Here is a 57,671-nt window from a genome sequence, read left to right on the forward strand (position 1 = left end):
CTATGTGGCGCTCGACGGCGACATCGGCTGCATGGTGAACGGCGCGGGCCTCGCCATGGCGACGATGGACATCATCAAGCTCTACGGAAAAGAGCCGGCGAACTTCCTCGACGTCGGTGGCGGCGCCAACAAGGAGAAGGTGACGGCGGCCTTCAAGATCATCACCGCGGACCCGAACGTGAAGGGTATCCTGGTCAACATCTTCGGCGGCATCATGAAGTGCGACGTCATCGCCGAGGGCGTCGTCGCCGCGGTGAAGGAGGTCGGCCTCAAGGTGCCGCTGGTGGTGCGCCTCGAAGGCACCAATGTCGATCTCGGCAAGAAGATCCTCAACGAGAGCGGCCTCGCCATCACCGCGGCCGACGACCTCGACGACGCGGCCAAGAAGATCGTCGCCGCGATCGGGTGATGGGCCGGGCGCCGGGCTCGCGGCCCTCGCCCGCACGACCGGGCAGACCCCGGCAGGCAGCCGCGGAGGTCTTCGCTCCGGGGGCCCGGCATCCCGCGCCGGGCGCGGCGCCGCACCGTCACATGACGGGAATTTCATCTGAAACCACAAGACTTTCGCGATTTCGCAGCGACCGCGACCGTCAGGCGTTGTCATTTCCGCTCGCTCGGACGCATATATCGTCCAAGCGCGCGGCCCGGCTCGCGCAAGCCGGGTCCATCGGACAGGGCCGGACCCGGCGGGCCGGGGCCATCGGACAGGAATTCGCCCGGCAGGCCGGGGCGATCAGGCAAGACCTGGCCCGGCGGGCCGGGCCGATCAGACAGGAAGTAAGTGGCACGATGGCAAAATCGCGAGCCGTTTGGCCGGTCGCCGACGAGATGACGCCCGATCTGGTGTTGGAGAAATTCGCTCCGGAGCGGACGTTCAAGGTGCGCGTCTATGCGGCGCTGAAGCATGCCATCGCCAACATGGACATCTATGCCAATCCCGAGGAGACCTGGCTCGACGAACGCCAGCTGGCGGAGCGCCTGGGGGTGAGCCGGACGCCGATCCGCGAGGCGATCGCGATGCTCGAGCAGCAGGATTTCGTCAAATCCGTGCCGCGCCGGGGGATCGTGGTCCTCAAGAAGACCAAGCGCGAGGTGATCGAGATGATCGAGGCCTGGGCGGCGCTGGAAAGCATGGCCGTCCGGCTGATCGCGCTGAAGGCCAGCGACGCGGAGATCGCGACGCTCCGCCCGCTGTTCGACGAGTTCAACGAGGCCCACCGCCCCTCAGATCACCTCAGCGAATATTCCAAGGCCAACATCCGCTTCCACCAGTCGATCATCGCCCTGTCGGGCAGCAAGGTGCTGCAGGAGATGACCGAGGACATCCTCCTCCATGTGCGCGGCATCCGCCAGATGACGATCGGGCTGGACGACCGGGCGATGCGCTCGATCGAGGACCACAAGGCGATCATCGACGCCCTGGAGCGCCGCGACGTCGATCTCGCCGAGAAGCTGTCCCGCGACCACACGCTCGGCCTTGCGGCCTATGTCGACGAGCACGGGGAAGAGATCTTCCCCTGACGCATCGAAGCCGGGTCCGGCTGCCGGGTTTCGGCGGGCGCTAGGGCGCCGTCTTCTCCTCGTAGCTGCCGCCGAGGGTGTCCTTCACATAGAGCTCGCGCACGAAGACCATGATCACCGCGATCAGCGGCACCGCCAGCGCGATGCCGAGCGTGCCGAGCAGGACGCCGAACACCGCCTGCGAGCCGAGCGTCAGCGCCGGCGGCAGCGCCGAGGTGTAGCGCTGGGCGATCGGCTGGGAGACGTTGCTCTCCACCGCCTGGACGAGGACGTAGACGCCGAGCCCCCAGAGCGCCATCGACACCGATTCCGACAGGCCGACGAGAACGATCGGGATGCCGGCGATGAAGGGCCCGAGCGTCGGGATGAAGGCGAGCAGCCCGGCCTGCAGCGCCAGCAGGAAGGCGTTCGGCATGCTGACGATCACCAGGCCGATCCAGGTGACGACGAAAACGATCACCATCGAGATGCCGGTGCCGCAGACCCAGAGGATCAACTCCTCCGCCGCGGCACTGAGCGTCTCGTCGAGGCGTTTGCGCTTCGACGGCGGAAACAGGCTGACGATCCCGCGCCGATAGAGCTCCGGCTGGGCGACGAGGAAGATCGCGATGAAGACGATGATGAAGACGTTGCCGAGGGCGCCGAGTACCGAGAACATCGCCTGCGAGGCCGAGGAGAAGATCCCCGACGGGTTCGGCAGCAGGGTATCGAGGCCGACCTCCTCGCCCGAGTCGCTTCCCCCGCCATTGCCGCCATCGGGACCGATGCCCATCTCGGCCACCGCCTTGGCGAGCCCCTGGAGCTGCTCGCGCAGCTGGTGCCACAGTTCGTTGAACTGGCCGACGAGTGTCACCCCGCCATAGAAGAGCCCGCCCCCGAGCGCCAGGAACAGGACGGCGATGACGATGCCGAAGGCCCAGCCGCGCCGCAATCCCGCGCATTGCAGCGGCCGGGCGAGCGCGGCGAAGATCGCCGCGAGGAGCAGGCCGCCGAAGATCAGCAGCAGCGCCCCGGCCGCCGCCCAGGCGAGGGCGAGCGTCGCCGTCATCGCCAGAACCACGGACGTGATGATTGTGGCCCGTTTGGTGAGCTCGACCTCGACTCTGTCTTTCACCATGCCCCCGGCTCGCTCGCGTTGTGAGCGGCCATATGGCGCGGGCATCCTGCCGCGACAGGTCGAAAGAGCATGGTCACGACGTGAAGCCGTCGTCCGGCCGATCCCATTCGCGGCCCCGGTTCGACCCCAGGCGCTTGCCGCTGCCGTCCCTGCCCCCGCCCCCGCCCCGCCGGTGTGGCGTGCACCCGACCGGCCGCCCGCAAGCCCCTCTACCGCCCGCCGCCGGCGGCCCGCTGCGTCTGGCGCCAGGCTGCGGGGGTTTGCGCGGCGACCTGCCGGAACGCCTTGGTGAAATGCGCCTGGTCGGTGAAGCCGAGCTGCGAGGCGACGCCGGCGATGGTCAGATCGGCGCGCAGGAGCAGTTGCTTGGCGAGGGCGATCCGGTGCGCCAGCTGCCACTGCAGCGGCGTCTGCCCGGTGGTCGCCTTGAACAGCGAGGTGAACCAGCTTTCGGAGAGCCCCACCGTCGCCGCCATCTCGGCGACGGTGAGGCGGCGGCCGCCTTCGGCCTCGATCCGGGCGACCAGCCGGTCCATCTGTGCCGCGGCGAGGCCGCGGCTTTCGGTTTCGCCGCTTTCGATTGCGCCGCTCTCCGCCGGGATGTCGAGGAGGGCCGCGGCGATGCTGCCGACGAGGCTTTCGCTATAGACGCCGTGTCGTCGCGCCGGATGGGACAGTTCCTCGACGAGCAGCCTCGCCAGCGTCTCGATCGCACCGACATCGGAGCTCTCCGCCGGCCGGCAAAGGGCGGCCCTTGCGGCCGAGCCGCCCAGCGAGGGCGCCAGGAACCGCAGCAGCCGGTCGCGATGCACGTGCAGGTCCAGATGCGAGAAGCGATGCATGGCGGTGAAACCCGTCCACAGCGGCATGCCGGCCGGAACGTAGATCGCCCGGCTCATCGGCCGATAGTGCGACGGCGGCCGGCCTTCGTGGTTGCACATGCGGATATGCGCGGAGACGTCGTTGAAGAAGACGACGATCCGCGGATCGGGGGAGAGGTAGTAGCCCGTCGCCCCCGGGCGCCCCTCGGCGACCCAGTAGACGCCCGCAATGCCCTCGAGGCTTCGCCACTTCACCGGCTCGGTGACCCTTATGCCGTCGGTGCGGCAGTGCATGGCGTGCAGGAAGCTCACCGCGGCGAGCCGCCCGTGCTGCCGGGCCGATGCGGTGCCGGAGGGATCGCGGGCGCTGGCAAGTCTTCCATGGTCCTCTGAATGCGCGGGCTGCCCGCTGCGATAGTGGCGGGGAAGTCACAGGGCGCCGGCACAGACGCCGGATCGCCGGGGATTTCTACAAAGACGGCTGAAACTACAATACCGGACAATTACGATCAAGTTATCGACCGACGGCTGCGATCGCGCAGCGTCCACCGTCCGCAGCCAGCTCGAGAGCGCCGTGGCTGACCGGTCCTTCCGGCTGCTGCCGGGAGTTTGATGCGGGGACGGATCGAACGAACCGGCGCGGCGGCCGTCGAGGCTCCGTCGCATGATGGCCGGGGAATGACACGTGAGGGGCTGGGATCTGATCATGGAACATGAAGAGCGGCGGGCCAATGCTGGCGAGAGGCCATTTCGCGGTCGCAGGGCCGGACATGCCATCGGCCAGGGAAGCGCGCACCGCCTGCGCGGCCCCGCCGCCCTCCTGCTCTGCGGCACCGCCCTCGGCCTGATCCAGCCCGCCAGTTCCTTCGCCCAGGATGCGGAACAGACTTCGGCCCAGGATCCGGCCGAAACTCCGGCCACGATCACCCTCGACACCGTCGTCATCGACGGCGGGACGGGAAGCGCCGTCGGCCCCGATGCGAGCATCGTCGCGAGGGATACCGCCGTCGGCTCGAAGACCGACACGCCGGTTCTCGACGTCCCGGCTTCCGTCTCGATCGTCACCGAGGAAGAGATCGAGCAGCGCGACGCCAACGATCTCGACGAGGTCCTCGCCTATACCGCGGGCGTCTCCACCGACATCTATGGCGGCGACGACCGCTACGACTTCTACCTCATCCGCGGCTTCTACCAGTCCAACTACGGGACCTACCGGGACGGCCTCGCCAACCGAACCTGGAACTTCACCGGCAGCCGGATCGAGCCCTATGGCGCCCAGCGCTTCGAGGTCCTGAAGGGTTCGACCTCGACGCTGTTCGGCCTCAACGGCCCGGGCGGCCTCGTCAACGCGATCACCAAGCGGCCGCAGGACAAGGCTTTCGGCGAGGTCTACACCACCTTCGGCGACGGCCACATCGAGACCGGGACGGATTTCGGCGCACCGCTGACGGCCACCGGCGACTGGTCCTACCGCGTCACCGCCAAATGGCAGGACGGCAACAACGGCGCCGACTTCACCAAGGACGACCGCCTCTATCTCGCCCCCGCCGTCACCTGGAGCCCGGACGCCGCCACCAGCCTCACCATCCTCGGCGACTACAACAAGCGCGACGGCAACACCTCCCACGGCATCCCCTACGGCTCCGGCATCGATCCGGACACGTTCCTGGGCGAGAGCGACTACGACAACATGGACACCGAGGAGTGGAACATCGGCTGGCAGTTCAGCCATGATTTCGGCAACGGCCTCGAGGTCCGCTCCAACGCCCGCTACACCGATCTCGACCTCACCTACGAGTCGGTCTATCCGTCTTCCGGCCTCATCGCCGGCACCGACACGATCAACCGCGCGTCCCTCGGCGTCTACGGCCGCAGCAAGAGCTTCCTGATCGACAACCAGCTCCAGTACGATGCCTCGGCCGGCATGTTCGACAGCCGCACCCTCGTCGGCGTCGACTATTCCCACTACGACATCGACGAGACCCGCGACGACGGCACGGCGAGCCCGATCGACGTCACCAACCCCGACTATTGCGGCCGCGGCTGCGTCGTCCCCTACCGCCAGCTCGTCGACGCCAACGAGATCGAGATCGTCGGCCTCTACGCCCAGGAAGAGCTGACCATCGACGAGCGCTGGATCCTCACCTTCGGCGGCCGCTACGACCACGTCGAGCAGACCAACGACTATGATTACGACTATGGCGGCGGCTTCCTCTCGCAGGGGACCGATCAGGTCACCGACGAGGCCTTCACCTCGCGTCTCGGCCTGACCTACAAGGCCACCGACGAGGTCTCGCTCTATGCGAACTACTCGGAGTCCTTCCAGCCGATCGGCACCAGCCGCGCCTTCCTCGCCGAATCGGCGAAGCCCCAGGAAGGCACCCAGTACGAGGTCGGCGCGAAATATCGGCCGGATGCCGTCGACGCCCTGTTCACCCTGGCGCTGTTCGACCTGACCCAGTCCAACGTCACCCAGTGGGACCCGAACTACACGGCGCAGTACCAGCTCGGCGAGGTCAATGTCCGCGGCGTCGAGCTGGAGGGCAAAATGGCCCTCGACGATCGTCTCAAGCTCACCCTCGCCTATTCCTATTGGGACGCCGAGATCAAGGAAGACGTCCTCGGCAATGCCGGCCATCGCCCGCAGCTGGTCCCCGAGCACCTCGCCTCGATCTGGGCCGACTACACGATCCCCGGCGAGGGCAGGGTCGGCGACCTGACGCTCGGCGCCGGCATCCGCTACATCGGCTCGACCTTCGCCGACGACGCCAACACGATCGACCTCGACGCCCGCACCACGGTCGACGCGGCGCTGACCTACAAGATCACCGAGAACGCCGCCCTGCAGGTCAACGCCACCAACATCTTCGACAAGCGGACCGTGTCCCACGTCGATACGTTCAGCGACACCGCCTATTACAACGACGGCCGCACGGTGCGCGGGACGTTGCGCTATACGTGGTGAAAGGCAGAAGGGCCGACCCGGTGCGGCCGCGAGGCTGGAGCGGGATGAGATCAGATTCGGTCGACATCCCGCTCGATCCTCTTGTTGCCGCATGATCGTTTCCGAGAACCGGTTCCCCCTTTTCGGGATCACGCTCTATTGCGCCGGCTCGGCTCCATAGTCGCGCGCGCCAAAAATCGCCGAGCCGAGGCGCACCGAGGTGGCGCCCATCTCGACCGCCGTCTCGAAGTCGCCCGACATGCCCATGGACAGCTTCTCGACTCCTGCTTCGCCGGCTAACTTCCTGAGCAGCGCGAAGTGCGGGCCGGGATTTTCCTCCGCCGGCGGGATGCACATCAGGCCCTCGATGGAAAGCCCGTGCGCGGCCCGGCAGCGCTCGACGAAGGCGACGGCTTCCGTCGGCAGGATGCCGGCCTTCTGCGGCTCCTCGCCGGTATTGACCTGGACATAGAGCCGGGGCGCCCTGCCCTGCTTCGCCATTTCCTTGGCGATCTCGCGGGCGATCTTCTCCCGGTCGACCGTCTCGATCGCGTCGAACAGCGCCACCGCATCCGCCGTCTTGTTCGACTGCAGCGGCCCGATCAGCCGCAGCTCGATGTCGGGGAAGCGCTGCTTCAGGCTCGGCCACTTGCCTTGCGATTCCTGCACCTTGTTCTCGCCGAACACCCGCTGTCCCGCCTCGATGACCGGCAGGATCGCCTCTTCGCCATGGGTCTTGGAGACGGCGACGAGGGTGACGGCGTCGGCGGGGCGGCCGACGCTTGCGGCGGCCTTGGCGATCCGTTCCTGAACGTCGTGGTAGCCGGTGAGGGGGTCTGTCATGGTCATGCTGATGCCGCGCTTTCTTGATGCGGAAAGATTTCCGTTCTATCTTGTCGGAGTGGACGCCGGAGCAATTGCTCCGACGCCCGTCGCTCAGGTGATGATCCAGCGAACCCGGAGAACGACCTGCCAGCCGCTCCGGGTTCGTTTCACCTCAAGCGTGACACTGAGCGGTTTGATCCACATCGTTGTCACTCCGAATGAAGACAAAGCCGTTGCCACGGCCGCGGGGGCTCATCCTCCGCGGCAGCGCCGGCTGGCCTCGGCGCTTCTGCTTCTGCCTTCACTGACGTCATTTATGCGAGCTGACAGGCGGCTTGGGAAGGCCGGCGTTGCGCTTTGGCGCGCGCCCGGATAACCCGGAGCAGAGCTTTCAGACGGAGCGTTCCCTGCTCCCGCGCCGACTTTTCCGACGAGATGCCCGACATGACCACCGAACGCTACAATCCCCGCACCGCCGAGCCGAAGTGGCAGAACGCCTGGGCCGAGGCGCAGCTCTTTGCGACGAAGACCGACGCGCCCGGCGAGAAATACTACGTCCTCGAGATGTTCCCCTATCCGTCGGGGCGCATCCACATGGGCCATGTGCGCAACTATGCGCTGGGCGACGTGGTGGCGCGCTACAAGCGGGCGAAGGGCTTCAACGTCCTGCATCCCATGGGCTGGGACGCCTTCGGCATGCCGGCCGAGAACGCCGCGATGCAGAACAAGGTCCATCCGGCGAAATGGACCTACCAGAACATCGACACCATGCGCAAACAGCTGAAATCCATGGGCCTGTCGCTCGACTGGTCGCGTGAGTTCGCCACCTGCGACGTCGAATACTACCATCGCCAGCAGATGCTTTTCCTCGACATGCTGGAAAAGGGCCTCGCCTATCGCAAGAAGTCGAAGGTCAACTGGGACCCGGTCGACATGACGGTGCTCGCCAACGAGCAGGTGATCGACGGCAAGGGCTGGCGTTCGGGCGCCGACGTCGAGCAGCGCGAGCTGACCCAGTGGTTCTTCAAGATCACAGACTTCGCCGAGGATCTGGCGGCAGCGCTGGACAGCCTGCCGGGCTGGCCGGAGAAGGTCCGGCTGATGCAGAAGAACTGGATCGGCAAGTCGGAAGGCCTGATGCTGCGCTGGGCGCTGGCGAAGGACAAGGCACCGGAGGGCATCGACGACGTCACGGTCTTCACCACCCGTCCCGACACGCTCTATGGCGCCTCCTTCATCGCGGTCGCGCCCGACCATCCGCTGGCGAAGAAGGCCGCGGAGGGCAACCCGGCGCTTGCCGCCTTCATCGAGGAAACCCGCAAGACCGGCACGACGGCCGCCGCCATCGAAACCGCCGAGAAGAAGGGCGTCGCGACTGGCATCGAGGCGGTGCATCCCCTCGACGAGACCTGGCGCGTGCCGGTCTACGTCGCCAATTTCGTCCTCATGGAATACGGCACCGGCGCGGTCTTCGGCTGCCCGGCCCACGATCAGCGCGACCTCGACTTCGCCCGCAAATACGGCCTGCCCGTCCGGCCCGTCGTCCTGCCGCCCCATGAGGATCCGGTGGCGTTCTCCGTGGCGGACAAGGCCTATGTCGATGACGGCACGATCTATAATTCCGACTTCCTCGACGGCAAGACGCCGGACGAGGCCTTCGACGCCGTCGCGGAGAAGCTCGAGGCAGCCGACCTCTTCGGCACCCCACAGGCCAGCCGCAAGGTGAACTATCGCCTGCGCGACTGGGGCATCTCGCGCCAGCGCTACTGGGGCTGCCCGATCCCGGTGCTGCATTGCTCCGCCTGCGGCGTCGTGCCGGAGGCGCGGGAGAACCTGCCCGTCGTCCTGCCCGACGACATCGACTTCGACAAGCCCGGCAATCCCCTCGACCGGCACCCGACCTGGCGGAAGGCCACCTGCCCGCAATGCGGCGGCGATGCTTCACGTGAAACAGACACGATGGACACCTTCGTGGACTCCTCGTGGTATTTCGCCCGCTTCACCGCCCCCCGCGCCGACGAGCCGACGGACCCGCAGGCGGCCAATGCCTGGCTGCCGGTGGACCAGTATATCGGCGGCATCGAGCATGCGATCCTGCATCTCCTCTATTCCCGCTTCTTCGTGCGGGCGATGCGGGACTGCGGCCATCTCGATCTCGACGAGCCGTTCAAGGGCCTGTTCACCCAAGGGATGGTCGTCCACGAGACCTATCGCGACGGCCGCGAATGGGTGGCACCGGTGGATGTGCGGATCGAGGAGGAAGGCGGCCGGCGCAGCGCGACCCGGCTCTCGACGGGCGCCCCGATCGAGATCGGCGGCATCGAGAAGATGTCGAAGTCGAAGAAGAACGTCGTCGACCCGGACGACATCATCGCCTCCTACGGCGCCGACACCGCCCGCTGGTTCGTCCTGTCGGATTCGCCGCCGGACCGGGACGTGATCTGGTCGGAGGCCGGCGTCGAGGGCGCCCATCGCTTCGTCCAGCGGCTGTGGCGGCTGTTCACCGAGACGGCGCCGAAGCTCGCCCCCGCGGGCGCCAATGCCACGCCCGGCAGCGACGACCTCTCTCTCGACATCCGCAAGGCCGCCCACCGCGCGGTGGCCGGCGTCTCCGACGACATCGAGCGCCTCGCCTTCAACAAGGCGATCGCCCGCGTCCACGAACTGGTCAACCAGCTGTCGGCGTCCTTCGGCAAGCTGGAGGCCGGCAATGGCGGCGCGGCGGCTGCCGCCCGCGAGGCGCTGTCGATGCTGTCGCGCATCGTCGCGCCGATGATGCCGCATCTCGCCGAAGCGCTCTGGGAGCTGATCGGCGAGGCCGGTCTCGTGGCCTCCGCCCCCTGGCCGGAGGTCGACGCGAGCCTTCTCGCGGACGATACGGTCACACTCCCCATCCAGATCAACGGCAAGAAGCGCGGCGACTTGACCGTATCCGTCGAGGCCGGCAAAGCTGAGATCGAGAAGGCCGTGCTGGCGCTCGATTTCGTGAGCGCAGCACTGGCCGGCCAGGCGCCCAAACGCCTGGTGGTGGTGCCGGGGAGAATCGTCAATGTCGTCGTCTGATCGCGCCCTGCGCCGCCGAAGCCGTTTCGGGGACGCGCAGCGGCGCCTCTCCCCTGCCCTTCGCGCCGGCCTCGCCGGGCTCGCCGCCCTGCTGATGGCCGGCTGCACCGCCGGCCCGCTCTACGGCACAAACGGCGTCGGCGGCACCGACATCGGTGGCGCCGCGGCACGGCTGCCCTATGCCGGCCGCATCGCCATCACCGAGGCCGATACCCGCACCGACCAGCTGGTCCGCAACGAGCTCCTGTTCCGCCTCAATCGCGGCCAGCCGGTCACCGATCCGCTCTACGAGCTCCGGCTGTCCGTCGAGGGCAAGGCCCGCGGCGTCATCATCCAGAGCGAGGGCGTCTCCCGCTCGGTCATCTACATCGAGAAGGCGACCTACCAGCTCGTCCGCCTGTCGGACAAGGTGGTGATCACCGCCGGCGAGCGCTCGGCGACGGTCCCCTACGACCAGACGATCCAGCTCTACCAGAGCCAGCGCGCGCTCAAAAACGCCCGTCAGGAGGCCAGCAAGCAGCTCGCCGGCCAGGTCGAGCTGGCGGTCGCCAGCGCCCTGTCGCGAACCGGCGGCTGACGACTGACGGCCGGCGCCGTGGCCATCACGGCTCCGACCGATGAAGGACACGCGCCGCCACAACGGTGATCGAACAAGATCGAAGGTCGCAGCCCCCTCCACCCTCATGGTGAGCCTGTCGAACCACGAGGGTCACGCACGACGCGACGCTTCGCGCCAAGCGCCCCTCGCCCTTCGACAGGCTCAGGATGAGGGGCTGTTGGGACGGCGAGCCCTGGGATAAGAGACTGATGCGACGCTGAGCCTTGCGGATAGCACCGAAGTGCCCTCGCCCCCCGGCAAGTCAGAATGCCGGGGTAATCGGACAAGACCCAAGGACGCAGCCCCCTCCACCCTCATGGTGAGCCTGTCGAACCACGAGGGTCACGCACCACGGTTCGCGCCAAGCGCCCCTCGCCCTTCGACAGGCTCAGGATGAGGGGCTGTTACGACGGTGAGCCTTGCGGATAGCACCGAAGTGTCATCGACCCCCGGCAAGTCAGCAGGCCGGTAATCCGATAAGACCGAAGCGCGGCCCCCTCCACCCTCATGGTGAGCCTGTCGAACCACGAGGGTCACCCACCACGGTTCGCGCCAAGCGCCCCTCGCCCTTCGACAGGCTCAGGATGAGGGGCTCTTGCGACGGTGAGCCTTGCGGATAGCACCGTAGTGCCCTCGACCCACGGCCAGTCAACAGGCCGGTAACCCGATAAGACCGAAGGGCGCAGCCCCCTCCACCCTCATGGTGAGCCTGTCGAACCACGAGGGCCACCCCTTTGCCTTTCGACAAGTGCACCATGAGGGGCTATTCAGGCGCAGCCCCTATCGATCACCCGGAAGACCAGTCCCGATGGCCCAGAAGAAAGCCGGCGAAGTCGAAGCCTTTCTCAACCGGCCGGACTTCGCCTACTCCCTCGTCCTCTTCTACGGCCCCGACACCGGCCTCGTCGCCGAGCGCTCGGCCAAGCTCGCCAAGGCCTTCGGCGTCGATCCGGGCGATCCCTTCTCCGCCGTCGTCCTGTCGGGCGACGAGATCGAGAAGGACATCGGCCGGCTCTATGACGAGGCGAAGACGCTGTCCCTCCTCGGCGGCAGGCGCCTGGTGCGGGTGCGCGGCGCCGGGGCGGGCAAGGCCCTCGCCGATGCAGCCGGCGAGCTCGGCGGCGAGCGCCTGACCGACACGCTGATCATCGTCGAGGCCGGCGACCTGAAGAAGAACGCCGCGCTCCGGGCCAATGCCGAGCGCGGCCGCCATGCCATGGCCCTGCCCTGCTACCAGGACGAGGGACGCGCCCTCGACCAGATGATCGACGAGGAGCTGACCGCCGCCGGCCTCGGCATGGACCGCGACGCCCGCGACGCGCTGAAGGCACGGCTCGGCGCCGACCGCATCGCTTCGCGCGGCGAGGTGCAGAAGCTCTGCCTCTACGCCCTCGGCACGCCGACGGTGACGGAAGCCGACGTCGCCGCGATCGTCGGCGACGTCTCGGCCGACGCCCTCGACGAGGCGATCGACGCGGCGGTCTCCGGCGAGGTGAAGCGGCTGCCGCATCTGATCGACCGGCTGACGACGGCGGGCGCCCCGACCTTCCAGCTGCACCAGGCGCTGTTGCGCTATTTCCAGCAGCTTCTGGCGCTGCGGGAAGGCGTCGAGAGGCGCGGCGAGCCGGTGGCGCGGGCGGTGGAACGTCGCCGGCCGCACTTCCGACGCCGGCCGGCCATGGAGGCGGCCCTGTCTGCCTGGACCCTCGCCGCCCTCGACGCGCGGCTGCAGGCGATCGAGGCGGACATCCTGATGAGCCGCAAGGATTCCGGCCTCGCCCTCACCATCACCCACCGCACGCTGATGGACACCGCCGTCGAGGCGGCCCGGCTGCGGGCCCGCGGGGGAGCCTGATACTCCGGTTGAGGTCTTCGACAGGCGCCAAGGGATGTGCCACCCAGCCGCCACGCGGGCTTGATATCGGCGGCCAAGGGATCGATCATCTCCTCGGGATCTCGGACTTCGAGTCCGCTCCCTTGCGGTGCCGGCTCCAAACAGGGCCCGGCCTGATCGATGGGACAGCGTGTGACGCGGGCCGCCGGTGATCGACCCGTTTCGGCTGCCTCGGGGCAAGCCGCTCTTGCTTGCCCGCACCGGTCCTCCGCCGCGTCCAACGGAGCGTGCGAACCCGAGATCCATCGGAACAGGCGCAGCACAGCCGGTCGCGCGTTGTGAGTGTCCGGCGATTGACGCAAAGCGGAAAGCATTTCATACGTCGGCTTATCAACCTTAATTTCCGTGTGAAATCCTCATCCTGCGACCGACCTCGGAGACAAGCCCCGCCCTCTCCTGCCAGGCGCATTCAGCGCCTTACATCCATCCAGGAAGACCCGCGCGGCGAGCCCATCGCTCGTGGGAACGCATCGAAAGGACGAGATCCATGGACATCAAGCGCAGCGGCGAGACGCCGTCGACCGAGGCACCGGCGGAGTATTTCACCGGGCGGGTGCGGATCGATCCGCTCGCCTCGCCACCCGAGCCGGCTCGCGTCGCAGTGGCGAAGGTCACCTTCGAGCCCGGCGCCCGGACCGCCTGGCACACCCACCCGCTCGGCCAGACGCTGATCGTCACCGACGGATGCGGCTGGGTCCGCCGGGAGGGCGAGGCCCGACAGACCATCCGCCCCGGCGACGTCGTCTGGTTCGCCCCCGGCGAGCGGCACTGGCACGGCGCGACCGCCACCACCGGCATGACCCACATCGCCATCCAGGAACGCCATGACGGCAGCGCCGCCGACTGGCTGGAGCAGGTCTCGGACGAGGATTACGGGTCCGCGTAGCCGCGGCACGGCATCATTCGGCGAAGCTCAGCGAGCATCTCCTGACGGCATCCGCCCCGCCCGGCGGGCCTGGTCGCGGCCCTCCGCGTCTTCATTGGCGGGCCCGTCCCCACAAGATTCAGACGTCTCGAAAAGCTCTTCCAAGACAGCGCCTGACGATGAAACTGGAGATGCCGGGGCGCAGGAACAGAAGGCGCCAGCCCCTTCTCCTTCTGCGCCCCGGCATCATCGTTTTCTATCGTAAGACACTGGTTTGGAAGAACTTTTTGTGGGTCGCGAACCCCGCAAGGACCGGCCTCGACAATGCCGCCGCGGTGTTGATTGGGCCCGGATTAATACCACCTGGTGGGGGCGCCATATGCGGGACATCACAGTTTGTGGCGTGCCCGCTTCGTCATCCGCCTGCCTGAGCACGACGATCCATGTCGCAGCGGTCGGGTGTGCCTCGGCACGAGGAAACTGCGCACCAAGCGACAAGGCAAAGCCGGCAGAGCCTCCCCGCCCGCGCGCAGCCCTTACAGCGAGCGCAGGCGCGGCCCCGTAGCGGCGGCCGCATAGCCGCCGCGGCCTTCCAGCCGCTCGGCGAAGGCGTCGAGATCGTCCTCCCGGTCGAGGCTGATGGTAACGGTCGGGCGGCCGCCGGACACGGTGATCGTGACGTCGAAGCCGGCCGCCTCGCGCAGACGCCGCTCGTGGAAGAGAATGACGTCGCTCTTCACCGCTTGCGATGCCTCAGGGACCTTGCGTCCTCGTCCGCGGGCAGGCGCCCTCGCCGCGACCGGCGCCTCGTCGACAGCGTCCGGATCGCGGGCCAGGGCCTCGGCCTCGCGCACCGAGAGATTCTCCGCGACGATGCGGCGGGCGAGCCCCACCGGATCCTCCGCGGTGACGACCGTGCGGGCTGCGCCGGCGGAGATCGTGCCGGCCTCGACCATGGCACGCACTTCCGCCGGCAGCTTCAGGAGACGCAGGGTATTGGCCACATGGCTGCGGCTCTTGGCCAGGATCTCGGCGAGGTCGGCCTGGGTATAGCCGTGCTCGTCGATCAGCGCCTGATAGCCCAGCGCCTCCTCGATGGCGTTGAGATCGGCGCGCTGGACGTTCTCGATGATGGCGATCTCGAGCGACTGGCGATCGTTGATCTCGCGCAGCACCACCGGGACGTCGGCAAGGCCGGCGAGCGCTGCCGCGCGCAATCGCCGCTCGCCCGCGACCAGCTCGAAGCGGGCGGGATCGCCGGCGAGCGGGCGCACCAGCAGCGGCTGGACGACGCCGTGCTGGCGGATCGAGGCCGCAAGTTCGGCAAGCTCCGCCTCGGGAAACGACCGCCGCGGATTGTGCGGATTCGGCGTGATGCTGGCGACCGGCACGGTGCGCTCCGGCGCGATCGTCGGCGCGGCCGGCTGGGGATCGAAACCGGGCACGGGCCGGGACGGGGAGGGAACGCCGGAGCCGATCAGCGAGGCGAGGCCCCGACCCAGTCTCTGGCGCGATCTGTCTTCGTTCATTGGCCTCGTCCCGTTCTCTCTCGCCCCGTCGTCGTCATCGTCGCCGTCGTCGCGGCCATCATCGCGGCTTGCGTCGCAGCCGCCAAACGCGCGCCGGTCATGCCGCCACCAGCCGTCCCTCGCGGCGGATCACCTCCGAGGCGAGCTGGATATAGGCCTGGCTGCCCGAGCACTTCATGTCGTAGAGGATCGCCGGCTTGCCGAAGGAGGGGGCTTCCGACACCCGCACATTGCGCGGGATCACCGTCTCGTAGACATGCTCGCCCATATAGGAGCGCACGTCCCGCACCACCTGGGCGGCGAGGTTGTTGCGGCTGTCATACATGGTCAGGACGATGCCGTGGAGGCCGAGCATCGGGTTGAGGCTGTCGCGCACCTGCTCGACGGTCTCGAGCAGCTGAGACAGGCCCTCCAGCGCGAAGAACTCGCATTGCAGCGGCACGAGGATCGCGTCCGCCGCCGCCATGGCGTTGATCGTCAGAAGGTTCAGCGACGGCGGGCAGTCGACCAGCACGAAGTCGAAATCCGCCTGGTCCTGCTGGTGGAAATGCAGGGAATCCCGCAGCCGGTACGCCCGGCCATGGACGCCGGAAATCTCCATCTCGAAGCCGAGGAGATCCATGGTCGAGGGGATGATCGACAGATTGGGCACCGCCGTCGGCATCGCCGCCTCGCGGATCGAGGCGGTTTCCTTGAGGACGTCGTAGGAGGAGATCTCCCGCGCCTCCTTGTCGATGCCGAGACCGGTGGAGGCATTGCCCTGCGGGTCGAGATCGATCAGCAGCGCCCGCTTGTCGATGGCGGCGAGCGCCGTGGCGAGGTTGATCGCCGTCGTGGTCTTGCCGACGCCGCCCTTCTGGTTGGCGATGGTGATGATCCGCATGGGCTTCCTGGCTGCCACATCCATCGGCTGAATTCCATTTGTTACAAGGTCTTGCCCGCGGCCTGACAGGGGACCGCGAGGGCAGGGCCGGCTCGGCGGCGGCTGATCGACGCGTCAGCTGCGACGCGGTTCGATGCCGGCAACCTCGAGAACGACCGAATCAGCTTCGACCTTCGAGTCATGAATTACCATGGTGAATTGCCAATTTGCAGCCGCCGCGGCGATTTCCTGTTCATGACTGCGGCCCTTGGGGAAAAAGCACCGGGTTTCACGTGAAACATGTGGCGCGACCATTGCCAGCAGGTCGTCCAGCGGCGCCAGCGCCCGGGCCGTGATCACGTCGGCGCGGGCCAGCACGTCCCCCGCCGCCTCGATCCGCACCGGATGGGCGCGGCCTTTCAGCCCCAGCTCCCGCAGGACCGTCGCCAGGAACGCCGCCTTCTTGTGGCTGGATTCCACCATGTCCATGGCCCCGGAGGGGCGGCAGGCCGCCACGACCAGCGCCGGGAACCCCGCCCCGGAACCGAGGTCGACGGCCTGGCCGAAGTCCGGCAGCAGCGCGTCGAGGCCCATCGCGTCTGCCACGTGCCGCCGCCAGACGTCCCCCAGCGTCGATGGCGCGACGAGGTTGATGCGTGCCTGCCACTCGGTCAGGAGGCGGACATAGCCGTCGAGCCGCGCCATGGTTTCACGTGAAACAGGGAAGGCCTCGACGAACCAGGCGCGCCCCGCCGCCTGCTGCGCTGCAATATCGGCGGCCGATGGCGGCGCGGCCTTGGCCGGCTTCTTCGGCCCGTTCGGGCGCTTGGGGCGCAGCACCGTCGACTCGTGCTCGCCCCAGTTCCCGTCCTCGCCCTTCGAGCGGACATGCTGGCGGTCGGACGGATGGATGCGCTTGGGCTTGTCACGCCGCATCGGCGAACCCCATCCGGCGCATGGCGAGGAGGACGAGGGCGAGGGCCGCCGGCGTCATCCCGTCGATCCGCTCGGCCTCGGCAACGCTCTTCGGACGCCGCGCGGCGAGCTTCTGGCGCAGCTCGTTGGAGAGCCCGACGATCCCGCCATAGTCGATATCGTCGGGGATCTCGCGGGCCTCGTCCCGGCGCAGCCGCTCCTGGTCCTTGCGCTGGCGATCGAGATAGACGTCGTAGGCCGCCTCGATGGTCACCCTTGCCAGGGTCTTCTCGTCGATATGGGCCAGGTCCGGCCAGAGCGCGGCGAGCTGTCCGGGCCGCACGGCATCCTGGGCGAGGAGCTGCCAGGCGCTCCGCCGGCGGCCGTCCTGATTGACGGCGATGCCGTGGCGCATCGCCTCGGCCGGCGTGACGGTCGCCGCCTCCAGCGCCGCGCGGGCGGCAAGGAAGGCCGTCTCGCCAGCCTCGAACCGCGTCTCCCGCTCGGGCGAGACGATCCCCAGCCGGATGGCCAGCGGCGTCAGCCGGCGATCGGCATTGTCGGCCCGGAGCGACAGGCGGAACTCGGCCCGCGAAGTGAACATGCGGTAGGGCTCGGTGACGCCGGTGCGGGTCAGGTCGTCGATCATCACGCCGATATAGGCCTCGGTCCGGCCGATGACGACCGGCTCGGCGCCCCCGGCAAGGCGCGCGGCGTTGAGACCCGCCACGAGCCCCTGGGCCCCCGCCTCCTCGTATCCGGTCGTGCCGTTGATCTGGCCGGCGAGGAAGAGGCCCGGCGCCCGCTTCACGGCCAGCGAGCGGTCGAGCTCGCGCGGGTCGACGTGGTCGTATTCGATGGCATAGCCGGGCTTCAGGACGCGGACCTTCGAAAGCCCCGGGATCGAGCGCAGGAACGCCTCCTGGACGTCCTCCGGCAGCGAGGTGGAGAGGCCGTTCGGATAGACCGTGTCGTCGTCGAGGCCTTCGGGCTCGAGGAAGATCTGGTGGCCGTCGCGATCGCCGAACTTGACGATCTTGTCCTCGATGGACGGGCAGTAGCGCGGGCCGACACCCTCGATCTGTCCGGAATAGAGCGCCGAGCGGGAGAGGTTGTCGCGGATGATCGCGTGGGTCTCCGGCGTCGTGCGGGTGATGCCGCAGTCGATCTGCGGCGTCTCGATCCGGTCGGTGAGGAAGGAGAAGGGGACCGGCTCGTCGTCCGGCCGCTGGCGGTCGAGCGAGGCCCAGTCGATGGTGGTGCCGTCGAGGCGGGCGGGGGTGCCGGTCTTCAGGCGGCCGAGGCTGAGGCCGAGACGGGCGAGCGTGCCCGACAGGCCGAGGGAGGGATCCTCGCCCATGCGCCCGGCCGGGATCTTGCGGTCGCCGAGATGGATGAGGCCGCCCAGAAAGGTGCCGGTGGTCAAGACGACGGCCCGGCAGGCGATCCGGCGCCCGTCGGCAAAGACGACGGCGCTGACGGCACCGGCGTCGTTGAGCGCCAGATCGAAGACGTCGCCCTCGACGACGGCGAGGCCTTCCGTCGAGGCGATCAGCGCCTGCATCGCCGCCCGGTAGAGCTTGCGGTCGGCCTGGGTGCGCGGCCCCCAGACGGCCGGGCCCTTGCGCCGGTTGAGCACGCGGAACTGGATGCCGCCGCGGTCGGCGGCGAGCCCCATCAACCCGCCGAGGGCGTCGATCTCGCGCACCAGATGGCCCTTGCCGATGCCCCCGATCGCGGGATTGCAGCTCATCGTGCCGATGGTGTCGAAGCGGTGGGTGACGAGGACGGTATCGGCGCCGGCCCGCGCCGCGGCACTCGCCGCCTCGCATCCGGCATGGCCGCCGCCGACCACGACAACGTCGCAGATGGAGGGGAAGGGGGTCTGGGCTGGCTCGGTCATGGCAGCGGGATCGATCCGGAATGTTCGGGTTGCATCGGGATCACGGCCGGGGGAACGACGTCGTCGGCAATGGCCGGCGTCGTTCCAAGTGCAGCGCAAGTGGTCCACTCTCCTGCCTGCTATAGGATAAAGCCCGGGCTGGAACAACGTTTGCGGCACACCGGACCGGTGTCGCGCCGATCGGCGGGGAGAAACGATGAAGCGGCTCGTCCTGGTCTCGACGGCCATCGCCGCTCTCGCGGGGGCAGGGCTGGCCACCGTCATCGGCCGGATCGCGCTCGCCCACAATCCGGGAGGCGAGTTCCATGCCTGCATCAAGAAGGTGGTCGGGGCGCCGGTCGAATGCCATTACACCGGCCAATGGTTCAGCCTTCTCGCGATCGTCTTCCTCGTCGGCTTCGTTCCGACGCTGATGATTGCCGCGGTCGTCGGGGCGACATTCGGGCGGTGCTTCGGCTCCGGGCGCCGACGCTCTCCTCAGCCCGGCGACGATGGGATAGGATGAGGGACATTGCCGGCGCACGCCGTCCAAGCCTGTGGCGCCGATCCAAGGGTCCTGACCGATGAGCCTTCTGGAGATCCAGCCCTTCACGCTCGAGGAGTTCTTCGCCTGGCAGGCGGGGCAGGACGAGCGCTATGAACTCGTCAACGGCTTTCCTGCCAAGATGATGACCGGCGCGTCGAACCGGCACGACGTCATCACGTCGAACATCCAAGGCGAGTTGCGGAACCGCCTGAAGGGCAAACCCTGCCGTCCCTTCACCGGTGACGGCGCCGTCGAGACCTTCCCCGGCCAGATCCGGCGGCCGGATGCCGGCATCGACTGCGGCGCCTTCGATCCGGAGGGCTATCTCGCGGCGGAGCCCGTGGTCGTCTTCGAGGTCCTGTCGCCCTCGACCCGGGACTTCGACCGCCTGCGCAAGGTCGAGGAGTACAAGCGGGTTCCGACGATGCGCCATGTCGTCGTGGTGGAGCCGAAGCGCCCGCAGGTGCTGGTCTGGTCGCGGGCGGGCGAAGGGGTCTGGGAACCGGACGAGATCGTCGGCCTCGACGGCACCATCCGGCTCGCCGCGGTGGGGCTCGAACTGCCGCTGGCCGAGCTCTATGACCGGCTGACCTTCGAGGCATAAAATCGCCGGAGGGCGCGTTCAGAAAGGCTCGTCCGTCCCTCCTCCGGCCGCGCCGGCCCGGCGGCCTCAGGCGCTGCCGCCACCCGCGCCGAGCGCCGCCCGCGGATCGAAGGGCGCGCCCTCGACGGCGGCGATGATGGCGTCGGTAAGCGGCAGGCGGGCCGGCAGGGCGCCGCCCACCTGCGCCGCGGCGATCCCCCGCTTCAGGCTGCGCGCGACGTCGACGCCTTCCACCGTTTCCCCTCGCATCGGCCCGGCGACGATCTCGGCGATGGTCAGCCCTTCGCCGAGATGGACGCCGAGGCGCGAGTTGCGCCCGCCACCGACCGTGACGTGCAGGTCGCCGAGGCCGGCCAGCCCGTGGGCCGTCTGCGGCTCGCCGCCCAGCCAGGCGCAGATCGTCGTCATCTCGTCGACCGCCTGCTGGAAGGCCCGCGCGACCGGGTTCTTCACCGGTTCGCCGGACCGCCTGTAGGCGCCCATCATGGCGCTGACGCCGATGGTCAGGAAGTTCTTCAAGGCCGCGCAGGCCTCCACCCCGACGACGTCGTCCGACAGCGCCACGTCGTAGCTGTCCGTCGCGAGCAGCCCCGCGGCGCGGCGGGCCGCGTCACGGTCGCGGGAGGCGTAGACGACGGCGGTCATCCGGCGCTCGGCGAGTTCGCGGGCGATGCAGGGGCCGCCGATGCCGACGAAGGCCGGCATCGTGCCGCCGCGCGCCGCGACGAGGGCGGGGAGGGCGTCCGCATAGGTCTGCGGCGCACCGTCCTCCATGGCAACGAGGCCCTTGGTGACGATGGCGATCGGCGCCCGTGGGGCCAGCCGGACGATCTGGTCCGCCGCCCATCCGATGCCGGGCGAGGAGACGCCGACGATGACGAGATCCGCCGCCGCGACGTCCTCGGGCGTGATGGCGGCGGCATCGCGCACCGCGACGGCCGGATCGAGCGGCGCCTTCAGCCGCGGATGGGCGGCCCGGTCGCGGGTGAGCGCGGCCAGAACGTCGGCGTCGAGCGGTGTCGTGCCGAGGATCACCGCATGGCCGTTGTCCCGGGCGGGAACCGCGAGAGCCGAGCCCATGACGCCGGCACCGAGGATGACGATCCGGCTCATGCCGCAGCTCCCGCCTCCGGCGCGATGCGCGCCTCGGTGCCGGGGTCGAAGACCAGCGCCTTGGCGCGGTCGATCGTGAGGCCGACCGGGGCGTTCTTCTCGAACCGGCGGCGCTCGGGAATGACGATCCGCACTTCGGAATCCTCGAGCGCGACATGGACCACGGTCTCCGAGCCGGTGGTTTCCGACAGAAGCACCGAGGCGGCGACGCTTCCCGCCGCGCCCGGCTCGCCGATCCCGATGTCCACCGGCCGAATGCCGTAGACGACGCTGCGCCCGGGCTTGATCCGGCCCGGCAGGGGCAGGACCGCCTTGCCGAAGCGCACGCCGTCCGCCGTGCTCTCGCCGGCCAGGAGATTGATCGCCGGCGAGCCGATGAAGTCGGCGACGAAGAGGTTGGCCGGCCGGTCATAGACCTCGTCGGGCGTTCCCATCTGCATGATCTCGCCGCCGCGCATGACGACGATCAGGTCGGCCATGGTCATCGCCTCGACCTGATCGTGGGTGACGTAGATCGTCGTGGCGTTCACCCGGTCGTGCAGCTGGCGGATCTCGTAGCGCATCTGGCCGCGCAGCTTGGCGTCGAGATTGGAGAGCGGCTCGTCGAACAGGAACACCTTGGGCTCGCGCACGATGGCGCGCCCCATGGCGACGCGCTGGCGCTGGCCGCCGGAAAGCGCCGCGGGCTTCCGGTCGAGATAGGGCTCCAGCGCCAGGATGCCGGCGGCCCATTTGACCCGCTCGGCGACGTCGGCCTTCTTCATGCCGCGCACCTGGAGGCCGAAGGCGATGTTGTCGGCGACGCTCATCTGCGGATAGAGCGCGTAGGACTGGAACACCATGGCGATGTCGCGGTCGCGCGGGTGGACGTCGTTCATCCGCTCGCCGCCGATCGCCACCTCGCCGCGGGTGATCTTCTCCAGCCCCGCCGTCATGCGCAGAAGGGTCGTCTTGCCGCAGCCGGACGGGCCCAGCAGCACGACGAACTTGCCGTCGGGAATGGTGAAGGAGATGTCCTCCATCACCTTCATCGAGCCGTAGCTCTTGGCGATGTTGCGATAGTCGACCTGTGCCATGGCTACGCGGCTCTCAGTTCAGTTCTGCAAGGAAGGGTTCGAGCCGGCCGGTGTCGTCGGCCAGATCGAGCATCGAGAAGCGGTCGCGGATGAAGCGGGCGTCGCCCACATATTGCCGGTAGAGATCGGCCGGCAGCCCGAGATCAGCCGCGGTCAGCTTGCAGCCGGCGGCCGCCATGGCCGCGTGGAGCTCGTCATAGGGTCGCATCACGGAGGCGATCCGGGCGCGGATCTGCGGCCACTCGCGTCGCAGCCGCTCGTTCATCCGGGCCGCGCCTTCGGCGTCGAAGGCCTTCTTCGCGGTCTCGTTCGCCATCGTCTCGGCCATCGCCGTCCCGTAGCGCGCCGCGAGGCGCTCGCGGGGGACGAGCGTCGGCGCAATCTCCGGCGCGCTCTCCAGCGCCATCATCTCGTTCTGCAGCCGCGACATGGTCAGCGAGGCGACGCCCACCTGCTCGCCGTGGGAGGTGCCGGGATGGGCGGCGCCGGCGAACATGTCGATGCAGTGGGAGATCATGTGCTCGGCCATCGAGCCGACATGGGTGGTCCCGGTGAAGGAGGTGCCGGAGCCCATGATCGCCGAGACCCGCACGAGGCGGGCCAGCGCCTCGAAGTCGCCGTCGAGGAGCCGCGGCGCCAGCGCGATCATGTCGTCCTCGTCATAGGCTAGCAGCGTATAGGGCGTCTCGCTGTAGGGCGTGTCGAAGAGCATGTGCATCAGCAACCAGTCGACCTGCGAGGTGGTGCGGCAGACGACGTCGGCGAAGGCGGCCGAGACGAGGCGCGGCGGGCATTTCGCGATGATGCCGAGATCGAAGAAGACGCCCTTGGCAAAGTGGCAGGTGATCGACTTCTTGAAGCCGTCCACCGACACCGAGGCGGTCGGCGTGGTGTAGGCGTTCATCGGGCTGGTGGCGAAGACGCTGTATTCCCGGCCGTCCTCGAAGGTGGCGTATTTGCAGCCGTCGGAGATCGAGCCGGAGCCGATGGCGACGAGCACCTCGGCATCGGCGGTCGCCTCCGACAGGGCGCGGATCGCGGCGAGCTCGACCTTCGGCTTCTCCCAGAGATGCTCCGACACCGCCATGCCGTCCCGCTTCAGCGCGTCGACCACCCGTCCGCCGAGCGCCTCCCGGGTGAAGCTGTCATGGACGACGCAGATGCGCTTGTCTCCCCCATGGCAGGCCCGCACCAGCTCGGCCTCCCGCCCCTCCAGGCTGTCGGCGATCTCGATCACGTCGATCTCGATGCCCTTCCTCACCCCGTCATTGGGATCGAGCCAGCGGCCCGCCACGAGATCCTCGATGATGCCGAGGCGCGATTGTTTCGTCATGATGCTTCTTTCGAGACACGGTTCGCCAAAGCGACGAGGCGATGGTTGAGGTCGGCGGTCGCCGCATGGGCGGCGGCGAAGATGTCGCCGAGTTCGCCATAGGCGTCACCGCGAGCCGGATCGGGATCGATCTGCCGGGTCGGGCCGGACATCGCCGCCGCCGCGGCCTCGATGGACGGGAACCAGCCGGCGCCGGTGGCCGCGATCATGCCGGCGCCCAGCGCCGAGGCCTCCAGCGTGCCCGAGATGCAGAGCGGGCGGCCCGAGGCGTCGGCCAGCATCTGGCGCCACAGCGGCGAGTTGGCGCCGCCGCCGATGGCGACGTAGCGCTCGACGCTGCGGCCGGTGACCGCCTCGGTGCGGGCGGTGGCGGCGGCGAGCCACAGGGTGATGCCTTCGAGGATCGCCCGGTAGATGTGGGCCGGGCCGTGGCTGCCGGAGAGGCCGAGAATGGTGCCGCGGGTCTGCGAATCCCAGTGCGGATCCATGACGCCGCCCCACCAGGGCTGGACGAGGACCCCGGCGGAGCCGATCGGCAAGGCGGACGCCTCCGCCTCCAGCCGGTCGAAGATCGCGGGGTCGGCCCGCCCGCCCAAAAACTTGTCGACGAACCAGTTGATCAGGAAGGCGCCGCCGCGCAGGCAGTTTTCGAAGATGTAGCCGTCGCCTTGCGCGGCGATCTCGGTGCGGAAGGCGTCGGAGACGGCGAAGTCCGGCTGCCAGACGCCGGAGACGACCGCGGTGCCGAGATTGACATAGGCCTGGGCGGGATCGGTGCAGTTGGTGCCGAGGCCGGCGCATTGCCCGTCGCCGCCGCCGGCAAACACCGGGCAACCCTTCGGCAGCCCGGTCGCCGCCGCGGCCTCCGCCGTGATCTCGCCGAGGCGGGTTCCCGGCGCGTGGGTCTCAGGAAGCTTCTCCTCGGCAAGGTCGATCGCCTCGAGGATGGTCTTCGACCAAGCCTTCGCGCGGATGTCGAAGAGGGCGAAGGGATCGGCGCTCGACCAGCTGGTGCGGGCCTTGCCGCCGCAGAGGTCCATGACGAGCACGCTCTGGACGTCGGCGAACAGCGCGGTCCGGGCGTAGAGCTCCGGCTCGTGGGCCTGCATCCAGGCGAGGCGGTAGAGGCAGGGGATGATGTCGACGGGCCGGCCGGTGATCTCGTGGATCGTCCGGCGGCCGAGCCGGGCGGCGAGCGCCTCCACCTCGGCCGTCGCCCGTTCGTCGAGCCAGACCGTCGCCGGCCGCACCGAGCTGCCGTCGGCGGCCAGATGCGCCATGGTCTCGCGCTGGTTGGAGACGGCGAGGCCGACGATGCGCGCGGGATCGATCGCCGCCGTCAGCTGGGCGAGGGCGGCGCGGGCCGAGACCCGCCAGTCCGCCGGCTCCTGCTCGAACCAGCCGAAGCGCGGATTGGCCAGCGCGATCGGGGCGCGGCCCTCGGCAACGATCCTGCCCGCCCCGTCGAAGGCGATCGCCTTGGTGGACTGGGTCGAGGAATCGAGGCCGACGACGACGGGCTCCGCCATGGCCTCAGTACTCCTGGCGCGTCGGCGTGACGACCATTTCCTGGATCAGCACGTTCTGCGGCATGCGGTAGGCGAAGAGGATCATCTCGGCCACATGATCCGCCGAGATGCCGCCCTCGATCCGCTGCTTGTTGGCGCGGTAATTCGCCAGCGTATCGGGGTCGGTGACATGGTCGAGGACTTCCGTCTCGATGATGCCCGGCGACAGGACCACGACCCGCACGTCGTGGGGCGCGAGCTGGGCCCGCAGGGACTCCGAGATCGCGTGGACGAAGAACTTGGTGCCGCAATAGACGGTGTGGTCGGGATAGATCTTCCGGCCGGCGATCGAGCTCATCATGAAGATCGTGCCGCGGCGGCGCTCCTTCATGCCGTTCATCACCGGGTGGATCGAATTCATCACGCCCTTGGCGTTGATGTCGATGCTCTCGTCCCATTCCGCCGGGTCCTGGCGGAAGAGGTTGCCGAGCCGGGCGATGCCGGCATTGGCGAACATCACGTCGGTCGGGCCGAAGCGCTCCTCGGCGGCCGTCACGGCGGCGGCGACGGCATCGCGGTCGCGCACGTCGACCTCGGCGAGATGGGCGTTGGGCAGGTCCAGCTCTTCCATCCGGTCGCGCCGGCGGGCCATCAAGAGCAGCGGGTGGCCGTCCTTGGCGAAGGCGCGGGCGGTGGCGGCGCCGATCCCCGACGAGGCGCCGGTGATCGCGACGAGCGGTTTGTCGGTCATGGGTGCTGATCCGGTTGTTCGGTCTCTGGTTCGGTCGGGGCCTCAGCCTTGCGGGGACGGGGCATCCGGCGGGGTCCGATGGCCCGCCCGATCGGATCGGGCGGGCCCTGATGTGGGAGCGGTGGGGCGGCCGGCACTCCAGCCCGAGGGCGGGAGCGCCGGAGACAGGCGGCCCGGCCTATGGCCGCCGGGCCGGCCGCTCAGCCGGCGACGATGCCGTCGACCTTGACCTTGATCGCGTCCATCGCCGCCTTCGGGCTGTCGTACTCGCCGGCAAAGAAGCGGCCGAGCTCGACGGGGATGGTGTCGTTGGAGATCTCCGCCCATTCCGGCAGGTCCGGCTCGGAACCCATGTGGTTGGCGATGGTCTCGCGCACCGCGTCGAGATGGCGGGTCGTGCCGGCGATGCCGGGCTTGGCGTTGGCCTTGACCCGCGGGTCGTCATAGGCCGACTGGCGCGTCGGGCCGGTGCCGCCGCCAAGGACGGTGATCCAGACCTGGGTCTCCGGCGCCGTCGCCCACTGGGCGAAGAGCCAGGCGGCATCCGGGCTCTTGGCGTATTTCGACACGGCGAGGGACGAGCCGCCCTGGTGGCCGACGCCGGGGATCTCGCCGAAGCCGGTCTCTTCGACCGTGCGCAGGGAATTGGCCTTCGGCGGCACGGTCGCCTCCATCAGGCCGACGACGTTGGAGCCGCCCGGCGCATCCCAGGACGGGAAGAACTCGCCCCAGGAGATCAGCTGTCCGGCGATGCCCTGCGCCACCGACTGGCCCTGGCCGTCCCAGGTCCAGGAATCGACGGCGGCCGGCATGTTCTTCTTCAGCTCGATCCAGTAGTTCATCGCCTCGAGCCCGGCCTCGTCGTTGCCGGTGAAGGTCTTGTCCGGCCCGAAGATCGAGCCGCCATGGCTCCAGAGCCAGCAGGTCCAGTCGCATTCGAGGCTGTAGTGGCCGGACTTCATCTGGCCGGTCGTGCCGAAGATCTCCGGCCCCTTCGCTTGCTGGATCGCCTGGGCGTTGGAGAGATACTGGGCCATGGTCTCGGCCGGCTTCAGGCCGAGTTCCTCGTAGAGGTCGCGGCGGTACATCTGGACGAAGATCGGGATGTCGTAGGGCACGCCGACCATGACGCCGTCATACATCGAGATGCCGTCGACCAGCGCCGGCAGGAAGTCGTCGATGTTGTAGCCGGGCATGGCGAGGTTGGTGTCGGAGGCGTATTTCTCCCGCGGGTCGATGACGTCGCCGGAGAACGCCGCCATCCAGGACTGGTCGAGATAATAGAGGTCGTAGGTGCCGAGGCCCGAGGCGACGTCGAGGGTCAGCTTCTGCAGCACCTGCTCGAGCGGCAGCGTCTCGATCTCGACATTGATGCCGGTCATCTCGGTGAAATAGCCCTTCAGCGCCGAATTGATGGCGTTGGAGGGCGGCGTCGATTCCGTGGCGAGGCGCACGGTCTGGCCGGCGAAGGGCTTGCCGGCCTCCTTCAGCCAGTTGCTCATGTCCTCCGGCCACTGGATGTTCTCCTGCGCGGCGGCCGGGCTGATCAGGCCGAGCCCGCTGCGGGCAGACAGGTGCGACATGGCACCGAGCGCGCCGACGCCGAGCCCGAGATTGGCGGCCGAGCGCAGGAACGTCCTGCGGTCCATGCCGCCGCGCACGTAGCGGTCGGTGATCGATGCGAGCCAGAGCTTGCGATCCACTGGATTCATGGTCTTTCTCCTCCCAAATTCGCGGCCTCCCAGCCGCATCGAACGCACGGGATGTCAGGCCCCGTGCCAAGCCTGTCGCGATCTCCGCCGCCTTGCCTCGTTCGCCTCGTCCCGCCGCCTCGCCCCGGCAGGTCGTCTTGGCCGATCGTCGCCCGGGCGGCGGCCGTGCCGCCTCACTGCTTCAGCGAGCCGAGCGTCAGCCCGCGCACCAGATTGCGCTGGACGAGCAGGATGAAGACGAAGGCCGGGATCATCGCCGCCGTGCCCAGCGCCGCCATGTTGCCCCAGGCCGTGCCGGTCGAGGTGACGAAGGTCGAGGCTGCGACGGGCACCGTCTTGAACGCCGTCTGGGTGAGCGTCAGGACGAAGAGGAACTCGGTCCAGGAAAAGATGAAGCACAGGACCGCCGTCGCCGCGATGCCGCCCATCGCCATCGGCAGGACGATCTTGCGGAAGATCAGCACCCGGCTCGCCCCGTCGATCAGCGCCGCCTCGTCGATCTCCGTCGGGATGTCGTCGAAGAAGGATTTGAGCAGGAGAACGGCGAGCGGCATGTTCATCAGCGCATGGACGAGGATGATGCCGGTATAGGTGTCGAGCAGGCCGAAGCTCTTGTAGATGAAGAACATCGGGATCGCGATCGCCACCGGCGGCATCATCCGCGTCGACAGGACGAAGAAGACGAAGTGGTGCTGGCCGGGAATGCGCATCCGCGACAGGGCGTAGGAGGCGAGCGTCGCCACCACCACCGTCAGGAGCGTCGACAGGACGGCGATCACCACCGAGGCCCACAGGTTCGGCAGCATGTAGAAATTGCCGCCGCCGGGCAGCACCTCGAGCCCCTTCTCGAAGCCGAAGGAGAGGCCGAACACCTCCTCGAAGGACGACAGGTTCCAGTCGAAGTCGAAGAAGATCGGCGGCAGGGCGAAGATGTCGCGGTTCGGTTTGAAGGCGACGGTGATCCAGTAGTAGATCGGCAGCGCGAACAGGCCGACGACGAACCACGCCGCCAGAATCCGGAGCATGCGCTGGGAAGCGGTGCCGTTCATGGGTGATGCTCCCGAAGCGTCCCTGTCACCATTTCAGCCTCGCGACCCGCACGAAGACGTTGGCGGCAAGGACGATGATGACGAGGGTGAACAGGCTGAGCGCGGCGCCGTAGCCCCACTTGATGAACGAGAAGGTCTGCTGCCAGGCATAGAGCGACAGGGTGTAGGTCGCGGTGCCGGGGCCGCCGCTGGTCATCACATAGACGTAGTCGAAGGTGCGGAAGAGATCGATGCCGCGGATCAGCACCGCGATGGCGATCACCCGCCACATCATCGGCAGCGTCAGCCGGGTGAAGGTCTGGAAGGCGTTGGCGCCGTCGATCATGGCGCTCTCGAAGGGCTCCTTCGGCAGGGCCCGGAGCCCGGCGAGGAAGATCAGCACCATGAAGGGCGTCCATTGCCAGGTATCGGCGAGCATGACGCCCCACAGCGCCCAGGTGGGGCTGGACAGGATCACGCCGCCGGCCCCCATCAGCCCGAGGCTCTTCAGGACGAAGGGGATGAGGCCGAACTGGGCGTCCTCCATCAGGAGGAACATCATGCCGGTGATCGCCGGGGGCACGACCAGCGTCAGCGTCAGAACGCCGCGCAAGAGGCCGAAGCCCGGCTCGTCGGAGTCCAAGAGCAGCGCGATCGCCATGCCGAGCACCACCTGGATCACCAGGCAGATGCCGGTATAGGCGAGGGTCACCTGCAGCGCGTCCCACATCCGGGTGTCGGCGAACATGGTCGACCAGTTCTCCAGCCCGACATAGGCGAGCTGGCGCTTGCGCGGCAGGAACTCCTGGAAGCTCAGCCAGATATTGTAGAACAGCGGATAGATCGCGAAGGTCGCCAGGATGGCGACGAGCGGCATCAGCCACGGCCAGGGCGTGTCGGAGACGAACCGCCGGCGCTTCGGCGGCCCCATCGGCCGCGACGCCTTCGGCGCCACCGCAGCCGCCTTGCGGCGCTGCAGGTCCCCGGCCTGGCCGATCTCGAGGCCCGACCTGACGATCATCGCATCTGCACGGGCCAAGCCTGCTCCTCCCAGAACCGGACGGTCCAATGCGGGCTGGCCACCCGCAACTCCCATGCCGCAAGGGTTGCACAGGATATTTGGCTTGGCAAGATCAAATGATATCTCTAAGGATCATTCGATCGAACGCAGATTCGACTCCCGAATCCGGCCGCGTGCCGGCACCAGACCCGGCTGCGAATCCGCCTTCGGGGAGGCGAGAGTGAACCGGCGCCAGAGGACAGGCCGGCGACGGGCCGGTTCACGCATTGGCGGGGCGGCGCCCGCGACAGGCATGGGATCGAGCATGTGACGAAGCGGGAGGTCGAGGCTGCGAACGGGGCGCCAGAGGAGTGGCCGGAGCAGCTCGCTGTCCGCGCCGCCTGGTGCTACCACATGCTCGGCCTCACCCAGGCCCAGGTCGCCGAGCGCCTCGACATTCCGCGCATGCGCGTCAACCGGCTGCTCGCCCAGGCTCGCGAGCGCGGCCTCGTCAGCATCGAGATCCATTCCCGGCTGACCGAGAACATCGAGCTCGAGGAAGAGCTCTGCGAGCGCTTCGGCCTCGAACGGGCCCATGTCGTCCTCGCCGAGCCGCCGAATTTCGACCGGGAGGATCCCGCCCTCGCCGAGCTTCTCGGCCGCGTCGCCGCCCCGATCGTCGCCGGGCGCATCGTCCCCGGCATGACCATCGGCAGCGGCTGGGGCATCACGCTGAAGGGCATCGCCGCGGCGATGACCCAGCAGGCGCCGCGCGACATCTCGGTCGTCTCCATGGTGGGCTCGCTCAACCGGCGCTCGGCGGTGGACGTCTTCGAGGCGGCGACGCTGCTCGCCCAGAAGCTCTCGGCCGAGTGCTTCTACCTCGCCGGCCCGCTGATCTGCGACAGCGCTGAGAGCCGCCAGGCGATCATGGCGCAGCCGGCGCTGGAGGCGCTGATGGACCGGGCGCGCCGTGCCGACATGGCGCTCCTGTCGGTCGGCGGCCCGTCCACCGGCACCGTCAGCCAGGTCGGGCTGGTCGAGCCGGGCGAGCTGGCAGAACTGGTCGAAGCCGGCGCCGTCTGCAACTTTCTCGGCCACTATATCGACGCCAATGCCAAGGTCGTCGACCATCCGATCAACCACCGGGTCGTCGGGCTGAAGCCGGAAGAGCTGCAAGGCGTGCCGCGCCGCTTCATGGTGTCCGGCGGGCCGCTGAAGCTGCCGGGGATCCGCGCGGTCCTGCAAGCGGGCCTTGCCACCGAATTCGTCACCGACCAGGACACCGCCCGCCGGCTGATCGGCGGCTGAGCCCACCGGGCAGGGCGGCCCGGTGAGGGACGGGCCGCCCTGTCATCGTTTTCGCCACCGCGGGCCGCTCGGCCGGATCCCGCAAGACATCCACGGAAGAGGAGGAACAGCATGGAAGACGCAGAACGGGCGCTGCGCGGAGAGATCATCCGGGCCTGCCGGGAGATGGATCGCCGCGGCATCAACCAGGGCACCTCCGGCAACATCTCGGTGCGCTGGAAGGACGGCCTGCTGATCACGCCCTCGGGCCTCGCCTACGACACCATGGCGCCGGAGGACATCATCTTCCTCGCCATGGACGGCACGCCAAACGGGCCGCACAATCCCTCGTCCGAATGGCGCTTTCACCGGGACATTTTGCGCGAGCGGGCCGATTTCAACGCCGTCGTCCACGCCCATCCGGCCTATGCGACCGGCGTCGCCATCACCAACCGCGACGTGCCGGCGGTGCATTACATGATCGCCGCGGCGGGCGGCCCGACCCTGCGCTGCGCCCCCTACGCCACCTTCGGCACCGAGGAGCTGTCGCAAAACGCGCTGGCGGCGCTCGAGGATCGCTCCGCCTGCCTGCTCGCCAATCACGGCCTGATCGCCTGCGGCCCGACGCTTCCCAAGGCGGTGTGGCTGGCAGAAGAAATGGAGACGCTCTGCCGGCAATATGTCATCGCGCGGCAGGCCGGCGAGCCGGTCGTCCTCTCCGACGCCGAGATCGCTCACGTTAAGGAGAAGTTCAAGAGCTACGGCCCGAAGCGCAAGGACGCCAGCTGAGCGGCGGGCCGCCGGACTTTCGGTCGGCGCCCGGGTGCGCTTGGCGCCCGGGTCCGTTCAACCCTCCGGCACCTCCCCGCCGGCACCCGCGTCCGCGCCCACCAGCCGGAGCGAGCCGTCGGCATCGACCGACGTCCGCAGCGCCTCGTAGTTGCGGGCGCTCGGATGGCGGGTCGCGACGTGGTTGTGCTGGAAGCCGGTGATCACCAGCACCGCGGCGCCCGCCGCCTCCGCCGCCGCGATCCCGGCGAGGCTGTCCTCGAAGACCAGGCAGCTCTCGATCGCAACGCCGAGGCGCTCCGCCGCCATCAGGAAGCCATCGGGAGCCGGCTTACCATTGACAACATCCTCCGCCGCGACGACGAGCCCCGGCACCGGCAGTCCGGCCGCCTGCATCCGCCGGATCGCCAGCCGCCGCGGCGCCGAGGTGACGAGGGCCCAGCGGTCCTCGGGCAACGACGCCAGAAAGGCGGCGACGCCGCCCGCGGCCTCGATGCCGGCGGTGTCGTCCATCTCCGCCTCCAGCACCCAGTCGGCCTCGCGCTCGACATCGACGCCGTCGAGCCTCTGCGCGGCGACGGTGTCCACCGCCCGCTTGCCATGGATGGTCGGCAGGAAGCGCTCGACGTCGAGCCCATGGCGCTCGGCCCAACGCGCCCAGACCCGCTCGGCGGCGGCGATCGAGGTGAGGATGGTGCCGTCCATGTCGAAGAGGAAGGCGGCGTAGCGGTCCGGCTGATGCATGGGTTCGACAGTCTCGGGTGAGGGTTCGGATCAAGGCGGACGGAGAATAGCGCCCTTCGGGCCCTCGTCATCTTCGGCTGCCGGCGAAGGGGACGCCAGCCCGGATGCATCGTCATCCCCGGCTTCGTCCAGGCCGCCTTCGCCCCTCATGGCCTCTCCGGGATCGATGCTCCCTCGTCGGTCTGACGGTTCGGGCCGGTCGACGCGCCGGGTCGGCCCCGAGGCCGCGACGTCCTGAGAGCATGATCTTGAAAAGTGGGAACCGGTTTTCGGGAAAGATCATGCGGCAACAATAAGATGGAGCGGTATGGCGATCGAAGCTGATCTCATCCCGCTCTACCCGGCGCTCAGCTTCTCCAGGATCGCCGAGAAATCCTTGCCCTTGCCGCCGCCCTCGACGAACGCCTTGTAGACGTCCCGCGCATGCCGGCCGAGTTCGGTCGCCGCGCCGTTCGTCTCGGCGGCCGTCTGGGACAAATCGAGGTCCTTCAGCATCAGCTCGGCGGCAAATCCCGGCCTGTAGCCGCGGTCGGCCGGGCTTTCCGGGCCGACGCCCGGCGCCGGGCAGTAGGTGTTCAGCGACCAGCAGGACCCCGAGGAGGTCGAGGCGACGTCGAACATCGCCTGGCGGTCGAGGCCGAGCTTGTCTGCGAGGTGGAAGGCCTCGCAGACGCCGATCATCGAGATGCCGAGGATCATGTTGTTGCAGATCTTCGCCGCCTGGCCGGCGCCGGCCTCGCCGCAATGCACCGCCTTCGCGCCCATGATCTCGAAGAGCGGCCGGCCCTTGGCGAAGGCGGCCTCCGACCCGCCGACCATGAAGGTCAGCGTGCCCGCCGCAGCGCCTCCCGTTCCCCCGGAGACCGGCGCGTCGAGGGACATCAGCCCCTTTTCGCCGGCCATATCGTGCACCGCCCGGGCGCTCTCGACGTCGATGGTCGAGCAGTCGATGATGAGCGTCTCCGGATCGGCGGCGGCGATGATCGCCGCATGCACCGTCCGCACGATCGCGCCGTTCGGCAGCATGGTGACGACCACCTCGCAGCCCCTCACGGCATCCTCCATGGCGGCGGCTTGCGTCACGCCCTCGACGCTCACCCCCGCCGTGTCGAAGCCGGCGACCTCGTGGCCCGCCTCGGCGAGGTTCTTCGCCATCGGCGCGCCCATGTTGCCGAGCCCGATGAAACCGATCTTCATGCTGTCCTCCCAGGGTCGTTCTGCGGAGCGGGCGGTCTTCCCGGCGCGCCGCTTTCCTTATCGATCATTCCTCGCGCGTCGGTCCGCGTGCAACGCCTTGCTCAGAACGTCAGCTCGTCGTCGCCGAGCGGCGCCAGCATCGCCGTCACCTGTTCGTGCGGCAGATCCTCTAACCGTTGCGTCGACCAGCGCGGCGCCTTGTCCTTGTCGATCACCACCGCGCGGGTTCCTTCCAGAATGTCGCCCATGGTCTGGGCGCGAAAGGTGTAGCGATATTCGCGGGTGAGCGCCGTCTCGATCGACGGGGCGGCCCTTGCCGCACGCACCAGTTCGAGGGTGACGGCCAGCGACAGCGGCGAGCCGCGGCGGATCGTCTTCGCCGTGGCAGCGGCGAATTCGCCGCCGTCGGCCTCCAGCGCGGCGAGGATCGCGGCGGTGTCGGGAAGGGCGAAGAATCGGTCGATCGCCTCCATCCGGTCCGGCAGCTCGCCCGGCTCGGGCGTCTCGAACAGGTCCTCGATCGCGCCGAGATCGCCGCTCGCCGAAAGCCGCTCCACCGCCTCGCCCATCCTCTCCGAGGGCATGAAGCGATCGGCAAAGCCGGCGAGGATCGCGTCGGCGGCCTTCATGCGGAAGCCGGTGAGGCCGAGATATTCGCCGAGCCGGCCGGGCCCCTCGCCGAGCACCAGCGTACCGCCGACGTCGGGGATCAGGCCGATGCCGCATTCGGGCATCGCCACCATCGAGCGCTCGGAGACGATCCGCAGCCGGCCATGGGCCGAAAGCCCGACGCCGCCGCCCATGACGATGCCGTCCATCATCGCCACATAGGGCTTGGGATAATGGGCGATCTGCCGGTTCAGCCGGTATTCGTCGGCAAAGAAGCGGCGCGCCGTGTCGAACCGGCCGGCCTTGCCCTCGTGATAGAGCGCCGCGATGTCGCCGCCGGCGCAGAACGCCTTGTCGCCGGCCGCGTCGATCACCACCAGATCGACTGAATCGTCGCCGGCCCAGGCCTCCAGCGCCGCCGCGATGGCGAGCGCCATGTCGTGGTCGAGGGCGTTCAGCGCCTTCGGCTTGTTCAGCGTGATGCGGCCGGCCCGGCCGGTTTTTTCGATGAGGACGCCCGCCGCCTCGCTGTCCGTGCGTTGCAAGACCCCTGCTCCCTCTTCTTCGTCACCGGTTGGCGTTGGCGGCAACATGTCGCCGGTGGCCCGGCTTGTCCATCGGCTGGACTGCGCGAATGTGCCCCTCGATGGACAAGCCGGCCGCCCGCCCCGGTCGGGCGCCTCGATCCGGCGCAACCAGCGGGATCGACAGGCGGCCCCGCCACCCGGTATCGAAGTCCTCATTTAGGAACAACGGAGCAGGGTGGGCGTGACGCAGGACGACAGGGCAGGGCCGGGCAATGACGAGGGGCGCCTCGATCCACGGCGGGCCGAGGCGTTCATTCTCGCCAACACCGCCGTATCCCGGCCGCCCCATGTGCCCGAAATCGCGCTCCGCCTCGCCTCGGAAGCCCACGAGCTCTGGCAGAAGACCGAGGAGGAACTCGCCGAGCTCGGCCTGCCGCCGCCCTTCTGGGCGTTTGCCTGGGCCGGCGGCCAGGGTCTGGCGCGCTATCTGATCGATCACCCCGAAGCCGCCGCCGGCCGCTCCGTCGTCGATTTTGCATCCGGTTCCGGCCTCGTCGCCATCGCCGCGCTGATGGCCGGGGCGGCATCGGTCACCGCCGCCGACATCGACCCGTTCGCCGCGGCCGCCTTGAAGCTCAATCTGGCCCTGAACGTCGCAGCCGGCGCCCCCCGCGGATCGATCGGCTTTCGCGGCGACGATCTCGTCGGCCGGCCGGTGGAGGCCAACCTCGTCCTCGCCGGCGACGTCTTCTACGACCGCGACATGGCCCGCGCCGTCACCCCCTGGTTCGACGCGCTGGTGCGGAACGGCGTCGCGGTTCTCGTCGGAGATCCGGGGCGGGCCTATCTGCCGCGGGAGCGGCTGGACCGGCTCGCCGAATATGAAGTGCCGGTCAGCCGGGCGCTGGAGGACCAGGAGATCAAGCGCGTCGCCGTCTGGCGGTGGCGCGCGCCGGCCTGACGCGGCTCGCCCGTCTGCCGGCCCGTCTTCGCCCGCTCGCCGATGGCTGCGTCCCATAACGGTCAGTTGACGAAACGCCCATGCTCTCGCAAGCTCCGACGCGGGGAAAGCGAGGGGGCTGGGATCGATGTCGCTGACGACGGTCGATACTTTCGCCATCGTCCTGGCCACGGTGGTCTCGATGATCGTCGGAACGATCTGGTACACGGCGCTGGCCCGCAGCTGGCGACGGGCGTCGCGTTTCGATCTACTGGGCGACCCGGAGCGCCACGGCAACATCGCTCTCGCCGCGGCCGCGCAAGGCGTCATGGCGACGGTGTTCTCGCTGCTCCTCGCCCATTTCGAAACCGTCACCCTTCTCGATGCGCTGCTTTCCGCGGTGTTCCTCTGGCTCGGTTTCGTCGCCACGACCGTCCTCGTCAACCGCCGCTTCCAGGGCTTCGGCTGGGACCTGCCCCTCATCGAGGCCGGCCATTGGCTGGTCGTGCTGCTCGGCCAGGGTCTCGTCTTCGGATCGTTCTGACCGGATCGGCCGGACGAAGGCCGCTTGCGTGGCTGGCGTCCCGCGGTAACGATGGAAATGGCAGATGCCGGGGCGCAGAAAAAGAAGGCGCCAGCCCCAAGGCGTCGTCGGTCTCGGGCCCCGTCCCCACCGCCTTCACACGTCTCGCCTGATCGCTCGATGCGGATGCTGAGTTCAGCCCCGTCGCGAACCGCTATGACATGTTCTCTTTCAGGTGCTTACGCTACCGCGCCGCATCCTCGGGCTTGTCCAGAGGATGCGACGCGGGTTGATGGCCGGGCGCTTCGCGGTCGAGGGCCATTCTGCGAGGATTCTGTCGCCGAGCCGGCGGTAGATCCTCGGGACGAGCCCTACGAGATTCACACATTTCGGAGGGGCTTCGTTTGCAATCCGATGCCAGGCGGCGTTTCCGGGAACGAATGGTGGCGAAACCTCGCAGCCTCGTCGTTCTCGGGCTCCGTCCCGAGAATCCAGGGGCACCCGCCGCAACATTGCCGCTTGCGCCTTCAGGAGCTGAAGCCGATCGCGCTCGACGATCTCTGGATTCTCGGGACGGGGTCCGAGAATGACGACGCGTTGGGGCTGGCACCTTCTCTTTTCGGCGCCCCGGTGCATTCGATTTCCATCGTAAGACGCTGGCTTGGAGGAGCTTTTCGAGATGTGTGAATACTGTGGGGACAAGCCCGAGGCCGTAGGTCAATCTCCTTTCGGGCACGAACGATCCGCCGCCTGTTCTCCGGTTCGTCGTCGCAGAACCGGTCAAAGCATGAAAGCTTCGTCATCCCGGGCTTGACCCGGGATCCATTCCTCTGCCCTGGAACCAGCCGATCGCTCCAGAAGATTCAACGACTTCGGAGCGGTCTGTCGCTGCGGCGTCGATGATTTGGAATGGATCCCGGCTCGGGGGCCGGGACGACGAAGCTTCAAGTCTTGAGACCACCCTTCATTGCAGACCTGCCGTGGCATCGACTTCTCACGGTTGAGCCATCGGCACGATCCAGGACTCGCGGAACCCCAGACTGACAGAGTTCGTCACCTCAGAACACGAAGTCGTTCGCGTCGAGATCGGCGATGTTCACGCCGGCGAGCGTGATGGTGTTGCCGGCCCCGTCGGCGATGACGGCATTGGCGCCGCTCTGGCTGAGATGGCTGGCCGCAAGGTCGGCGAAGCCGGTGATCGCCGTGACGTCCCGGAGGTCGATGCGCTCGAAATTGTTGAGCGCCTCGAAGTCGGTGATGGTGTCGTTGCCGAAGCCGTTGGCGAAGACGAAAGTGTCGGCATTGGTGCCGCCCGTCAGCTGGTCGTTGCCGGCGCCGCCGATCAGCGTGTCGAAGCCGGCCTCGCCGGAGAGCCGGTCGGCGCCGATGCCGCCCGTGAGCGTGTCGTTGCCGTTGCGGCCATAGAGCCAGTCATTGCCGTTGCCGCCGTCGATGGCGTTGTCCGCCGCGTCGCCCCGCAGGTTGTCGGCCGCTCCCGAGCCGAGGAGGTTCTCGATCGAGACATAGACGTCGCCTGCCGCCTCGCCGGTGTTGAGAGCGGCATTGGCGAGATCGGCGAGGACGGGGCCGGCGGCGTAGATGTAGGACGCCGTGTCGTTGCCGGCGCCGCCGTTGAGGGTGTCTGCGCCGAGGCCGCCTTCCAGCCGGTCGTTGCCTTCCCCGCCGATCAGCGAATCGTTGCCGCCCCGCCCGAACAGCCAGTCGTTGCCGAGGTGGCCGTCGATGCGGTTGGCGCCGTCGTCACCGCGCATGTTGTCGTTGAAGATCGAGCCGAAGAGGTTCTCGATCGACGTGTAGCTGTCGCCCGCGGCGTCGCCCGAATTGACGTTGGCCGAAACGAGATCGGCGAGGACGGCCCCCGAGGCAAAGGCGTAGTAGGCGGTGTCGGTCCCGCCGCCGCCATTGAGGACGTCGCCGCCGGCACCCCCGTCGAGGCGGTCGTCGCCGAGGCCGCCGAACAGCCGGTCGGCGCCGGCGTCTCCCGCCATGACGTCGTTGCCATTGTTGCCGGCGATGACGTTGTCGCCCGCATCGCCGCGCAGATTGTCGTTGAAGTTGGAGCCGGCGATGTTCTCGACCTGGGCATAGGTGTCGCCGGCGGCTTCGCCGACATTGCGGGAGGCATCGCTGAGGTCGACGAGCACCGCGCGATCCGCCCCGAGATAGCTCGCGGCGTCGGAGCCGGTCCCGCCATTGAGGACATCCGCCCCGAGCCCGCCGACCAGCGTGTCGTCGCCGCCCCGGCCGAACAGCCGGTCGTCGCCGAGGCCGCCGGTCACCACATTGGCCGCGTCGTCGCCGCGCAGATTATCGTTGAAGTTGGAGCCGGAGAGGTTCTCGATCAGATAGTAGCGGTCCCCGGCCGCGTCGCCGGTGTTGATCGAGGTCACCAGGAGGTCGGCAATGACGCCGGCACTCGCCGAACCATAGGAGGCGGTGTCCACGCCGGCATTGCCGAACAGCCTGTCCGCATCCGCCCCGCCGTCGAGGATGTCGTCTCCGTCACCGCCCGAAAGCGTGTCGAGACCCGCGTCGCCGAACAGCGTGTCGATGTTGAAATCGCCATAGAGGAAGTCGTTGCCGTTGCCGCCGTGGAGATCGTCGAAGCCGGCATAACCGCGCAGGAGGTCGTCTCCGTCGCCGCCCTCGATGCGGTTGTTCTCGATGCTTCCGAGGAGCGCATCGTTGCTCGACGAGCCGATCAGGTTCTCGATCGAGATCAGCGTGTCGCCGGTCGCGTCGCCGCTATAGGCGATGTTGCCGCCGAGATTGACGCGGACGGCGAGCGAACCGGAATAGCTCGCCGTGTCGATGCCCGATCCGCCGTCGAGGGTGTCGCCGCCGCGCCCGCCATTCAGGATGTCGTTGCCCGATCCGCCGCTGAGATTGTCGAGGCCGTCGCCCCCTGAGAGCACGTCGTCGCCCCGCCCGCCGGACAGGCCGTCGTCGCCGTCGTCGCCCATCAGGATGTCGTCGCCGCCATTGCCGGTGATGGAATCGTTGCCGGCGCCGCCGGAGAGGACGTCGTCGCCCTCCTGGGTCGGAGCGTTCTCGAGGTCGAGCGAGACCTGGACCGAGGTCATGGCCGGGTCCGAGGCGATCAGCTTGACGGTGACCTGGTCGCTGGCGGTGGTGGAAAGGCCGTCGAGCGTCACGTCGTATTGCAGGCCGAGCGGCGTGATGGTGAAGCCGTCGGGGGTGATGGTGCGAACGAGCTGGTTGTTGACGTAGACCTCCAGCCGCTCGATCTCGCTCGTCGCCACCGCCGAACCGGTGAGGCCGGCCGTCAGGGTGGAGGGCGTCAGGACGCGCTCGGCGGAATTGTTGGCGATGCCATCGTCGACGAGGTCGAGATCGGAAAGCACCGCGCCGTTGCCGAGGCCGATCGAGCGGATTTCGGCGTCGAGGCCGTTGGCCGCCAGCAGCGTCGCGACCTCGTCGGTGAAGCTGCCGCCATCATTGTTGCCGCCGTCCGAGATGAAGAAGACGCGGTTTTCGCCGGCACCGGCGTTCTGGAGGGCGACGATCGTCTGCTGCAGGGCGGCCTCGAAATCCGTGCTGCCGCCATCGTCGAGCGCGCGCAGGGCATTCGACACGCCGCTGCCGGCCGTCCCCTGGTAGGAGATCGACGCGTTGGACTGGAACGGCACGATCGACACCTGCGACGTCCCGAGACCGGCATTGACGATCGAGGCGTTCAGCGCCTCGAAGGCCGCGATGGTGCCGTCCATGAGGGTGTTGGACGAGCCGTCGCCATTCAGGTCGCCGACCGTCTCCGAGCCGGTGAAGGGGTCGGCCATCGAGCCGGAGACGTCGATGACGTAGACGATGTTGAAGTCGCTGTTCTGGATGAGATTGCGGCTGATGAAGCCGGAGATCTCGATCTCGTCGGAATCCGACGCATCCGGCAGCGTAACGGACAGTGCGAGATTCTGCTGCGTCGAGGGAACGACGACGCTGTCTGCGGCGGTCTGCGACAGGCTGCCGTCGCCGGTGATGACGTCGTTGCCGTCGCCGCCATCGACGACGTCATTGCCGCCGCCGGCGTCGATTTCGTCGTCGCCATCAGCCCCGAGGAGCACGTCGTCGCCGGCCAGCCCCTCGATGACGTCGTCGAGTTCGCTGCCGATGATGAGGTCGCGATCCTCGGTGCCGATCAGCGGGTCGGCACTGACGCCGAGCTGGAAGGTGGAGATGCCGGAATCGCTGAAGCCGCCGGCGATCAGGAAGGACAGGCCGTCAATCTCGGCGGCAGCGACGGACAGCACGTTGTTGAGGTTGAGACTGGCATTCTCGCTGTCGAACACCGTATCGATGTGGGTCAGCGAGCCGTCCGAGCCGACCCGGAAATAGCTCAGCGCATCGCCATTGCCGCTGCCGGTGGCCAGGAACGTTTCGCCGCCGAGGGTAAAGGTCTCCAGGGCGAAGACGCCGTCGAGCCCGAGGCCCGTCGCGTTGGCGAGGTTGAAGACGTTGGTCAGCGTGCCGTTGGCGGCGACCGAGAAGACGCTGATGCCATCGTCGTTCGTGCCCGCGACGAACAGATAGGTGGTGCCGCCGACGACGGCGGTCTCGACACCCGTGGCTCCGGCGAGTTCCAGATCGCCGCTGTCGGCGAGGCCCTGGACCAGGGTCATGTTGCCGAAGGGATTGATCCGGAAGGAGGTGATGGCGGATTCCGAATTGCCGGTCACGAAGATGTAGGTGTTCGCGCCGATCGTCGCCGAAGCCACGTCATAGGCGCCGTCGAGCCCGTAGCCGAGATTGGCCGCGTCGTCGAAGCTGACGGTGTTGGTCAGGGTGCCGTCGGCGCCGATGCGGAAGATGCTGAGGCCATCGTCGAGATAGCCGGTGGCGATCAGGAAGTCGTTGCCGCCGACATTGACGATCTCCATCCGCCCGTAGGTGCCGTCGAGCTCCAGCGTGCCGGTGCCGTCGTCCTGCACCGTGCCGACGACGGAGAGCGTCCCGTCGGCCGCCACCTCGAAGGCGGTGATCGCATCGTCGTAATAGGCATTGGCGTAGAGGAACGTCCGCGCCCCCACCGTCACCGACGTCAGGCTGCCGGCGCCATCCAGAAGCTGCGTGGTCGAATCGTCGACATAGAAGGAGATCGGCGCCAGCGAACCGTCCGGCAGGAGCTCGAAGGCGCTCACGCCGTCGTCATACTCGCCTGCCGTGTATACGAAGACCCTGTCGCCCACATAGACGACCTCGATGCCGCGAACGCCGGAGAGCTCGAGGCTCGCATCGTCGCGAAGGTTGAACCGGTTGATCAGGTCGGTGCGGGTGGTTTGCGGCGCCATCGAGCCCTCCAGAATCATCGTCATTTTTGCCGCCGGAACCGGTCGGCGTCTGCCCCGAGGTCATCGATATCACGTAACGTCAGTGAGACAACCGGTAAAATCGCTGGTTGGTTAGCCGGCCGGGGAAGCCCCGCCGCCCGAGGGACGCAACCCGGCACCGCATGGCGTGCGCGAGGAACGGCCATCCTCCGCAAACCGGATCGATCGTGTCGTTGGCAATGCTTGCAACCGGAAGGTGGGAGTGTTGGCGCCGCCGCAGCCTCGATTCGCCAGGCTGTCCCGGACCCTTGCGTATGCGCTGCAAGCTTGCCGCTCCCCTGTCCAAATCCGTCGACCGCGGCTCGCGATCCGGACAGGCGGGCGCAGGTCGGGACAACGTCCCAGCCACAGGATGTCGCATCGGCCCTTCGACCGGTTTGCGCCTCGCGGGGATTATTGTATACGTCGTTCAACGACAAGAAACCAAGCCGCCGCCGCTTGCCGGGCCGGCGCGCCGGGAGCCGCAATGACCGATTCCAATTCCCTCAAGACCCCGCTGAGATCCCGCGCCTGGTTCGACAATCCGCATAATCCGGACATGACGGCGCTCTATCTCGAGCGCTATCTCAATTTCGGCCTCAGCCAGGCCGAGCTCCAGTCCGGCAAGCCGATCATCGGCATCGCCCAGACCGGTTCCGACCTCTCCCCCTGCAACCGCCATCATCTCGAGCTGGCGAAGCGGGTGCGCGAGGGCATCCGCGAGGCCGGCGGCATCGCCATCGAGTTCCCGGTCCACCCGATCCAGGAGACCGGCAAGCGGCCGACCGCCTCGCTCGACCGGAATCTCGCCTATCTCGGCCTCGTCGAGCTGCTCTACGGCTATCCCCTCGACGGCGTGGTCCTGACCATCGGCTGCGACAAGACGACGCCGGCCTGCCTGATGGCGGCGGCGACGGTGAACATTCCAGCGATCGCGCTGTCGGTCGGGCCGATGCTGAACGGCTGGTTCCGCGGCGAGCGCACCGGCTCGGGCACCATCGTCTGGAAGGCCCGCGAGATGATGGCCGCCGGCGAGATCGACTATCCGGGCTTCGTCAAGCTGGTCGCCTCCTCGGCGCCCTCCACCGGCTACTGCAACACCATGGGCACGGCCTCGACGATGAACTCGCTGGCCGAGGCGCTGGGCATGCAGCTGCCGGGTTCCGCCGCGATCCCGGCGCCCTACCGCGACCGCCAGGAGATGAGCTATCTCACCGGCAAGCGCATCGTCGAAATGGTCCATGAGGACCTGAAGCCGACCGACATCCTGACCAAGGACGCCTTCGTCAACGCCATCCGCGTCAATTCGGCGATCGGCGGCTCGACCAACGCGCCGATCCATCTGAACGCTCTCGCCCGCCATGTCGGCGTCGAATTGTCGATCGACGACTGGCAGACCTATGGCGAGGAGATCCCGCTGCTGGTCAATCTCCAGCCGGCCGGCGAATATCTCGGCGAGGACTACTACCATGCCGGCGGCGTGCCGGCGGTGGTCAACCAGCTGATGGAACAGGGCCTCATCGCCGAGGACGCCCTGACGGTGAACGGCAGGTCGATCGGCGACAACTGCCGCGGCGCCGTCATCGAGGACAAGAACGTCATCCGCACCTTCGACAACCCGCTGAAGCCCCATGCCGGCTTCCGCGTCCTGAAGGGCAACCTGTTCTCCTCGGCGATCATGAAGCTGTCGGTGATCTCGCCCAAGTTCCGCGAGCGCTACCTGTCGAACCCGGAGGACCCGATGGCCTTCGAGGGCACGGCGGTGGTCTTCGACGGGCCGGAGGACTATCACCACCGGATCGACGACCCGTCCCTCGCCATCGACGAGAATTCGGTGCTCTTCATGCGCGGCGCCGGCCCGATCGGCTATCCCGGCGGCGCCGAGGTCGTGAACATGCGGGCGCCCGACTATCTGATCAAGCGCGGCATCACCGAGCTGCCCTGCATCGGCGACGGCCGCCAGTCCGGCACGTCGGGCTCGCCGTCGATCCTCAACGCCTCGCCGGAAGCCGCCGCCGGCGGCGGGCTGGCGCTGCTTCAGACCGGCGACAGGGTGCGCATCGATCTCGGCCGCGGCACGGCGGACATCTTGCTTCCGGAAGAGGAGATGGCGGCTCGCCGAACGGCGCTGGAGGCGGCCGGCGGCTATCAGTATCCGGCCCACCAGACGCCGTGGCAGGAGATCCAGCGCGGCATCGTCTCGCAGTTCGAGACCGGCATGGTGCTCGAGCCGGCCGTCACCTACCAGCGCCTCGCCCAGGGCGGCGCCAATGGCGACATGGCGAAGGTGCCGCGCGACAATCACTGAGCCGGCGGGCACTGAGCCGGCGGGCTCTGACCGGTCGGCTTTGACCGGTAGGCTCTGGCCAGCCGGCACTGACCGGTCGGGATCTGATCGTTCGGTGCTGATCCGGTTGGCACTTTGACGCCCGCCGCCGATGCCACCGCCCGCAGGGGCAGGGGCAGGGGCCGGAGGGGCGGGGGCCGCAAGACAGGCCGGCGCATCGCTCCCGGGTCGCCGGCCGGCATTCGCAATCTGCGGGCAGCCGCTCTGCGGCCGGCCCGCTCGCCACGCATGACATGAAGGACCAGACGCCATGACAGGACGCCTCAAGGGCAAGATCGCCGTCTGCACGGCCGCCGGCCAGGGAATCGGCCGCGCCGTCGCCGAAGCCTTTCTCGCCGAGGGCGCGACGGTCTACGCCACCGATCTCGACGCCGCCAAGCTGACCGGCCTCGACCACGCCGGCAACGCCCATCTCGCCGCCCTCGACGTGACGGATTCGGCCGCGGTCAAGGCCTATCTCGACGGCATCGAGACGCCGGACATCCTGTTCAACTGCGCCGGCTACGTCCATCACGGCACGGTGCTGGACTGCGACGAGAAGGCCTGGGACTTCTCCTTCGAGCTGAACGTCAAGGCGATGCACCGGACGATCTCGGCGCTCGTGCCCCGCATGCTGGAAAAGGGCGGCGGCTCGATCATCAACATGTCGTCGGCCGCCTCGTCGATCAAGGCTGCGCCCAACCGCTACGTCTACATGGCCACCAAGGCGGCGGTGATCGGCCTCACCCGCTCGGTCGCCATCGACTTCATCAAGCAGGGCATCCGCTGCAACGCCATCTGCCCCGGCACGATCGAATCGCCGTCGCTGGACGGGCGGATCGAGGAACTCGGCAAGACGCTCGGCGGCACCGACAAGGCCCGCGCGGCCTTCGTCGAGCGCCAGCCCATGGGCCGCATCGGCACGGCGGCGGAGATCGCCCATCTGGCGGTCTATCTCGCCTCGGACGAAAGCGCGTTCACGACGGGGACCACCCAGCTGATCGACGGCGGCTGGTCGCTGTAGGCAGAAGACGACGAGGCACTGGGAAGCATTGGGAGGAAACTCGCAGTCCAGAAGCGCAACGATGGGATGCCATGACTGGGCGAGGCACCAAAGCTTCGTCATCCCGGGCTTGACCCGGGATCCATTCCAAACCGTCGACGCTGCAGTGACGCGTGATCGGAACGCGTTGCAGCCTGCATTGGACAGGGAAGTCTTCAACGCAGCGGAATGGATCCCGGCTCTGCGGCCGGGATGACGATGCGGTGGTGTTCTCCCCTTCTTCTGCGCAGGCTGTCGCTGGGTTGAAGCAGACGAGGTTCGCCGATCGACGATGCTGCGGCGCGTTTGAACGTGGTTCGATCTCCTCCCCCCCTCGAGGGGGAGATGTCCGCCCTTCGACGGGCTCAGGAGGACAGAGGGGGCGCGCCGGCCGCGAGCGGTTCCGACGCCCCGCTGGCAGGCGAATGAGATGCGCGCCCGGCGGGAGACCAAAGCCGGCGCGTCAGAAGCATAAGGGAGGAACGACAATGCGGATCCTGATCCTCGGTGCCGCGGGCATGGTGGGACGGCGGCTGATCGAGCGGCTCTTGGCCGAGAAGACCGTCGCCGGCGAGGCGATCACGGCCATCGACGCCTTCGACGTCGTCACGCCCGAGATCGCCGTCCCCGATGGCGTCGCGCTGGACGCCCAGGCCGGCGACATCGCCGACGCGGCGACGGTCAAGGCCCTCGTCGACAGACGCCCCGACATGATCTTCCATCTCGCCGCCATCGTCTCCGGCGAGGCGGAAGCCGATTTCGACAAGGGCTACCGGATCAACCAGCAGGGCATGTCCTATCTGCTCGAGGCGATCCGGGCCGAAGGCGAGAACTATCGCCCGCGGCTCGTCTTCACCTCCTCGATCGCCGTCTTCGGCGCGCCCTTCGAGGACAAGATCACCGACACCTTCCTCGCCGCGCCCCTGACCAGCTACGGCACCCAGAAGGCGATCTGCGAACTCCTCCTCAACGACTACAGCCGCAAGGGCTTCGTCGACGGCGTCGGCATCCGGCTTCCCACCATCGTCGTGCGCCCCGGCAAGCCCAACAAGGCGGCGTCGAGCTTCTTTTCCGGCATCATCCGCGAGCCCCTGGCCGGCCAGGAGGCGATCCTGCCCGTCGCCGACGACGTCCGCCACTGGGTGGCGAGCCCGGCCTCGGCGGTGGAATTCCTGATGCATGCGGCGACCATGGACACCGACGTCCTCGGCGCCCGCCGCTGCCTGACCATGCCGGGCCTCTCCGTCACCATCGCCGAGATGATCGAGGCGCTGCGCGAGGTCGCCGGCGACGAGGTGGCGGGCCGCATCCGCCGCGAGCCGGACGCGGTGATCGAGAAGATCGTCGCCGGCTGGCCGCGGGACTTCGACGCGAGCCGCGCGACTAGCGTCGGCTTTTCCGCCGACAGGAGCTTTGCCGACATCATCCGCGCCCACATCGCCGACGAGGCGGCGCGAGGATGACCGGACGAGGGTCGGTGGGATGTTCGACACAGCGACAGCCGGGCCGATGATCGCGCCGAGGCACCCCCTCTGTCCTCCTGAGCCCGTCGAAGGGCGGACATCTCCCCCACAAGGGGGGAGATCGGCAGATTCCGCGGTGCGCATGTCCGGAAACGCTTCGCCAACGCCGCCGATCGAACGAGAACGGGGCGCCCGAGCAGGATCGATCTCCCCCCTTGTGGAGGAGATGCCGGCAGGCAGAGGGGGGCGCCTCGCACCTTCGTATAAAGCGTCGCGCGACGCGATCGCCGCCACAAGGCGCATAACCAGATCCAGGAGAGCCAAATCATGACCGATCGCCCCCATATCGGCTTCATCGGCGCCGGCCTGATGGGCCACGGCATGGCCAAGAACCTCGTCGAGGCCGGCTATCCCCTGTCGGTTCTCGCCCATCGCAACCGCGAGCCGATCGAGGATCTTGTTTCACGTGGAGCAAGCGAGGCGAAGGACGTCGCCGAGATCGCCGCAAATTGCGATGTCGCCTATCTCTGCCTGCCCGGCAGCCCTGAGGTCGAGGCGGCCGTCGAGGCGATCCTCGGGGCGAACGGCAAGGTGCGGACGATCATCGACAGCTCCACGTCCAATCCGGTCTCCACGCGCCAGCTCGCCGCGCGCTGCGAGGCCGCCGGCGTCACCTTCGTCGACGCGCCGCTGTCGCGCACCCCGAAGGAGGCCTGGGAGGGCAATCTCGACGTCATGGTCGGGGCGAGCGATCAGGTGTTTGCCGCAGTGAAGCCGATCCTCGACGTCGTCGGCGGCAAGGTGGTGCGGGTCGGCGAGATCGGCGCCGGCCACACGATGAAGCTCCTCAACAACTTCCTCTCGCTCGGCTATGCCGCGCTCTATTCCGAGGCGCTGGCGATCGGCGGCAAGAACGGCATCACCCCGGCGGTCTTCCATTCGGTGATCGGCGGCGGCCGCATGGATTGCGGCTTCTACCAGACCTTCATGGACTATGTCGTCGGCGGCAACCCGAACGCCCACAAGTTCACGCTGAGAAACGCCCACAAGGACATGCGCTATCTCGTCTCGCTGGCCAATGAGAGCGGCATCGCCAGCCACGTCTCATCGGCGGTGAAGAACGAGTTCGCCACGGCCGAGGCGCTCGGGCGCGGCGATGGCTACCTGCCGACCCTGTCTGATATCGTCGCCGGGCTGAACGGCGTCGATGGCCGGAAGCCCTAAGGCTGGCCGGCACGAACGAAGAAGGTGACGTCGATGGCGCCATGGTGGAGATGAAGCCGACGGGATCGCCCGGCGAGATCGCGCCGCCCGGGGCCGACGAGGCCGAGACGGCGGCCGCGGCGGCCGATCCCGCTCGCCAGCGCAAGCAGCGGCCGGGGCCGGCGGCGGGCGGCTCGCGCCCTCGGCCGACGCTCGCCGGCGTCGCCCGCATGCCGGCCCGCGACCGGGCCTATCACGACCTGAAGTTCCGTATTCTGGAGGGTCGGCTGCCGCCTGGCACCAAGCTGCTCGAGGCCGAGGTGGCGAGCCTGTTGTCGCTGTCGCGCACCCCGGTCCGCGAGGCGCTGATCCGGCTGGAGGAGGAGGACCTCGTCGAGGTCCGCCCGCGCCACGGCATCACCGTGAAGTCCCAGTCCCTCGACGAACTCGCGCAGATCTACGACGTGCTGTCGCCGCTCGAGGTGAAAGCCGCCGCCCTTCTCGCCCGGCGCGGCCTGAAAGACGAGGAGGTGCGGCGCCTTTCGGGCCTCCTCGACCAGATGGAGCGCGAGACCCAGCGCGGCGACATCGTGCAATGGTCGCATCTCGACAACGTCTTCCACTCCGAACTCGTCGGCCTCTGCGAGAACCGCCGGCTGCAGGGGGCGCTGCGGCTGTGCTGGGACCAGCAGTACCGCGCCCACATGGCGATCGTGAAGCTCAGGCCCCGGCCGACCCAGTCCGACCTCGAGCACCGGGCGATCTTCGAGGCGATCCGCGCCGGCGACGAGCGCCTCGCCGGCCATCTCCACGCCCAGCACCGGGAGCGGGCCGACCGCAACGCCCTGGCCATGCTGAGGGGCCAGGCCGCGGGCTTTGCCGGCGAGCGCTAGCGCATCGGCCTGCAGCGGGGCCTTTGTCGACGTATACGTTGATTGCGCGGTCGGGCTGTGCCATGGCGGGAGCAACCACGAACCATGGCGGGAGGAAGCCAGAGGATGAACCGGATCGATCTCGAGGGCCGCAGGGCCGTCATCACCGGCGGCGCGCGCGGCATCGGCCTCGCCACCGCCGAGCGCATGCTGGAAAGCGGCGCCTCCGTCGTCCTGTGGGACGTCGACGGCGCGGCCATCGAGGCGGCCCTCGCGTCGCTCGCCGAAAAGGGCCTCACCGGCAGGGAGCACGGCGACGGGGAGCACGGCGGCAGTGAGCATGGCGAGAGAGCCAGCGGCACGGTCGTCGAACTCACCGACGAGGCCTCCGTCGACGCGGCGGCGAAGGAGGCCCTCGCGGCAGGGGCGATCGACATCCTCGTCAACAATGCCGGCATCACCGGCGGCAACGGCAAGACCTGGGAGCTCGAGCCGTCGATCTGGCGCAAGACCCTCGAGGTCAATCTGGTCGGGCCCTATCTCACCGCCCGCGCCCTGGTGCCGTCGATGATCGCGGCCGGCTACGGCCGCATCGTCAACGTCGCCTCGATCGCCGGCAAGGAGGGCAACCCCAACGCCTCGCATTATTCGGCCTCGAAGGCCGGGCTGATCGGCCTCACCAAGTCCCTCGGCAAGGAGCTCGCCGGCGCCGGGGTCCTCGTCAACTGCATCACGCCGGCCGCCGCCCGCACCGCCATCTTCGACCAGATGAGCCAGGAGCACATCGACTACATGCTGTCGAAGATCCCGCTCGCCCGCTTCGTCGAGCCGGCCGAGGTCGCCGCGATGATCGTCTGGCTGGCCTCGGAGGACTGCTCCTTCTCCACCGGCGCGGCGTTCGACATCTCCGGCGGCCGCGCGGTGTATTGAGGCGTATGACAAGGCATGCAAAGGCGCGAACGTCTTCACCCTCATGGTGAGCTTGTCGAACCACGAGGGTGAAGCCTCCAGATTGCGCCGAGCGCCCCTCGTCCTTCGACAGGCTCAGGATGAGGGGCTACTTTACCGCCCTGCTTCGCCAGGGCTGTGCAACCACCCGCCACTCTGAAAGGACACCATGAAACTCGTACGCTACGGCCCCCTCGGCCAGGAAAAGCCCGGCATGATCGACGCCGATGGCAAGATCCGTGATCTCTCCGCCCATGTCGCCGACATTGCCGGCGACGTCCTGTCGCCGAAGGGCCTTTCGGCCCTGAAGGCGTTCGACCCGGCCTCGCTGCCCCTCGTCGACGGCAGCCCGCGCTATGGCTCGCCCGTCGCGGGGGTTTCCAAGATCCTCTGCATCGGCCTCAACTATTCCGACCATGCCGCCGAGACCGGCGCCGAGCCGCCGACCGAGCCGATCATCTTCACCAAGCAGATCAACGCGCTCTGCGGGCCGAACGACGACGTCGAGCAGCCCCGCGGCTCCGACGCCCTCGACTGGGAGGTGGAGCTCGCGGTGATCATCGGCTCGCGGGCGAAATACGTCTCGGAATCCGACGCGATGGACTATGTCGCCGGCTTTGCGGTGATGAACGATGTCTCCGAGCGGACCTTCCAGACCAAGCGCCAGGGCCAGTGGACCAAGGGCAAGAGCCACGACACCTTCGGCCCCCTCGGCCCCTGGCTCGTCACCCGCGACGAGGTCTCCGACCCCCACGATCTCGACATGTGGCTCGACGTCAACGGCGAGCGGCGCCAGACCGGCACCACCTCGACGCTGATCTTCAACCTGCCCCACGTCGTCTCCTACTGCTCGCAGTTCATGACGCTGATGCCCGGCGACGTCATCACCACCGGCACCCCTCCCGGCGTCGGCATGGGCATGAAGCCGCCGCAGTATCTGAAGGTCGGCGACGTCATGACGCTCGGCATCGCCGGCCTCGGCGAGCAGAAGCAGACGGTCATCGCCGCCCGCGACTGACGCGGGGCGTCCAAGACCTGCACTCCCGCCAGAAGCGGCAGGGCCAGATGGTGCTTGGGGGGCGCTCGCGTGAGCGTCCCCTTTTTCTTGCGCGGCGCGTCAAATTCCGGCGATCCGAGGTTTTGGCGATAAGTCACGCACAGTGATTTGCCCACGTATACGTTGACACCTGTCGACGTCGCCTGAATAGTGCCGGCGAACGTGATCGCCGGATGTGGCGGCCCGATCGTTCCGGTGCTGGGAGGCGCCGGCGATCGCTAGGGGCCGGTCGAGGAGCGGTGGTCCGTCGATCCTGGGAGGAAACCTGACCATGCACAGACGCTCGCTTCTCGCCGCTGCCACGATGATGGCCACGGCCATCACGCTCGCCGGCAGCTTCGCCATTCCCGCCGCCCACGCGGCCGAGGATTATCCGAGCCGGCCGATCCAGATGATCGTGCCCTGGGGCGCCGGCGGCGGCACCGACGCGGTCGGCCGCGTCATCGCCTCGCTGCTGCAGGAAGGGCTCGGCCAGCCGGTCACCGTCATCAACCGCACCGGCGGCTCCGGCGTCGTCGGCCACAGCGCCATCGCCAATGCCGCGCCCGACGGCTACACCCTCGGCATCATGACGATCGAGATCGACATGATGCACTGGCAGGGCCTCACCGACCTCACCTACGAGAATTACGACATCCTCGCCCTCGTCAATGCCGATCCGGGCGGCGTGATGGTCTCGGCCGATTCCGGCTACGACACCGTCCAGGCGCTGCTCGACAAGATCAAGGCCGAGCCGAAGGGCACCTTCAAGGCGTCCGGCACCGGCCAGGGCGGCATCTGGCATCTCGGCCTTGCCGGCTGGCTGCTCTCGGAAGGCCTCGAGCCCGACTACGTCACCTTCGTGCCGAGCCAGGGCGCGGCCGCGGGCATCACCGACATGGTGGCCGGCGGCGTCGACATCGTCCCCTCCTCGCTGGCCGAGGGCCGCTCGATGATCGATGCGGACCGGGTCAAGCCGCTCGCCTCCATGTCGGCCGAGCGCCAGGCGATGTTCCCGGACGTTCCGACCCTGAAGGAAGGCACCGGTTCCGACTGGACGCTCGCCGTCTGGCGCGCGGTGGTGGCGCCGAAGGGCCTGCCGGAGGACGTCAAGGCGAAGCTGATCGGTGCCGTCGAGACGGCCTACAATTCCGAGGAATACCAGACCTTCATGAAGGACCGCGGCTTCGGCGTGCGCTGGGCGGCCGGCGAGGAGGCGACGAAGATCGTCGCCGAGGACGACAAGGCGCTCGGCGAGGTCATGAAGAAGGCCGGGCTGGCGAAGCAGTAGGACGCGCCTCGACCCGTTTTCCGCCCTTCGAGCTTTTGCCTCGGAGGGCGGAAAATGCTTCTCGGAGAGACGAGAAGAGTTTGTAGTGAAGGGAGCGGCATGAGTTCTGTCAAAGGCTTTCGTCCTCGATGCGCACGCCGCAGTCCAGCCCTGGCTTCCGCGCTGCTTCTTGCGAGCCTTTCACTGGCGTCGTGCCATACTGAACCGGCGAACGGCTTATGCATATTTTCCCGCGCTCTGACTGGAAAGCAGAAGCATCATATCAGAGATCTTGTGCAGCGATCGGATAGTAGCGAACAAAGTCGACAGGAAATCATCGCATATGTGAGGAGAACCTGCGTATCTTACTTTACACTTCAGTTCTTTGAGTCTTGCGTATTGACGGATAAGGATGTTCCGTCATGCTCGGAGACTGTAAATTTCCTGTAAAGCCATGTTGGATCGACGCTGCTTCCCCTCCCTACGAACGATGGCGCCATGAAATTCAACGACCTGCTCCTCGGCCTCCTCGTCCTTCTCGGCGGCATCGGGATCTATGTCTCGGCCCTCGACTTCACCGACATCCCCGGCCAGGACTACGGCGCCGGGACGATGCCGCGGGCGATCGCCGTCTTCGCCGCGCTTCTCGGCCTCTTCATGATCGTCAAGGCGCTGGTCGCCGGCCTCCGAATTCCCAGCCTGGAACTCGCGCCCTGGGTGCGCTCCCGCCGTTCCGTCCTGTCCGTCGTCGTCGCGCTCGTCCTCGTCGTCTTCTACATCGTCGCCGCGCCGTCGATCGGCTTCGTGCCGGCCTCGCTGGTCGTCATGGCCGCCCTGATGCTGACCCTGAAGACGAAGCCGCTCACCGCCATCGCCGTCTCGGTCCTCGCCTGCGTCGTCATCCAGCAGGCCTTCGGGCGGCTCCTGCTCGTGCCGCTGCCGCGCAGCGAATTCCTCGCGTTTCTCTGGTAGCCGATGTCCGTTCTCGCTGAGGCCTTCGCCCTCGTCTTCCAGCCCTATGTGCTGCTGGTGATCCTGTCCTCGGCCGCCTTCGGCATGTTCGTCGGCGCGATCCCCGGCCTGACGGCGACCATGGCGACGGCGCTGCTCGTGCCCGTCACCTTCTTCATGGACCCGGTGCCGGCGATTGCCGCCATCGTCACGGCAACGGCGATGGCGATCTTCGCCGGCGACATTCCCGGCACGCTGCTCCGGATGCCCGGGACGCCGGCGAGCGCCGCCTATGTCGAGGACGCCTACAAGATGACCCGTTCGGGGCGGGCGGAGGAGGCGCTCGGCGCCTCGCTGGTGTTTTCGGCGATCGGCGGCATCTTCGGCACCATCGTCCTGATCACCGCTTCGCCGATGCTCGCCGAGGTGGCGCTGAAGTTCTCCTCCTTCGAATATTTCTGGCTCGTCGTCCTCGGCCTCTCCTGCGCCGTCTTCGTCTCGCCGGGCTCGGTGCCGCGGGGCATGATCGCGCTGATCATCGGCCTCTTCGCCGCCACCATCGGCATCGACAATCCGGCCGGCCAGCCGCGTTACACCTTCGGAAACGTCGAGCTTCTGGCCGGCGTCCAGTTCATCCCGGCGATGATCGGCCTCTTCGCCGTCTCGGAGGTGCTGCGCTTCGTCGCCTCCGGCGCCGAGACGCCGGCCGTCGAAAAGGGCGGGCGCACGGGCGTCTTCACCCGGCAGTGGACGAACCTCAAGCGCTACCCCGTCCAGGCGATGCGCGGCTCGGTCACCGGCACGGCCATCGGCGCGCTTCCCGGCGCCGGCGCCGACATCGCCGCCTGGATCTCCTATGCGATCTCCAAGAAGTTCTCCAAGGAGCCGCAGAAGTTCGGCACCGGCCATGTGGAGGGGCTCGTCGAGGCCGGCGCCTCCAACAACGGCGCCGTCAGCGGCGCGTGGATTCCCGCGCTGGTCTTCGGCATTCCGGGCGATTCGATCACCGCGATCGTCATCGGCGTCCTCTATATCAAGGGCCTGAACCCCGGCCCGACCATCTTCATCAACCAGCCCCAGCTGATCTATGCCGTCTTCATCGTCTTCTTCCTCGCCAATCTGATCATGCTGCCGATGGGCTGGATCGCCATCAAGGCGGCGCGCACCATCCTGTCGATCCCCGCCCGGATCCTGATGCCGATCATCCTGATGTTCTGCATCGTCGGCTCCTTCGCCATCAACAATTCGCCCTTCGGCATCGTCTTGATGCTGGTCTTCGGCGTCATCGGCTTCCTGATGGAGGAGAACGACGTGCCCATCGCCCCGGCGATCCTCGGCCTCGTGCTCGGGCCGATGCTGGAGCAGAACTTCGTCACCTCGATGATCAAGGCCGACGGCAGCTTCCTCGCCTTCTTCGAGCGGCCGATCGCGGCGGGCCTAGGCATCTTCACCATCGCCATCTGGTGCATCCCGCTCGCCATGAAGCTCCTGCGCCGCGGCCGCGGCCGGAGTGGGGGCAAGCCGGCGGCCGGCGCGTCCGACCGGCCCGGCGGCTGAGATTTCGGGCGAAATCCGCCTCCCGCCCCAGATACCCCTTCACGCCGGATCGCTCCGGCATCGCCCTTTCATGCGAACCGCCAAGGATCAGCGCCCATGGCCAAGCCCGACCTCCTGCAAGTCTGCCCCTTCGCCGAGCCCGTCACGGCCGCGCTGGCGGAGGATTTTTCCCTGCACCGCTATTTCGAAGCAGACGATAAGCAGGCTTTCCTGGAAAAGCTCGCGCCGACGACGCGCTTCATCGCCACCGGCGGCCATCACGGCGCCTCCCGCGAGATGATCGCGGCGCTGCCCAACCTCGAGATCATCTCCTCCTTCGGCGTCGGCTACGACGCGGTGGACGTGACGGCAGCCAGGGAGCATGGCGTCTCGGTGACCAACACGCCGGACGTGCTGAATGATTGCGTCGCCGAGACGACGCTGGCCCTGATGCTGGCGCTCTGCCACCGGGTGCCGCAGTCCGACGCCTATGTCCGCGCCGGCCGCTGGGAGAGCGAGGGGCCGTTCGGCCTGACCGACGAACTCACCGGCCGCCGGGTCGCCATCCTCGGCCTCGGCCGCATCGGCAAGACCATCGCCAAGCTCTGCCAGGCCTTCAACATGGAGGTGGTCTATCACGGCCGGAATGCCCAGGAGCACGTCCCATACCCCTATTATGCGGACCTGACAGAGATGGCCCGCGCCGCCGACTGGCTCGTGGTCATCGCGCCCGGCTCGGCCTCGACCAGGGGCATCGTCAGCCGGGAGGTGATGGAGGCCCTCGGGAGCGAGGGAAAACTCGTCAACGTGGCGCGCGGCTCGCTGGTCGACGAGGCGGCGATGATCGAGCTTCTGGAGAGCGGCGCCCTCGGCGGCGCGGCGCTCGACGTCTTCGCCGAAGAGCCGCACGTACCGGAAAGGCTGCGGGCGCTTTCGAACGTCGTCCTCCTGCCCCACCAGGGCTCGGCCACCCACAAGACCCGCGCCGCCATGGGCCAGCTGGTGGTGAAGAACCTCAAGGCCCATCTGCGCGGCGAGCCGCTGATCAGCCCGGTGGTGTGAGACCGCGTCGAGCGGCCGGGAGCGCGGCTCGGCGCGCCGGTGACCGCTTGGGAGCGCCTTCCGAGCCCTTGCGGCAAAGGGAGGCGCGAACGGCCGGTCTCCGGACGTCGCCGCCCCTCCATCGGCGCGCGGGCTCTGCGCGAGGACAGACGAACAAGGCAGCAGGTCGATCTGTCGATCGCCCTGCTGCCTTTTTGGTGTCTGGCGAGCCCTGCCGCTGGCCCGATACGACTGCGGATTGGGGGGATCGAACCCGGTATCACGCCTGCGAGGGTGCCTGAGCGGCAATCCCTCGGCGCCGGTCGAAGACCGGGGCCGAGGGTATCAGAACTCGGTCCAGTCCTCCTCCGAACGGGCCGGCGCGGCCGCCCGCACGGCGCCGGAGCGCCCGGTGGTCTTCATCTGGGCGACGGTCTTCGAGCGCGTCGGGGCGGTATTGGCCGCAGCCGGTCGGGCAGCGCTGCGAGCCTTTCCGGACGTCGCCCGGGTCTGGAACTGGGCGACGAGGTCCGCCAGCCCGTCGGTCTCCTTCGACAGCGTCTGGCTGGCGGCGGTCGCCTCTTCCACCATGGCGGCGTTCTGCTGCGTGACCTTGTCCATCTGGTCGGCGGCGGCGGCGACTTCCCTGAGGTTGGTCGCCTGCTCCTTGGCGCTGGCGGCGATCGTGGCGATCACCCTGGCGGTCTCGCCGACCTCGGTGACGATCTCGCCGAGCGACTTGCCCGAGGCGGTGACCAGCTCGACGCCGCTCTCGACCTCCTGACGGGAGGCGGAGATCAGGCCCTTGATCTCCTGGGCGGCCTCGGCCGAGCGCTGGGCCAGCGCCCGGACTTCCTGGGCGACCACCGCGAAGCCCTTGCCGGATTCGCCGGCGCGGGCGGCCTCGACGCCGGCATTGAGGGCGAGGAGGTTGGTCTGGAAGGCGATCTCGTCGATCACCGTGATGATCTGGTTGATCTGGTCGGAGGACTTCTCGATCCGGCTCATCGCCTCCACCGCCCGGCCGACGATCTCGCCGCCGCGCTCGGCGTTGCCGCGCGCCGTGTTCGCCGACATCTGCGCCTTCATCGCGCCGTCGGCGGTCTCGTTGACGCCGCGGGTGATCTCGGAGATCGCCGCCACCGTCTGCTCGATCGAGGCCGCCTGCTGCTCGGTGCGGTGGGCGAGGTCGTTCGACGCGGTGGTGATCTCGGCAAGGCCCATGCGGATCTCGCCGGTCGCGTGCACCACCCGGCCGAGGGCGTCCTCGAGGCTCTCGACGCTGGCGTTGAACTTGGCGCGGATCGGCTCGAACGCCGCTGCGACGGGAGCCGACATGCGCACGGTCAGGTCGCCGCGCGACAGCCGCTCGAAGCTCGCCTCGACGATGGTGACGAAGGCGCGCAGATCCTCCGCCTTGGCGTTGTCGAGGGCGGCCTGGCGCTGCTTGGCGTCCTCCTGGCTGAGCCGGCTTGCCGCCGCCTCGGCCTCCAGCCGCTCCTGCTCGATGGCCGCCTGCTTGAAGGTCAGCACGGCGGCGGCCATCTCGCCGATCTCGTCCGAGCGGTCGGTCGCGGGGATGTCGACGCTCTTGTCGCCTGCCGCCAGACGCCGCATGGCTTCGGTCATCGCGACCAGCGGGCGGCCGATCTGGCGCGACAGGAGAAAGCCCATCAGGACGGCGATCGCCAGGGCGAGGCCGGCGCCACCGAACAGCACCAGCCTGGCGAACCGGTCCGCCGCGTTGCGCTCCTCGGTCCGTGCGGCGACGATCGCGACCTGCGCCCGGCGCACCTCGTCGATGATCGCGCGGCCCTTGGCCAGGCCCATCTGGCCGGTGAGGGCGAAGGCTTCACCCCGCGTCGCCGGGTTGCGGGCGAATTCGATCTGTGGCTCGGCCGATTCGGAGCGCCAACTGGCGACGACGGACTTGAGTTCGCGGATCCGGGCGGCCTGTTCGCTCGACACCGTCCGGGCTTCGAACGTCGCCGCGGCCTTGTCGAATTCGCCCTTGGCCTTGGTGTAGGTCGTGGCGAACCGGTCGTTGCCGGTGATCAGATAGCCGCGAACCGCGTTCTGCTGCTCGAGCATCGTCTCCAAGAGGATTTCCGCCTCGACATTGAGCTCGTAGCTCGCCCGGTTGTCGTTGGCCTTCTCATTGATCGTGTCCAGTGCGCTATAGACGACGACGTCGGCGGCGGCCGTCGCCACGATAACGGCGGCAAAGGCGAGGATCAGCTTCCTCGATGTCTTGATATGGGAAAAGAACATTTCGGTGTCTCCGTGGCTTGGCCGGAAAGATAGCATTTTCTACAAATACAACCCTTTCTCAAGCGTGAATGGCTTTGCGTTTCAGAGACTTCGGCGCCGTTTGTCTCGCACGGCTCGCGGATGACGGGGCGCGACGAACGCTTCTGCGCCAGCCGGCTTGCGGCCACGGCGAGGCAACCGCCGCCGCGCAAGCAGCGCACGGGGTCCTGTCTTCGGTCGCGGATGGTGGAGGCGGCGCTG

Annotated in this window: 43 protein-coding genes and 1 pseudogene; 24 read left to right on the forward strand and 20 right to left on the reverse strand. The window is 68.1% G+C overall.

Going from position 1 to position 57,671, the window contains the following annotated elements; translation table 11 throughout:
• Together sucC and ATO4_RS17655 are read left to right on the forward strand one after the other, a co-directional pair.
• Positions 1-409, forward strand: a pseudogene (sucC, locus tag ATO4_RS17650) (succinate--CoA ligase subunit beta); the annotation flags it as partial.
• Positions 410-789: 380 nt separating this feature from the next.
• Positions 790-1,521 carry a GntR family transcriptional regulator gene (locus ATO4_RS17655; RefSeq protein WP_083592862.1) on the forward strand — a complete coding sequence of 244 codons (732 nt, stop codon included), beginning with the start codon at positions 790-792 and terminating at the stop codon, positions 1,519-1,521.
• 40 nt (positions 1,522-1,561) lie between these two features.
• Here ATO4_RS17655 and ATO4_RS17660 read toward each other — a convergent pair whose 3' ends face one another.
• Positions 1,562-2,638 (reverse strand): AI-2E family transporter, encoded by a 1,077-nt coding sequence (locus tag ATO4_RS17660; protein ID WP_176223048.1) that lies wholly within the window; start codon positions 2,636-2,638, stop codon positions 1,562-1,564.
• A 209-nt stretch (positions 2,639-2,847) separates the two neighbouring features.
• Positions 2,848-3,771, reverse strand: a complete 924-nt coding sequence (locus ATO4_RS17665) for an AraC family transcriptional regulator (protein ID WP_210191095.1) — start codon at positions 3,769-3,771, stop codon at positions 2,848-2,850.
• Positions 3,772-4,165: 394 nt separating this feature from the next.
• Here ATO4_RS17665 and ATO4_RS17670 point away from each other — a divergent pair, with 394 nt between their 5' ends.
• A complete protein-coding gene (locus ATO4_RS17670; RefSeq protein ID WP_083592925.1) occupies positions 4,166-6,424 on the forward strand; it encodes a TonB-dependent siderophore receptor in 2,259 nt (752 codons plus the stop codon).
• Positions 6,425-6,559: 135 nt separating this feature from the next.
• On the opposite strand, the gene ATO4_RS17675 is transcribed toward ATO4_RS17670, so the two are convergent.
• On the reverse strand, positions 6,560-7,246 hold the full coding sequence (locus tag ATO4_RS17675; RefSeq protein ID WP_083592926.1) for a YggS family pyridoxal phosphate-dependent enzyme: 687 nt from the start codon (positions 7,244-7,246) through the stop codon (positions 6,560-6,562).
• Between the two features lie 426 nt (positions 7,247-7,672).
• Here ATO4_RS17675 and leuS point away from each other — a divergent pair, with 426 nt between their 5' ends.
• From leuS to ATO4_RS17695, 4 genes are all read left to right on the forward strand, one after another.
• Positions 7,673-10,291 (forward strand): leucine--tRNA ligase, encoded by a 2,619-nt coding sequence (leuS, locus tag ATO4_RS17680; RefSeq protein ID WP_083592927.1) that lies wholly within the window; start codon positions 7,673-7,675, stop codon positions 10,289-10,291.
• Complete coding sequence (locus ATO4_RS17685) at positions 10,278-10,868, forward strand: hypothetical protein (RefSeq protein WP_083592865.1); 591 nt, start codon at positions 10,278-10,280, stop codon at positions 10,866-10,868. The genes leuS and ATO4_RS17685 overlap by 14 nt, the downstream gene beginning before the upstream one ends.
• 829 nt (positions 10,869-11,697) lie before the next feature.
• On the forward strand, positions 11,698-12,744 hold the full coding sequence (holA, locus tag ATO4_RS17690) for a DNA polymerase III subunit delta (RefSeq protein WP_083592866.1): 1,047 nt from the start codon (positions 11,698-11,700) through the stop codon (positions 12,742-12,744).
• A 526-nt stretch (positions 12,745-13,270) separates the two neighbouring features.
• On the forward strand, positions 13,271-13,669 hold the full coding sequence (locus ATO4_RS17695) for a cupin domain-containing protein (RefSeq protein ID WP_083592867.1): 399 nt from the start codon (positions 13,271-13,273) through the stop codon (positions 13,667-13,669).
• A gap of 515 nt (positions 13,670-14,184) precedes the next feature.
• On the opposite strand, the gene ATO4_RS17700 is transcribed toward ATO4_RS17695, so the two are convergent.
• From ATO4_RS17700 to mnmG, 4 genes are all read right to left on the reverse strand, one after another.
• The gene (locus ATO4_RS17700; RefSeq protein ID WP_083592868.1) at positions 14,185-15,177 is read right to left on the reverse strand and encodes a ParB/RepB/Spo0J family partition protein; all 993 of its coding nucleotides are present in this window, start codon (positions 15,175-15,177) and stop codon (positions 14,185-14,187) included.
• 97 nt (positions 15,178-15,274) lie between these two features.
• Positions 15,275-16,060, reverse strand: a complete 786-nt coding sequence (locus ATO4_RS17705; protein WP_139802527.1) for a ParA family protein — start codon at positions 16,058-16,060, stop codon at positions 15,275-15,277.
• Positions 16,061-16,174: 114 nt separating this feature from the next.
• On the reverse strand, positions 16,175-16,975 hold the full coding sequence (rsmG, locus tag ATO4_RS17710; protein WP_083592870.1) for a 16S rRNA (guanine(527)-N(7))-methyltransferase RsmG: 801 nt from the start codon (positions 16,973-16,975) through the stop codon (positions 16,175-16,177).
• Positions 16,965-18,857, reverse strand: coding sequence for a tRNA uridine-5-carboxymethylaminomethyl(34) synthesis enzyme MnmG (gene mnmG / locus ATO4_RS17715; RefSeq protein ID WP_083592871.1), 1,893 nt, complete (start codon positions 18,855-18,857; stop codon positions 16,965-16,967). The genes rsmG and mnmG overlap by 11 nt, the downstream gene beginning before the upstream one ends.
• A gap of 196 nt (positions 18,858-19,053) precedes the next feature.
• Here mnmG and ATO4_RS17720 point away from each other — a divergent pair, with 196 nt between their 5' ends.
• Both ATO4_RS17720 and ATO4_RS17725 read left to right on the forward strand, forming a co-directional pair.
• Positions 19,054-19,362: a hypothetical protein gene (locus ATO4_RS17720; protein WP_083592872.1), complete on the forward strand. Its 309-nt coding sequence runs from the start codon at positions 19,054-19,056 to the stop codon at positions 19,360-19,362.
• Positions 19,363-19,420: 58 nt separating this feature from the next.
• On the forward strand, positions 19,421-19,987 hold the full coding sequence (locus ATO4_RS17725; RefSeq protein WP_083592873.1) for a Uma2 family endonuclease: 567 nt from the start codon (positions 19,421-19,423) through the stop codon (positions 19,985-19,987).
• Between the two features lie 66 nt (positions 19,988-20,053).
• Here the strand turns inward: ATO4_RS17725 and ATO4_RS17730 are convergent, their stop codons facing one another.
• From ATO4_RS17730 to ATO4_RS17765, 8 genes are all read right to left on the reverse strand, one after another.
• The gene (locus ATO4_RS17730) at positions 20,054-21,100 is read right to left on the reverse strand and encodes an NAD(P)H-dependent glycerol-3-phosphate dehydrogenase (protein ID WP_083592874.1); all 1,047 of its coding nucleotides are present in this window, start codon (positions 21,098-21,100) and stop codon (positions 20,054-20,056) included.
• Complete coding sequence (ugpC, locus tag ATO4_RS17735) at positions 21,097-22,176, reverse strand: sn-glycerol-3-phosphate ABC transporter ATP-binding protein UgpC (protein WP_083592875.1); 1,080 nt, start codon at positions 22,174-22,176, stop codon at positions 21,097-21,099. Before ugpC ends, ATO4_RS17730 begins: the two co-directional genes overlap by 4 nt.
• A 13-nt stretch (positions 22,177-22,189) precedes the next feature.
• Positions 22,190-23,509, reverse strand: a complete 1,320-nt coding sequence (locus ATO4_RS17740) for an iron-containing alcohol dehydrogenase (protein WP_083592876.1) — start codon at positions 23,507-23,509, stop codon at positions 22,190-22,192.
• Positions 23,506-25,038: an FGGY-family carbohydrate kinase gene (locus ATO4_RS17745; protein WP_083592877.1), complete on the reverse strand. Its 1,533-nt coding sequence runs from the start codon at positions 25,036-25,038 to the stop codon at positions 23,506-23,508. The genes ATO4_RS17740 and ATO4_RS17745 overlap by 4 nt, the downstream gene beginning before the upstream one ends.
• A 4-nt stretch (positions 25,039-25,042) precedes the next feature.
• On the reverse strand, positions 25,043-25,768 hold the full coding sequence (locus ATO4_RS17750; protein ID WP_083592878.1) for an SDR family oxidoreductase: 726 nt from the start codon (positions 25,766-25,768) through the stop codon (positions 25,043-25,045).
• A 200-nt stretch (positions 25,769-25,968) separates the two neighbouring features.
• Positions 25,969-27,480, reverse strand: a complete 1,512-nt coding sequence (locus tag ATO4_RS17755) for an extracellular solute-binding protein (RefSeq protein ID WP_083592879.1) — start codon at positions 27,478-27,480, stop codon at positions 25,969-25,971.
• Positions 27,481-27,653: 173 nt separating this feature from the next.
• A complete protein-coding gene (locus ATO4_RS17760) occupies positions 27,654-28,529 on the reverse strand; it encodes a carbohydrate ABC transporter permease (RefSeq protein WP_083592880.1) in 876 nt (291 codons plus the stop codon).
• 25 nt (positions 28,530-28,554) lie between these two features.
• Positions 28,555-29,547 carry a sugar ABC transporter permease gene (locus tag ATO4_RS17765; RefSeq protein ID WP_245308807.1) on the reverse strand — a complete coding sequence of 331 codons (993 nt, stop codon included), beginning with the start codon at positions 29,545-29,547 and terminating at the stop codon, positions 28,555-28,557.
• Between the two features lie 288 nt (positions 29,548-29,835).
• Between ATO4_RS17765 and ATO4_RS17770 the strand changes: the two genes are divergently transcribed.
• Complete coding sequence (locus ATO4_RS17770; protein WP_083592881.1) at positions 29,836-30,819, forward strand: sugar-binding transcriptional regulator; 984 nt, start codon at positions 29,836-29,838, stop codon at positions 30,817-30,819.
• A 111-nt stretch (positions 30,820-30,930) separates the two neighbouring features.
• Positions 30,931-31,587 (forward strand): class II aldolase/adducin family protein, encoded by a 657-nt coding sequence (locus tag ATO4_RS17775; RefSeq protein WP_083592882.1) that lies wholly within the window; start codon positions 30,931-30,933, stop codon positions 31,585-31,587.
• 57 nt (positions 31,588-31,644) lie between these two features.
• Here ATO4_RS17775 and ATO4_RS17780 read toward each other — a convergent pair whose 3' ends face one another.
• The 3 genes from ATO4_RS17780 to ATO4_RS17790 all read right to left on the reverse strand — a co-directional run bounded on the left by ATO4_RS17780 (position 31,645) and on the right by ATO4_RS17790 (position 34,682).
• Positions 31,645-32,331 (reverse strand): HAD-IA family hydrolase, encoded by a 687-nt coding sequence (locus ATO4_RS17780; RefSeq protein WP_083592883.1) that lies wholly within the window; start codon positions 32,329-32,331, stop codon positions 31,645-31,647.
• Positions 32,332-32,667: 336 nt separating this feature from the next.
• Positions 32,668-33,528, reverse strand: coding sequence for a 3-hydroxyisobutyrate dehydrogenase (gene mmsB / locus ATO4_RS17785; RefSeq protein WP_083592884.1), 861 nt, complete (start codon positions 33,526-33,528; stop codon positions 32,668-32,670).
• A 101-nt stretch (positions 33,529-33,629) separates the two neighbouring features.
• Positions 33,630-34,682 carry an enoyl-CoA hydratase/isomerase family protein gene (locus ATO4_RS17790; protein ID WP_245308808.1) on the reverse strand — a complete coding sequence of 351 codons (1,053 nt, stop codon included), beginning with the start codon at positions 34,680-34,682 and terminating at the stop codon, positions 33,630-33,632.
• A 295-nt stretch (positions 34,683-34,977) separates the two neighbouring features.
• Here ATO4_RS17790 and ATO4_RS17795 point away from each other — a divergent pair, with 295 nt between their 5' ends.
• Together ATO4_RS17795 and ATO4_RS17800 are read left to right on the forward strand one after the other, a co-directional pair.
• Positions 34,978-35,625 (forward strand): 50S ribosomal protein L11 methyltransferase, encoded by a 648-nt coding sequence (locus ATO4_RS17795; RefSeq protein ID WP_245308818.1) that lies wholly within the window; start codon positions 34,978-34,980, stop codon positions 35,623-35,625.
• 127 nt (positions 35,626-35,752) lie between these two features.
• Positions 35,753-36,148 (forward strand): DUF1761 domain-containing protein, encoded by a 396-nt coding sequence (locus ATO4_RS17800; protein ID WP_083592886.1) that lies wholly within the window; start codon positions 35,753-35,755, stop codon positions 36,146-36,148.
• Positions 36,149-37,185: 1,037 nt separating this feature from the next.
• Here ATO4_RS17800 and ATO4_RS27270 read toward each other — a convergent pair.
• A complete protein-coding gene (locus ATO4_RS27270) occupies positions 37,186-41,478 on the reverse strand; it encodes a VWA domain-containing protein (protein WP_139802528.1) in 4,293 nt (1,430 codons plus the stop codon).
• Between the two features lie 481 nt (positions 41,479-41,959).
• Between ATO4_RS27270 and ATO4_RS17820 the strand changes: the two genes are divergently transcribed.
• The 11 genes from ATO4_RS17820 to ATO4_RS17870 all read left to right on the forward strand — a co-directional run bounded on the left by ATO4_RS17820 (position 41,960) and on the right by ATO4_RS17870 (position 55,181).
• On the forward strand, positions 41,960-43,780 hold the full coding sequence (locus ATO4_RS17820) for an IlvD/Edd family dehydratase (protein ID WP_083592887.1): 1,821 nt from the start codon (positions 41,960-41,962) through the stop codon (positions 43,778-43,780).
• Positions 43,781-44,069: 289 nt separating this feature from the next.
• Positions 44,070-44,822, forward strand: coding sequence for an SDR family oxidoreductase (locus ATO4_RS17825; RefSeq protein ID WP_083592888.1), 753 nt, complete (start codon positions 44,070-44,072; stop codon positions 44,820-44,822).
• A 506-nt stretch (positions 44,823-45,328) separates the two neighbouring features.
• Positions 45,329-46,303 (forward strand): D-erythronate dehydrogenase, encoded by a 975-nt coding sequence (denD, locus tag ATO4_RS17830; RefSeq protein ID WP_083592889.1) that lies wholly within the window; start codon positions 45,329-45,331, stop codon positions 46,301-46,303.
• A gap of 327 nt (positions 46,304-46,630) precedes the next feature.
• Positions 46,631-47,527: an NAD(P)-dependent oxidoreductase gene (locus tag ATO4_RS17835; RefSeq protein ID WP_083592890.1), complete on the forward strand. Its 897-nt coding sequence runs from the start codon at positions 46,631-46,633 to the stop codon at positions 47,525-47,527.
• Between the two features lie 41 nt (positions 47,528-47,568).
• Positions 47,569-48,399 carry a GntR family transcriptional regulator gene (locus ATO4_RS17840; protein WP_245308809.1) on the forward strand — a complete coding sequence of 277 codons (831 nt, stop codon included), beginning with the start codon at positions 47,569-47,571 and terminating at the stop codon, positions 48,397-48,399.
• A gap of 105 nt (positions 48,400-48,504) precedes the next feature.
• The gene (locus ATO4_RS17845; RefSeq protein ID WP_083592891.1) at positions 48,505-49,308 is read left to right on the forward strand and encodes an SDR family NAD(P)-dependent oxidoreductase; all 804 of its coding nucleotides are present in this window, start codon (positions 48,505-48,507) and stop codon (positions 49,306-49,308) included.
• A gap of 187 nt (positions 49,309-49,495) precedes the next feature.
• Positions 49,496-50,344 carry a fumarylacetoacetate hydrolase family protein gene (locus ATO4_RS17850; protein WP_083592892.1) on the forward strand — a complete coding sequence of 283 codons (849 nt, stop codon included), beginning with the start codon at positions 49,496-49,498 and terminating at the stop codon, positions 50,342-50,344.
• Between the two features lie 310 nt (positions 50,345-50,654).
• Positions 50,655-51,653, forward strand: a complete 999-nt coding sequence (locus ATO4_RS17855; protein WP_083592893.1) for a tripartite tricarboxylate transporter substrate binding protein — start codon at positions 50,655-50,657, stop codon at positions 51,651-51,653.
• A gap of 477 nt (positions 51,654-52,130) precedes the next feature.
• Entirely contained in the window at positions 52,131-52,604 is a 474-nt protein-coding gene (locus ATO4_RS17860; RefSeq protein ID WP_083592894.1) for a tripartite tricarboxylate transporter TctB family protein, read from the forward strand.
• A 3-nt stretch (positions 52,605-52,607) separates the two neighbouring features.
• A complete protein-coding gene (locus tag ATO4_RS17865; RefSeq protein ID WP_083592895.1) occupies positions 52,608-54,140 on the forward strand; it encodes a tripartite tricarboxylate transporter permease in 1,533 nt (510 codons plus the stop codon).
• 96 nt (positions 54,141-54,236) lie between these two features.
• Positions 54,237-55,181 carry a 2-hydroxyacid dehydrogenase gene (locus tag ATO4_RS17870; protein ID WP_083592896.1) on the forward strand — a complete coding sequence of 315 codons (945 nt, stop codon included), beginning with the start codon at positions 54,237-54,239 and terminating at the stop codon, positions 55,179-55,181.
• Between the two features lie 324 nt (positions 55,182-55,505).
• On the opposite strand, the gene ATO4_RS17875 is transcribed toward ATO4_RS17870, so the two are convergent.
• On the reverse strand, positions 55,506-57,431 hold the full coding sequence (locus ATO4_RS17875; RefSeq protein ID WP_139802529.1) for a methyl-accepting chemotaxis protein: 1,926 nt from the start codon (positions 57,429-57,431) through the stop codon (positions 55,506-55,508).
• Between the last annotated feature and the right edge of the window lie 240 nt (positions 57,432-57,671).

Origin of the sequence: Aurantimonas sp. 22II-16-19i (genome assembly GCF_002088275.1) — a bacterium.
Lineage (GTDB): Bacteria > Pseudomonadota > Alphaproteobacteria > Rhizobiales > Rhizobiaceae > Jiella.

Excerpts from the sequence above, each read along its gene's own strand:
- ATO4_RS17755 (WP_083592879.1), bottom strand. The coding sequence starts at position 27,480 with ATGAATCCAGTGGATCGCAAGCTCTGGCTCGCATCGATCACCGACCGC.
- mmsB (WP_083592884.1), bottom strand. The coding sequence starts at position 33,528 with ATGAAGATCGGTTTCATCGGGCTCGGCAACATGGGCGCGCCGATGGCG.
- ATO4_RS17825 (WP_083592888.1), top strand. The coding sequence starts at position 44,070 with ATGACAGGACGCCTCAAGGGCAAGATCGCCGTCTGCACGGCCGCCGGC.
- holA (WP_083592866.1), top strand. The coding sequence starts at position 11,698 with ATGGCCCAGAAGAAAGCCGGCGAAGTCGAAGCCTTTCTCAACCGGCCG.
- ATO4_RS17835 (WP_083592890.1), top strand. The coding sequence starts at position 46,631 with ATGACCGATCGCCCCCATATCGGCTTCATCGGCGCCGGCCTGATGGGC.
- ATO4_RS17745 (WP_083592877.1), bottom strand. The coding sequence starts at position 25,038 with ATGGCGGAGCCCGTCGTCGTCGGCCTCGATTCCTCGACCCAGTCCACC.
- ATO4_RS17720 (WP_083592872.1), top strand. The coding sequence starts at position 19,054 with ATGAAGCGGCTCGTCCTGGTCTCGACGGCCATCGCCGCTCTCGCGGGG.
- ATO4_RS17840 (WP_245308809.1), top strand. The coding sequence starts at position 47,569 with ATGGTGGAGATGAAGCCGACGGGATCGCCCGGCGAGATCGCGCCGCCC.
- mnmG (WP_083592871.1), bottom strand. The coding sequence starts at position 18,857 with ATGACCGAGCCAGCCCAGACCCCCTTCCCCTCCATCTGCGACGTTGTC.
- ATO4_RS27270 (WP_139802528.1), bottom strand. The coding sequence starts at position 41,478 with ATGACGATGATTCTGGAGGGCTCGATGGCGCCGCAAACCACCCGCACC.
- ATO4_RS17870 (WP_083592896.1), top strand. The coding sequence starts at position 54,237 with ATGGCCAAGCCCGACCTCCTGCAAGTCTGCCCCTTCGCCGAGCCCGTC.
- ATO4_RS17740 (WP_083592876.1), bottom strand. The coding sequence starts at position 23,509 with ATGACGAAACAATCGCGCCTCGGCATCATCGAGGATCTCGTGGCGGGC.
- leuS (WP_083592927.1), top strand. The coding sequence starts at position 7,673 with ATGACCACCGAACGCTACAATCCCCGCACCGCCGAGCCGAAGTGGCAG.
- denD (WP_083592889.1), top strand. The coding sequence starts at position 45,329 with ATGCGGATCCTGATCCTCGGTGCCGCGGGCATGGTGGGACGGCGGCTG.
- ATO4_RS17685 (WP_083592865.1), top strand. The coding sequence starts at position 10,278 with ATGTCGTCGTCTGATCGCGCCCTGCGCCGCCGAAGCCGTTTCGGGGAC.
- ATO4_RS17750 (WP_083592878.1), bottom strand. The coding sequence starts at position 25,768 with ATGACCGACAAACCGCTCGTCGCGATCACCGGCGCCTCGTCGGGGATC.
- ATO4_RS17760 (WP_083592880.1), bottom strand. The coding sequence starts at position 28,529 with ATGAACGGCACCGCTTCCCAGCGCATGCTCCGGATTCTGGCGGCGTGG.
- ATO4_RS17865 (WP_083592895.1), top strand. The coding sequence starts at position 52,608 with ATGTCCGTTCTCGCTGAGGCCTTCGCCCTCGTCTTCCAGCCCTATGTG.
- ATO4_RS17875 (WP_139802529.1), bottom strand. The coding sequence starts at position 57,431 with ATGTTCTTTTCCCATATCAAGACATCGAGGAAGCTGATCCTCGCCTTT.
- ATO4_RS17850 (WP_083592892.1), top strand. The coding sequence starts at position 49,496 with ATGAAACTCGTACGCTACGGCCCCCTCGGCCAGGAAAAGCCCGGCATG.
- ATO4_RS17780 (WP_083592883.1), bottom strand. The coding sequence starts at position 32,331 with ATGCATCAGCCGGACCGCTACGCCGCCTTCCTCTTCGACATGGACGGC.
- ATO4_RS17700 (WP_083592868.1), bottom strand. The coding sequence starts at position 15,177 with ATGAACGAAGACAGATCGCGCCAGAGACTGGGTCGGGGCCTCGCCTCG.
- ugpC (WP_083592875.1), bottom strand. The coding sequence starts at position 22,176 with ATGGCACAGGTCGACTATCGCAACATCGCCAAGAGCTACGGCTCGATG.
- ATO4_RS17820 (WP_083592887.1), top strand. The coding sequence starts at position 41,960 with ATGACCGATTCCAATTCCCTCAAGACCCCGCTGAGATCCCGCGCCTGG.
- ATO4_RS17695 (WP_083592867.1), top strand. The coding sequence starts at position 13,271 with ATGGACATCAAGCGCAGCGGCGAGACGCCGTCGACCGAGGCACCGGCG.
- ATO4_RS17705 (WP_139802527.1), bottom strand. The coding sequence starts at position 16,060 with ATGCGGATCATCACCATCGCCAACCAGAAGGGCGGCGTCGGCAAGACC.
- ATO4_RS17660 (WP_176223048.1), bottom strand. The coding sequence starts at position 2,638 with ATGGTGAAAGACAGAGTCGAGGTCGAGCTCACCAAACGGGCCACAATC.
- rsmG (WP_083592870.1), bottom strand. The coding sequence starts at position 16,975 with ATGCGGCGTGACAAGCCCAAGCGCATCCATCCGTCCGACCGCCAGCAT.
- ATO4_RS17725 (WP_083592873.1), top strand. The coding sequence starts at position 19,421 with ATGAGCCTTCTGGAGATCCAGCCCTTCACGCTCGAGGAGTTCTTCGCC.
- ATO4_RS17855 (WP_083592893.1), top strand. The coding sequence starts at position 50,655 with ATGCACAGACGCTCGCTTCTCGCCGCTGCCACGATGATGGCCACGGCC.
- ATO4_RS17730 (WP_083592874.1), bottom strand. The coding sequence starts at position 21,100 with ATGAGCCGGATCGTCATCCTCGGTGCCGGCGTCATGGGCTCGGCTCTC.
- ATO4_RS17670 (WP_083592925.1), top strand. The coding sequence starts at position 4,166 with ATGGAACATGAAGAGCGGCGGGCCAATGCTGGCGAGAGGCCATTTCGC.
- ATO4_RS17655 (WP_083592862.1), top strand. The coding sequence starts at position 790 with ATGGCAAAATCGCGAGCCGTTTGGCCGGTCGCCGACGAGATGACGCCC.
- ATO4_RS17675 (WP_083592926.1), bottom strand. The coding sequence starts at position 7,246 with ATGACAGACCCCCTCACCGGCTACCACGACGTTCAGGAACGGATCGCC.
- ATO4_RS17800 (WP_083592886.1), top strand. The coding sequence starts at position 35,753 with ATGTCGCTGACGACGGTCGATACTTTCGCCATCGTCCTGGCCACGGTG.
- ATO4_RS17845 (WP_083592891.1), top strand. The coding sequence starts at position 48,505 with ATGAACCGGATCGATCTCGAGGGCCGCAGGGCCGTCATCACCGGCGGC.
- ATO4_RS17860 (WP_083592894.1), top strand. The coding sequence starts at position 52,131 with ATGAAATTCAACGACCTGCTCCTCGGCCTCCTCGTCCTTCTCGGCGGC.
- ATO4_RS17775 (WP_083592882.1), top strand. The coding sequence starts at position 30,931 with ATGGAAGACGCAGAACGGGCGCTGCGCGGAGAGATCATCCGGGCCTGC.